We start from the raw sequence: 56,714 nt of genomic DNA on the forward strand, positions 1-56,714 counted from the left end.
CACGTGTGCCGCGGGGCCGGGCAGGCGGTCAGACGGTCAGGACGATCTTGCCGCGGGTACGGCCCGCGGCGCTCAGCTCCCAGGCCTTCGCGGCCTCGGCGAGCGGCAGCGCGTGCTCCACGTTGACCGTGAGCCTGCCCGTGTCGGCGAGTTCCGCCAGGAAGGTCAGATCGGCGGTGTCCGGGCGCACCCACAGCTGGTGGGCGCCCTTGGCGGCCGCCTCGTAGTCGGCGATCGAGACCACCCGGTGGCGCTCCTTGACCAGGGACTGGAGCGTCTCGATGACGCCGTCGCCGTAGAAGTCGAGGCCCGCGTCGATGCCTTCGGGCGCCAGCTCGCGGATCCGGTCCGCCAGCCCCTCCCCGTACAGCACCGGCTCCGCGCCGAGGGAGCGCAGGTAGTCGTGGTTGTGCGCGCCCGCCGTGCCGATGACCCGCAGGCCGAGCGCGACCGCGATCTGCACGCCGAAGGATCCGGTGCCGCCGGCCGCGGAGTGGATGACCACCGTCTCGCCGGCCTTCAGACCGGCGCGGGTGATCGACTGGTAGGCGGTGAGGCCGGCCAGCGGGAGGCCCGCGGCCTGCTCGAAGCTCAGCTCGCGGGGCTTGCGGGCGAGGGTGCGCACGGGGGCGGACACCAGCTCGGCGTACGTGCCGAGTTCGACCCATTCCTTGCGGACGTAGCCGTACACCTCGTCGCCGACGGCGTGGTCGAAGGTGTCCTCGCCGACCGCCTCGACGATTCCGGCCACGTCCCAGCCGGGTATGACCGGGTGGCGGACTTCGAGGATCGGGTCGAGGTGTCCGGCGGCGAGCTTCCAGTCCACCGGGTTGACCCCGGCGGCCTTGACGCGGACGAGCACCTCGCCCGGACCGACCTTCGGCTTCGGTGCATCAACGAGCTTGAGGGTGGCGGGAGTTCCGTATGCGCTGTATGTGATCGCCTTCATGATCGTTTCCAACGCGGGTCCGCGGCCGGGTATTCCGGCCCGTCAGGCCGGCAGGGTGTTGCGGTGCGAGCTCCGCCGGGCCGCGCTGAAGAGCGCCTGGATCTGGGTGCCCGCCTGCTCGACGTCGTCGAGGGGCGAGGGGAAGGCCAGCCGCACGTCGCGGTGACCGCGCCGCTCCTCCAGCCGCAGGGTGATCCCGTACCGGTCCATGGCCACCGGCAGCGCGCGGACCACGGAGGCGGTGGGCAGCGGCCGGACCAGGCGCAGCAGCAGGGTGACGAGGTCGTGGTGGTCGTCGAGGAGGTGCGTGAGCATGCCCGCCTCGTACGGGGCCAGCGGGTCGGGGCAGGCCGCGTCGAGCTCTTCGAGGCCGACGTGGGAGCGGCCCTCCGGGGTCTCCAGGACGGCCCGGTCGAATTCCATGCAGGTGGAGTTGACGCCGGAGTCGTCGGCCGGGTCGGTGTACGGAGTGAGCAGGCGGCCCAGCACGGTGACCCGGGCGCGCACCCGGTCCCGTACGGGGGTGGGTGCGATGTCGGTGAACTCCAGCCGGATCGTGGGCCGGTGCTCGGACTCGCCGCCCGGCTCGGCGGGGTGCAGGTGCAGCCGTCCCATCGGGTCGCTGCCGTCGAGGTGGCGGACCTCCGACCGCAGCCCGTCGGTGATCACGGTCATGGAGTGCGCGGCGGTCAGGATCGACCGGATGCGCTCGGCATCGGTGGGCCGGGCGGCCGGGGTGGCGGGGGCACCGAACAGGCGCATGCGGATCTCTCCATCGTCCGAGTGACTTAGGTATGCCTAACCTAACCTATCCGGCTCTCCGAGAGTACCCGTCATGCCTCGTGTCGTTGTTGGGCTGAACGGGTGAAACACGAGAGGATGGGGGGATGCACATGAAGCGCACGGCCGAGGCGGCCCGGTGAGCAGGTACGACGTCACCGACGAACAGTGGGAGGGGCTCGCGCAGGTGGTCCCCCTGCGCAGTCGCAATGAATGGCCCTCCCGGGTGGACCACCGCACGATCCCGAAGGCGCCCGGAGCGTCGGCGGCGGAACAGCGGCGCTTCGTGGTGATCAGAGTTCAGATCTTCGCGGACGCGCGGGAGGTGGCGGAGTACCTGATCGCGCAGATCCCGGTGCTGCTCGACCTCACCGGGGCGGACAGCGAAGTGGCCAAGCGGATCCTGGACTTCAGCAGCGGCGTGGTCTTCGGACTGGGCAGCGGGATGCACCGGGTGGACCGGAACGTCTTCCTGCTGGCGCCGGTGGGTACCGAGGTCGAGGGGATCGCGGCCGCGGCCGTCCCCCGATCGTAGGAAGGTCCCCGCGAGGGAACGGTTCGCCGGAGCCACGGGGGGTCCGGCGGGCCGTACCGTCCCGCGCATGGACGCCACCGCCACCGCCGTCGCGTTAGCCGGCACCCGCACCGATTCCCCCGAGGCCTCCGGCCCCCCGACCCCACCCGCGGCACCGACCGCTGCCGCCGCCGGGATCCCCACGGCCGGCCCGCGCCCCGATCCCCGTGTGACGCCGCCCACGGCCCCGGTTCCGCCCGCTGCTCCTGCGATGCCGACCGTGACCCCGGCTCCACCCGGTCTCCCCGTGCCACCGCCCGCTTCCGCCGGTTCGGCTCTCTCGGGCCCGGCGCGGGCCGATGCCGCCGCGGTGTCCGGGGTCCCGGCCCCGGCCGCGATGCCGGACACCGTCGGTGAGGCCACCCCGCCCGATGCGCGGGCCGATGACACGGCGGCCCCCACGGCCCCGGCTCCGCCCGGGCCCGCTGCGGCCGCCGCCGGGACCGGGGGCGGCCCGGCCGTACCGGCGCAGGCCGGTCCCGGGCGCTCCGGCGGTCCTGCCGAGCCCGCGCCGTGGCATCCGCGACCCGTGGTCACCGAGCTGCGGCTGTCCGCCTTCGGACCGCACCGCTCGGCGGCCTTCCCGCTCGGCCCCCTCACCCTCTTCGCGGGGCCGAGCGGCAGTGGCAAGTCCCAGGCCCTGGAGGCCTACGAGGCCCTGGCCGCACTCGGTTCCGGAGCCACGCTGGAAGAGGCCTTCCCGGACCCGTGCGCCCGCATCCCCGACCGCGCCGCCCCCGACGCGCAGCGCCGCCGCGGATTCCGTCTCGGCGCCACCGTCGACGGCCCCGTCGGCCCGGTCCGGCTCGACCTCGCCGTCCAGGCCGAGCCCTCGCTGCGGATCGTCGGCGAACGGCTCTCGCAGAACGGGCAGATCCTGCTCGCCACCGCCCTGCGCGACCCCGGCCGGCGTTCGGTCCAGGCCGCCTGGCTGACCGGAGGCGCCATCGGCGTCACCAGGGCCCCGCTGCCCGACGACCGGCTCGGCACGGCGCTGCTCCCGCTCCGCGTGGCCGGGTCCACGGTCGGCCAGCGCCAGGTCCTGGCCGCCGCCGAGCAGGTGGTCGTGGCCCTGCGGTCGGTGTTCCCGTGCGACCCCCGCCCGGACCGCATGCGGGTGGCCGTCCCGGCGGGCGCGGGACGGCTGCTGGGCGACTGCGCCAACCTGGCCGACGTGCTGCGCCGCACCCGCAGCGAATGCGGCACCCGCCACGCGATGCTGGCGGAGGCGGCCCGTACCGGCTGTGCGGGGGCCGTCGTGGGGCTGGACGTACGGGCTCCCGCGGGCGGCGGGCCCGTCACCGCGGTACTGGACCGCGGCCCCGGCCGGCCCGCCACGGAACTGGCCCGGCTGGGCGCGGGCGAACTCCGCTTCCTCGCGCTGGCGCTGGTCCTGCTCACCGGGCCGGGGGTGCTGGCCATGGACCCGGCCGCCGAACTGCTCTCCGCGCGGCAGGCGCTGACGGTGCTGGCCGACGGTTTCGACCGGGGCCTGGACCGGCGGCAGAGCGCCGAGCTGCTGCGCCTGGCCCGGCTGTCGTGCGCCCGCGGTCACATCAGGCTGGTGGCTGCGGTGGGGGAGGGGACCGCGGCCGCCGCCCGCGTCCTGGCGGGCGTCACGATGGTAGACCTGGGGGCATGAACGAGACGCAGGAACCGTCCGAGCGGCGGCCCGACGAGCGGCTGGACCGACTGCAGCGCCGGCTCGCGCAGTTCGCGGCGGCGCGTGGCTGGGAGCCGTACCACACGCCCAAGAACCTCGCGGTGGCGCTCAGCGTGGAGGCGGCCGAACTGGTCGAGATCTTCCAGTGGCTGACACCCGAACAGTCGGCGAAGGTCATGGAGAAGCCGGAATCCGCCCACCGCGTGGCCGATGAGGTGGCCGACGTGCTCGCGTACCTGCTGCAGTTCTGTGAGGTTCTCGGGGTGGATGTGCTGGATGCGCTCGCCGCGAAGATCGAGAGGAACGAACTCCGCTTCCCCGTGCCCGGGTCACCGACACCGAATCGTCACTCTTCGGAGTGATGGACTCATTCACAATCACGTTTGTGTCCACATTTTCCGAATACCCCTGGCTTTACTGGCGCATTGCCCTCACTCTGGGTAGTGGTGAGGATGGCGGGATGTCGTGCGGACGGGGGACGGCATATGGATGCGGTACGGCTCATCGCGGCCGGCCGGCACGCGCTGGCAACGAGCGGGGCTGCGTGGGACATCGTGGGCGAGGCATGGCAGGTTCAGGCGCTCGCGCAGGGCATAGGGAGCTATCTGGCGGTCACCGGGCCGCCGGAGCTGAGATCGGAGGCACGGGGACTGGGGGAAGCGGGAGGCAGAGGCTGCGGGGTGCTCGACCGGGCGGCCCTGCGCGGAGAGGGCAGCGCGCCCGAGTATCCGCCGCGGGCCGCGCAGTTGAGCGAGGTGTCGGATGTCCGGCAGGCACTGCTCGGACTCCAGGCGCTGCTGGGTGAAGTGGGGATAGCCCTGGTCGGGGTGGCCTGCGGGACGGACGACGAGGCCCTGTACTGGCAGTGCATAGAGTCGATCGACGCGGCCGACGAGTCGAGCGACCGGGTACGGGCGATCCTGCGCCGTATGACGGTCCGCGAGCGGGGGTCGGCCTCGGGCGTGGCCTGAGGGCGGCACGGGTGGGGTCCCGCCGTGCGCGGCGGGACCCGGACGGTCAGGACGGCCGGTGGGACGGGCACTCGCCCTCGGGGGTGCGGTCCGTGGAGGCCTGGAGGTCGGCGTCGAGCCGGGACAGATCGGCGTTCAGCGCCGCCATCAGTTCCTCCATCTGGTGCAGCAGGCCCTTCGGCGCGCCGCCGCCCTGGGCGGGTGCCGCCGGCTCCTGACCTGCTGCGGCGTGCGCTGCCTGCGCTGCCTGTCCGGTCGGTCCGGAGTGTCGGCGGGTCTCCGGCACGGCCTCGTGGGACATGGCGGCCTCCTCGGCCCTGGCCCTTCCGGGGCGGAAGGGGGCGGTGGACGCACCGGCGGAACGCCGCCGGCGCGCGGGCCGGGCGGTCCGGCTCCGTCCGAGCCAACGATCCCCATCCGGGCCGGTCACTGGCGTGCCAGGGGGTGGACCGTCCGGTTGACGAAGATTCACCCTGCAGGGGCGGGAAGTGCAGGATGGAGGGCATGGAACTTCGGATCTTCACTGAACCCCAGCAAGGTGCGACGTACGACACTCTGCTCCGCGTCGCCAAAGCCGCCGAAGAACTCCACTTCGGAGCGTTCTTTCGCTCCGACCATTACCTGCGGATGGGATCCGCCGACGGCCTGCCCGGACCCACCGACGCCTGGATCACCCTCGCGGGTCTGGCCCGGGAGACCAAGCGGATCCGCCTCGGCACGCTGATGACGGCCGGCACCTTCCGGCTGCCGGGAGTCCTCGCCATCCAGGTGGCCCAGGTCGACCAGATGTCCGGCGGCCGCGTCGAACTGGGCCTCGGCGCAGGCTGGTTCGAGCAGGAGCACAAGGCGTACGGGATCCCCTTCCCGGCGGACCGGATGTCCCGGCTGGAGGAGCAGCTGGCCGTCGTCACCGGCCTGTGGGCCACCGAGACCGGCGCCGCCTTCGACTACGCGGGCAAGCACTACCGGGTGGAGAACTCGCCCGCGCTGCCCAAGCCCGTCCAGGCCAAGGTTCCCGTCCTCATCGGCGGCCACGGAGCCAGGCGCACCCCGCGGCTCGCCGCCCGGTACGCGGACGAGTTCAACATGCCGTTCGCGTCGATCGCGGACAGCGAGCGGCAGTTCGGCCGGGTCCGGGAGGCCGCCGTGGAGGCCGGGCGGGGGCCCGACGACCTCCGGTACTCCAACGCCCTCGTCGTCTGCGTCGGCAAGGACGACGCCGAGGTGGCCCGTCGGGCCGCCGCCATCGGCCGGGACGTGGACGAGCTCAAGGCCAACGGCCTGGCCGGCTCCCCGGCCGAGGTCGTGGAGAAGATCGGCGCGTACGGTGCCGTCGGCTCCTCCCGCATCTACCTCCAACTGCTCGACCTCGATGATCTGGACCACCTGGAGCTGATCTCCGCCCAGGTGCTCTCCCGGCTCCGCTGATACCTGCAGGAAGGCGAAACCATGCCACGCGCGTCCGGCCCGCTCGCCGAAGTCCTCGCCCGCAGGGCCGTACTCCTGGACGGCGGGCTCAGCAACCAGCTCGCCGCCCAGGGCTGCGACCTGTCCGGCGGCCTCTGGTCCGGCCGGGTGCTCGCCGAGCGCCCGGACCAGGTGGAGGCCGCCCACACGGCCTACGCACGGGCCGGAGCCGAGGTGCTGATCACCGCCAGCTACCAGGTCGGCTACGAGGCCTTCGCCGCCCGCGGCCACGACCGCGCCGAAACCACCGGCCTGCTGCACCGCAGCGTGCAGCTGGCCGCCCGGGCGGCCGAGGCCGCCGACCACGAGGTGTGGGTGGCCGCCTCCGTCGGCCCGTACGGAGCGGTGCTCGCGGACGGTTCCGAGTACCACGGCCGGTACGGGCTGAGCGTGCGCGAGCTCGCGGCCTTCCACCGCCCCCGCATCGAGGCCCTGCTCGCCGCCGGCCCCGACGTCCTGGCCGTGGAGACCGTCCCCGACACCGACGAGGCCGAGGCGCTGCTCACCGTCCTCACCGAGACCGGCGCGCCCGCCTGGCTCTCGTACACGGTGGCCGGCGGCCGCACCCGCGCCGGGCAGCCCCTCCCCGGGGCCTTCGCCCTCGCCGCGGCGCCCCCGGAGGTCATCGCGGTCGGCGTCAACTGCTGCGACCCCGCCGATGTCCTGCCCGCCCTCGAGGCGGCGGCCGCCGTCACCGCCAAACCGCTCCTGGCCTACCCCAACGACGGCTCGGTCTGGAATCCCGCCACCCAGACCTGGCACACCCCCGAAACCCCCGTCTCCTGGCCCACGCAGGCCTGGCACGGCGCGGGCGCCCGCCTCGTCGGCGGCTGCTGCCGCATCGGCCCGGACCGGATCGCGGCGCTCGGAGCCCGGCTCCGGGGCCGGCCGGGGTGAGCCGGGGGGCCGAAAAACCAGAGGCACCCGGGGCGGGTGACCAGCAACAATCGGTCGTGTGTTCCTGACGATCTCCACCACCGGCTCCCTGGCACGACCCGCTACCGACCTGGGCCACCTGCTGCACAAGCATCCCGGGAAGACGCAGGCGTTCTCCACCTCACACGGCACCGCCCACGTGTTCTATCCCGAGGCCTCGGCCGAACGGTGCACGGCGGCCCTGCTGCTGGAGGTGGACCCCGTCGCGCTCGTGCGGCGGGGCCGGGGCAAGGGCCGGGGCGGGGCACCGGACGCCGCGCTCGCCCAGTACGTGAACGACCGGCCGTACGCCGCGTCCTCGCTGCTCGCCGTCGCGCTCAGCGCAGTGTTCCGTACCGCGCTCAAGGGACAGTGCACCGCCCGCCCGGAGCTTGCGGAGCAGGCCCGGCCGCTGCGCGTCGAGATCCCGGTGCTGCCCGCCCGCGGCGGCGCCGATCTCGTGCACCGGCTGTTCGGCCCGCTCGGCTGGGACCTCGTACAGGCCGAGCCCGTACCGCTCGACGAGCAGTTCCCCGAGTGGGGGGACTCCCGCTACGTACGGCTCGTCCTGGAGGGTGAGCTGCGCCTCGCCGACGCACTGCGCCAGCTCTACGTGCTGCTGCCGGTGCTCGACGACGCCAAGCACTACTGGATCTCCCCGGACGAGGTGGACAAGCTGCTGCGGGCCGGAGACGGCTGGCTCGCCGCCCACCCCGAGCACGGACTGATCACCTCCCGCTACCTGGCCCGCCACAAGCGGCTGACCCAGGACGCCATCGAGCGACTGGAACTGGTCCGCCTCGCCGAGGCAGACGGCAGCGAGGTCGAGGAGCTCGACGATGCCGCGGGAGAGACCGACGACATCGCCGAGGCCGCGGAGCGGCCCGTGCCGCTCGCCGTGCAGCGGCGCGAGGCGATCCTCGCCGCGCTGCGGGCTGCCGGTGCCCAGCGGGTACTGGACCTCGGCTGCGGACAGGGGCAGTTGGTGCAGGCCCTGCTGGGGGATCCGGTGTACTCCGAGATCGTCGGCATGGACGTGTCCGTCCGGGCCCTGCAGATCGCGGCCCGGCGGCTGCGGCTGGACCGGCTGGGCGAGCGGCAGAGCTCGCGCGTCACGCTCCTGCAGGGCTCGCTCGCCTACACCGACAAGCGGCTGAACGGCTACGACGCGGCCGTGCTCAGCGAGGTCATCGAGCACCTGGACCCGGAGCGGCTGCCCGCGCTGGAGTACGCGGTGTTCGGCTCGGCCCGTCCCCGGGCGGTCCTCGTCACCACCCCGAACGTCGAGTACAACGTGCGCTGGGAGACCCTGCCCGCCGGGCACGTCCGCCACGGCGACCACCGCTTCGAGTGGACCCGCGAGGAGTTCCGCGCCTGGGCCGACGAGGTCGCGCGGCGCCACGGCTACCGGGTCCGCCACGTGCCCGTCGGCGACGACGACCCCGAGGTCGGGCCGCCCACGCAGATGGCCGTCTTCACCCTGAACGACACCACAGACACAACCGACTCCACAGACACCACGGACACCACCGACACCCCGAAGGAGGGCGAGGCAGCATGACCGGCACCGAAACCCCCCGTACGCGCACACTTCCCGTCACCGACCTGTCCCTCGTCGTCCTGATCGGGGCCACCGGATCGGGCAAGTCCACCTTCGCCCGCAAGCACTTCAAGCCCACCGAGGTCATCTCCTCCGACTACTGCCGGGGCCTGGTCTCCGACGACGAGAACGACCAGAGCGCCAGCCGGGACGCCTTCGACGTCCTGCACTACATCGCGGGCAAGCGCCTCGCCGCCGGCCGCCTCACCGTCGTCGACGCCACCAGCGTCCAGGCCGAGGCCCGCCGCGGGCTGGTCCAGCTCGCCCGCGAGCACGACGTCCTGCCGATCGCCATCGTCCTGGACATGCCCGAGCAGGTCTGCGCCGAGCGCAACGCCGCCCGCCCCGACCGGGCCGGCCTGCCCCGCGCCGTCATCCAGCGGCACCGCCGCGACCTGCGGCGCTCGCTGCGCGGTCTGGAGCGCGAGGGCTTCCGCAAGGTCCACGTGCTGCGCTCCGTCGAGGAGGCCGAGACCGCCGAGGTCGTCCTGGAGAAGCGGTTCAACGACCTCACCCACCTCACCGGCCCCTTCGACATCGTCGGCGACATCCACGGCTGCTCCTCCGAGCTGGAGACCCTGCTCGCCAAGCTCGGCTACGAGGACGGGGTCCACCCCGGGGGCCGCACCGCCGTCTTCGTCGGCGACCTCGTCGACCGCGGCCCCGACAGCCCTGGCGTCCTGCGCCGCGTCATGGGCATGGTGAAGTCCGGCAACGCCCTGTGCGTGCCCGGGAACCACGAGAACAAGCTCGGCCGTTACCTGAAGGGCTCCAAGGTCCAGCGGACCCACGGCCTCGCCGAGACCATCGAGCAGCTGGAGGCCGAGCCGGAGGAGTTCGTCCAGGAGGTGAGGGAGTTCATCCGCGGCCTCGTCAGCCACTACGTCCTCGACGGCGGCAGGCTGGTGGTCTGCCACGCCGGGCTGCCCGAGAAGTACCACGGCCGCACCTCCGGCCGGGTCCGCTCCCACGCCCTGTACGGGGAAACCACCGGCGAGACCGACGAGTTCGGCCTGCCCGTGCGCTACCCGTGGGCCGAGGACTACCGCGGCAAGGCCGTCGTGGTCTACGGCCACACGCCGGTCCCCGACACCACCTGGATCAACAACACCATCTGCCTCGACACCGGCGCCGTCTTCGGCGGCCGGATGACCGCCCTGCGCTGGCCGGAGCGCGAACTGGTCGACGTACCGGCCGAGAAGGTCTGGTACGAGCCGGTCAAGCCGCTCGCCGCCGAGGCGCCCGGCGGGCACGACGGCCGCCCGCTCGACCTGGCCGACGTGCACGGCCGCCGGATCGTGGAGACCCGGCACCTCGGCAACGTCAACGTGCGCGAGGAGAACGCGGCGGCGGCCCTCGAGGTCATGAGCCGCTTCGCGGTGGACCCCCGCCTCGTCCCGTACCTGCCGCCGACCATGGCGCCCACGGCCACCTCCCGCGAGGAGGGCTACCTGGAGCACCCGGCCGAGGCCTTCGCCCAGTACCGGGGGGACGGCATCGCCCAGGTGGTGTGCGAGGAGAAGCACATGGGCTCCCGCGCCACCGTCCTCGTCTGCAAGGACGCCGACGCGGCCCGGACGCGCTTCGGCGTCGACGGCCCGACCGGCTCCGTCTACACCCGCACCGGACGGCCCTTCTTCAAGGACCCGGAGGTCACCGAGGAGGTCCTCGCCCGGCTGCGCGCGGCGGTCACCGACGCGGGCCTCTGGGAGGAGCTCGGCACCGACTGGCTGCTGCTCGACGGGGAACTCCTGCCCTGGTCCCTGAAGTCCACCGGCCTGCTGCGCAACCAGTACGCCGCCGTGGGCGCGGCCTCCGGCGCCGTCTTCCCGGGTGCCATCGCCGCCCTGGAGGCGGCCACGGCCCGGGGCGCCGGGACCGACGAGCTGCTGGAGCGCCAGCGCGGCCGGGCCGCCGACGCGGCCGCCTTCACCGACGCCTACCGGCGCTACTGCTGGACCACCGACGGGCTGGACGGCGTACGGTTCGCGCCGTTCCAGCTGCTGGCGGCGGCCGGGCGGTCGCTGGCCGCCGTGCCCCACGACGAGCAGCTGTTCTGGCTGGACCGGCTGGTCGCCGCCGACGAGGCGGCCGGCACCGGGCTGCTGCGGCGCACCGGCCGCATCCTGGTCGACACCGCGGACGAGGACTCCGTACGGGCCGGCACCGACTGGTGGCTGGAGCTGACGGCCGCCGGCGGCGAGGGCATGGTCGTCAAGCCGCTCCAGGCGTACGCCCGGGACGGCAGCGGCCGGCTGGTCCAGCCCGGGGTCAAGGTGCGCGGGCGCGAGTACCTGCGGATCATCTACGGCCCGGAGTACACCCGCCCGCACCAGCTGGAGCGGCTGCGCGACCGGTTCCTCGGGCACAAGCGCTCGCTCGCCCTGCGCGAGTACGCGCTCGGGCTGGAGGGGCTGGACCGGCTGGCGGCCGAGGAGCCGCTGTGGCGGGTCCACGAGGCGGTCTTCGCGGTGCTCGCGCTGGAGTCGGAGCCGGTGGACCCGCGGCTCTGAGCCGGCCGGGCCGGGCCGCGTCAGCACGATCCGTAAAGGGGTGGCCCCCGTACGGCCGCTAATTAGGTCGTATGGGGGAACTTTCGCGGAGAACTCCGGGAAAACCACCGGCGGGATCGTTCAACCAGGGCAGCGGAATGTCCGCGACCCTGGAAGGACGGAACGTCACCTATGAAGATGACCGCGCGCGGAAGCATTGCGGCGCTCATGACCTGTATGGCTGCGGCCGGAGCGGCCACCCCGGCCGTGGCCCAGTCGGTGCCGGTCGGTGTCCCGCTGGACGCCGTGAAGACCACGCTGGGCGTGGACACCCCGCGCGTGGGCACCGGCGTCCCGGTGCCGGTCGTGGGAGCGCCCGAGGCGCCCCGCTTCCACAAGGGGGACATGCTCCCGACCCCACTGCTCCCGGTGGTCCCGATCGGCACCGAGCTCGGCCGTACCCTCGTCACCTCCCCGGTGCCGAACCTGCTGGGCAAGCCGGAGACGGACGGCGAGGGTTCCGTGGAGGCTCCGGCCACCGACCTGCTCGCCCGGACCCCCGGCCTGGTCGCCGGCGGTCTGCTGAAGATGCCGGACGCCTCCAACTCCGGGATTCCCAACCTGGCCGCGCCCGAACTGGGCCTGACCACCCCGGAACTCACCGGCGCCCCTTCGGCGCTTCTCGGCCTCGCCACCCCCCGCTGAGCGGACGCCACGTCAAAAAGCCGTCCGGTCTGGGAATGTGTACGGCATGGGATTCCATGTCGACTCCGAGACCGGGCGGCTTCGCCGCGTCATCCTCCACCGGCCCGACCTGGAGCTGAAGCGGCTCACACCGAGCAACAAGGACGCACTCCTCTTCGACGACGTGCTGTGGGTGCGCCGGGCCCGCCAGGAGCACGACGGCTTCGCGGACGTGCTGCGGGACCGGGGCGTGGAGGTCCACCTCTTCGGGGACCTCCTGTGCGAGGCCCTCGACATCCCGGAGGCGAGACACCTCGTACTGGACCGGGTCTTCGACGAGAAGGAGTACGGGCCGCTCGCCACCGACCACCTGCGATCGGTCTTCGACGGGCTGTCCTCGGCGGACCTCACGGAGGCGCTGGTCGGCGGGATGACCAAGCGGGAGTTCCTGGAACGGCACGCCGAGCCGGTGTCCGTGCGCTTCCACGCGCTGGACCTGGACGACTTCCTGCTGGGTCCGCTGCCCAACCACCTCTTCACCCGGGACACCTCCGCCTGGATCTACGACGGGGTGTCCATCAACGCGATGCGCTGGCCGGCCCGGCAGCGCGAGACGGTCCACTTCGAGGCGATCTACCGGCACCACCCGCTCTTCACCACCTCCGGTGCCTTCCACTACTGGTCGCAGGGGCAGGCGGACTACCCCTCGACCATCGAGGGCGGGGACGTGCTGGTCATCGGGAACGGCGCGGTGCTGATCGGAATGAGCGAGCGGACCACCCCGCAGGCGGTGGAGATGCTGGCGCGGGGCCTGTTCGCCGCCGGTTCGGCGACGACCATCGTGGCGCTCGACATGCCCAAGTCGCGGGCCTTCATGCACCTGGACACGGTGATGACGATGGTCGACGGAGATACGTTTACTCAGTACGCGGGCCTCGGCATGCTCCCCTCCTACACGATCGAGCCGGGCGGCGGGCCGCACGAGCTGAAGGTGACCGACCACCCGGCGGACCACATGCACCGGGCCATCGCGGGGGCGCTCGGTCTCGACTCGATCCGGGTGCTGACCGCGACGCAGGACGTGCACTCGGCGGAACGCGAGCAGTGGGACGACGGCTGCAACGTGCTGGCCGTGGAGCCGGGGGTGGTGGTCGCGTACGAGCGGAACGTGACGACCAACACGCACCTGCGCAAGATGGGCATCGAGGTGATCGAGATCCCGGGCAGCGAGCTGGGGCGGGGCCGGGGCGGGCCGCGCTGCATGAGCTGTCCCGTCGAGCGGGACGCGGTCTGAGACCGGCCGGGCCGGGGGAAGGGGCCCCGGGCCCGGCAGAACGCTCCCCGGTCTGTATATCAATACAGAGGATCGTATAGACTTCCAGCATCCCCTGTCACCGTGACGCTGGAGCGACCCCCATGGCCACCGACCTCGCAGGCCGCAGTTTTCTCAAGGAGCTGGACTTCACGGCCGCCGAGTTCCGCGGCCTGATCGAGCTCGCCGCCGATCTGAAGGCGGCCAAGAAGGCCGGGGTCGAGCAGCGTCTGCTCCGGGGCAGGAACATCGCGCTGATCTTCGAGAAGACCTCGACGCGCACCCGCTGCGCCTTCGAGGTCGCCGCCGCCGACCAGGGCGCGCACACCACCTACCTCGACCCCGCCGGCTCCCAGATGGGCCACAAGGAGTCGGTCAAGGACACCGCCCGGGTGCTCGGCCGGATGTTCGACGGGATCGAGTACCGGGGCGACAGCCAGCAGGCGGTCGAGGAGCTCGCCGTCCACTCGGGCGTCCCCGTCTTCAACGGGCTCACCGACGACTGGCACCCGACGCAGATGCTGGCCGACCTGCTCACCATGACCGAGCACAGCACCAAGCCGCTGAACCGGATCGCCTTCGCCTACCTCGGTGACGCCCGCTTCAACATGGGCAACTCCTACCTCGTGACCGGCGCCCTGCTGGGCATGGACGTCCGGATCGTCGCGCCCCGCTCCTACTGGCCCGCCGAGTCGGTGGTGGCCGCCGCCCGGGAACTCGCGGCGGAGAGCGGCGCCCGGCTCACCCTGACCGAGGAGGTCGCCGAGGGGGTCGCCGGGGCGGACTTCGTCGTGACCGACATCTGGGTGTCGATGGGGGAGCCCAAGGAGGTCTGGGACGAGCGGATCGCCGCCCTGTCCCCGTACGCGGTCACGATGGACGTGCTGCGCGCCACCGGGAACCCGGACGTGAAGTTCATGCACTGCCTGCCGGCCTTCCACGACCTCGGCACCAAGGTGGCCCGGGAGATCCACGAGCGGCACGGGCTCGAATCCCTGGAGGTGACGGACGAGGTGTTCGAGTCGGAGCACTCCATCGTCTTCGACGAGGCCGAGAACCGGCTGCACACCATCAAGGCGGTGCTCGTCGCCACGCTCGGCCGGCCCGGCCGGGGTGACGCATAGTCATACGCCGGGCCGTGGGGCGAGGCGGGGCCGTCCGTTCCGGGGTCGGGGCCGGGGTCGCGGTTCAGGGGCGGGCCGGGTTCGGCCGGGGAGCGGAAACCGGAGAGCTCCCGCTTTCGACGCTACGAATCCGAATCCTCATTCCGCAGGGACTCCCGGTCCGACGCCGGCGGCCGTCGGAGCGAATCTGTCGCGCTTCTCTGACGGCAGTCACGATCTGGTGATACCTTCGGTGGTGTGAGCCCCTTCACCGGTTCCACACCAGCGACCGAACGGTGGCACCACCTCCGGGTCACCCGGCAGGACGGCGTCGCCACCGTCACCTTCGACCGCCCCGAAAAGCTGAACGCGCTCACCTTCGGCGCCTACGCCGACCTGCGCGATCTGCTCGGCGAACTGTCCCGCGAGCGCTCCGTGCGCGCCCTCGTGCTGGGCGGCGAGGGGCGCGGCTTCTGCTCCGGCGGGGACGTCGACGAGATCATCGGCGCCACCCTCGCCATGGACACCGCCCAGCTCCTCGACTTCAACCGGATGACCGGCCAGGTGGTGCGCGCCATCCGCGAGTGCCCCTTCCCGGTGATCGCCGCCGTGCACGGGGTGGCCGCCGGCGCCGGAGCCGTCCTCGCACTCGCCGCCGACTTCCGGATCGCCGACCCCACCGCCCGCTTCGCCTTCCTCTTCACCCGCGTCGGCCTCTCCGGCGGGGACATGGGCGCCGCCTACCTGCTGCCCCGGGTCGTCGGCCTCGGCCACGCCACCCGGCTGCTGATGCTCGGAGAGCCCGTACACGCGGCCGAGGCCGAGCGGATCGGCCTGCTCAGCGAGCTCACCGAGGAGGGCAAGGCCCACGTACGGGCCGCCGAACTCGCCGCGCACCTGGCCGCGGGCCCCGCCCTCGCCCACGCGCAGACCAAGGCGCTGCTCACCGCCGAGCTCGACATGCCGCTGGCCGCGTCCGTGGAGCTGGACGCCAACACGCAGGCCCTGCTGATGCACGGCCAGGACTACGCGGAGTTCCATGCGGCCTTCACCGGGAAGCGGCCGCCGGAGTGGAAGGGCAGGTAGCCGTATGACTCCGGGTGCCATGCGGGTCGCCGTCGTCGGCGGGGGACCGGGAGGGCTGTACGCCGCCGCGCTCCTGGCCCGCCAGGGCCACACGGTGGAGGTCTGGGAACGCAACGCCCCGGACGACACCTTCGGCTTCGGCGTGGTGCTCTCCGACGAGACCCTCGGCGGGATCGAGCGGGCCGACACCGTCGTCCACGCGGCCCTGAGCGCGGAGTTCGTGCGCTGGGACGACGTGGACATCGTGCACCGGGGGCGGCTGCTGACCTCCGGCGGCCACGGCTTCGCGGCCATCGGGCGGCGCCGGCTGCTGGAGATCCTGCACGAGCGCTGCGCCGGGCTCGGCGTCCGGCTCCGCTTCCGCTCCGAGGCCCCGGCCGCGGCGGACCTCGCCGCCTCGTACGACCTGGTGGTCGCGGCCGACGGGGTGCACAGCGCGATCCGGGGGGCCGGCGCCGAGCACTACCGGCCGACGCTGACCGGCGGACGGTGCCGCTACGTCTGGCTCGCCGCCGACTTCGCCTTCGACGCCTTCCGCTTCGAGATCGCCGAGACCGAGTACGGCGTCATGCAGCTGCACGCCTACCCCTACGCGGCGGACGCCTCCACGGTGATCGTGGAGATGCGCGACGAGGTCTGGCGGGCGGCCGGCCTCGACCTGTGCGACGAGAACGAGTCGGCGGCCCGCTGCGCCAAGATCTTCAGCGAGGCCCTGCGCGGACGCCCGCTGCACGGCAACCGCTCCGCGTGGACGCAGTTCCGTACCGTCGTCAACGAGCACTGGTCGCACGGCAACACGGTGCTGCTCGGCGACGCGGCGCACACCGCCCACTTCTCCATCGGGTCGGGCACCAAACTGGCGGTGGAGGACGCGCTCGCGCTCGCCGAAGCCGTGGGCGCCGCCCCGGGCGACGTACCGGCCGCCCTCGCCGCGTACGAGGCGGCCCGCCGCCCGGCGGTCGCCAGCACCCAGCGGGCCGCGGCCGCGAGCCGGCACTGGTTCGAGGAGATCGCCGGATACGTCGGCCAGCCCGCCCGGCAGTTCGCCTTCAACCTCCTCACCCGCAGCCGCCGGGTCACGCACGACAACCTCCGGCTGCGCGACGAACGGTTCACCCGGTCGGTGGAGCGGGACTTCGGCTGCCCCCCGGACGGAACGCCGCCGATGTTCACCCCCTTCACCCTGCGGGGCCTGACCCTGCGCAACCGGGTCGTCGTCTCACCGATGGACATGTACTCGGCCGAAGACGGGGTACCGGGCGACTTCCACCTCGTGCACCTGGGCGGGCGGGCCCTCGGCGGGGCCGGACTGGTGATGACGGAGATGGTCTGCGTCTCCGACAGGGGCCGCATCACCCCCGGCTGCACCGGCCTCTACACCCAGGAACAGGCGGCCGCCTGGAAGCGGATCGCCGACTTCGTCCACACCTCCGCGCCCGGCACCGCCCTCGGCGTCCAGCTCGGGCACGCGGGCCGCAAGGGCTCGACGCGGGTGATGTGGGAGGGCATGGACGACCCTCTGCCCCACGGCAACTGGCCCCTGGTGGCAGCCTCCGCACTGCCCTACCGGCCGGGCGTCTCGGCGTTCCCGCGCGCCCTGGCGCGCGAGGACCTGGCGGCGCTGCGCTCCGACTTCGCGGCCGCCGCCGTCCGCGCCGCCGACTGCGGATTCGACCTGCTCGAACTGCACTGCGCCCACGGCTACCTGCTCTCCGGGTTCCTGTCCCCGCTGACCAATCACCGTGACGACGAGTACGGCGGCTCCCTGGAGAACCGGCTTCGCTTCCCGCTGGAGGTCTTCGACGCGGTGCGTGCCGTCTGGCCCGGGGACCGCCCGATGACGGTCCGCCTCTCGGCCACCGACTGGGCGCCCGGCGGCACTTCGCCCGAGGAGGCGGTGCGGATCGCGGCCGCCTTCGCCGCCCACGGCGCGGACGCCATCGACGTCTCGACGGGCCAGGTGGTGGCGGACGAGGCCCCCGAGTACGGGCGCTCGTACCAGACCCCGTACGCCGACCGGATCCGGAGCGCGCTCGGCGTCCCCGTCATCGCGGTCGGCGCCATCTCCTCCTGGGACGACGTGAACTCCCTGCTGCTGGCCGGCCGGGCCGACCTCTGCGCCCTCGGCCGTCCCCACCTCTACGACCCCCACTGGACCCTGCACGCGGCCGCCGAGCAGTCCTACGAGGGGCCGGCCGCCCCCTGGCCGGCCCCGTACCGCGCGGGCAGCCGCCCCCCGCCCACGGGCCGCGGCTGAAGGCGGCTCACGCGGGGACGATCTCGGCGCGGTCCTCGACCGGGGTGTAGCCCAGGCGCAGGTAGACGCCGTTGCTGGTGGGGTTGGCCAGGTCCGTGAAGAGGAGGACCTCGGTGGCGCCGGCCGCGTACGCCGCTTCGCTCACCGCGTGCGTGACCCCGGCGGCGTAGCCGCGGCCACGGTGCTCGGGCGGGGTGTAGACGGGGCCGACGCGGGAGGCCGAGCCGATCGGGCGGGAGAATCCGGCGAGCGAGACGGGAGTGCCGGCGTGCTCCCACAGCCGGATCCCGCCGTAGGAGATCCGGTCGCGCAGCAGGGTTTCGGAGGCGTTGCCCGGAACACCCGCCTCCGCGTTGAAGGCCGTGATCCACTCCAGCAGCAGCGGGAGGTCCTCCCCGGTGGCGGACCGGGCCCGCCCGGCCGGGGCGGGATCCGGGGCGACCAGGCCGGCCAGCCGGTACAGGCGCACCTCCTCGGTGATCCGGGTGGGCCGCCCCCAGGCCCCGGCCAGTGCTTCCGCGTCCGGGCGGCGGGCGTTGAACCCGTGCGCCCCGGCGAGCAGCGGTTCGGCGGCGAGCGCGGCCCCCAGCGCCCGGACCGCGTCCCCGGGCAGTACGCCGAGCACGACCGGGTACGGCGGGGTGCACAGCAGGCCGCCGGCCACGGCGCCGTCGGCCCCGGTCCACCAGCCGAAGAAGGGGGTGCCGTCGCCGTAGGCGCAGCTCCCGCGCCGCCGCAGCCCGTCGGCGACGGTCAGCAGGAGGGTGTTGGAGACGGGCTGCGCGGCCGCGGCCGGGCCCGCTGCGGCCAGATAGGCCGTCAGGTCCGTGGTGAAGGTCCAGGTCATGGCACATCCTGGCGGGACGGGCGGCGGGTGCGCACCCGGATTTCCGCCGAGGGGTGTCTTGTCGATCGGGCCGGATCAGGGAGCGGTGCCGGACACCGTGAGCCCGGCCTGATCGGCAAGACACTCTTTAGGGCTCGGCGAAGCCGGCCCCGATGTCCCGCAGCCGGGTGTGGAGTTCACCGAAGACGGCCGCCGCCCGGTCGCCCGGCCAGTCCGCGGGCAGCAGCTCGCGCGGCAGGCCCGGGTCGGCGTACGGGAGGCGCCGCCAGGTGTCCAGGGCGAGGAGGTAGCCGCGGTAGGCATCCTCCGGGGTCGGCTCCGGCCCCGACTGGAGGGCGCGCAGGACGGGCTCGTGCAGGTCGAGGAATTCCTCGTGCTGCTTGGCGAGGGCCGCCAGGTCCCACCAGCGGGCCACCGCCTCGGCGGTCGGGGCGAAGCCGAGGTGGGCGCCGCGGAACAGTTCCACGTACGGGGTCAGGTGCAGCCGCTCCAGCGTGTGCGCGGTCTCCTCGGACAGCCGGGCCGGGGCGATCCACACGCCCGGCGCCACCGCGCCGAAGCCGAGCCGGGCCAGCCGCGAGCGCAGCAGGTGCCGCTTGTGCCGCTCCTGCTCCGGGACGGAGAACACCGCCACCAGCCACTCCTCCGACAGCCGCGGGCTGCCGTAGATGCGGCGGTCGCCGTCGTCCAGCAGCTGCCGGGCCTCCTCGGAGAGCCCGTACGCCGCCGAGCCGTCCGCCGTGCGCTCGGGCAGCAGGAAGCCGCGCCGCTTGAGCCGGGACACGGACGAGCGGACCGACGGGGCGTCCACGCCGGCCGCGCCCAGCAGGCGGATCAGCGCGGACACCGGGACCGGGCCCTCGAAGGCCCGCCCGTAGGCTCCGTAGAACGTGACGATCAGGGATCGCGGGGTGTGCTGCTCGACCACGGGTTCACTCTAGATCGCGCAGCCGGAAACGTTGCAGCTTGCCCGTCGCGGTCCGGGGGAGGGCGGGGAGGAAGACGAAGGAGCGGGGGCACTTGTGCGGGGCCAGCTCCGCCCGCATGAAGGTGCGCAGGACCTCCTCCGTCAGCACCGCGCCGTCGCGCACCACGGTGTACGCCACCACGGTCTGCCCGCGTCGCTCGTCCGGGCGGCCCACCACGGCCGCCTCGATCACGTCCGGGTGGCGCAGCAGGGCTTCCTCCACCTCCGGCCCCGCGATGTTGTAGCCCGCCGAGATGATCATGTCGTCGGCCCGGGCGACATAGCGGAAGTAGCCCTCCGGATCGCGGACGTAGGTGTCACCGGTCAGGTTCCACCCGCCCCGTACGTACTCCCCCTGCCGGGGATCGGCCAGGTAGCGGCAGCCCACCGGGCCGCGCACGGCCAGCAGCCCGGGTTCGTTGTCCGGGACCGGCCGTCCCGAGCGGTCCACCACCCGGGCCTCCCAGCCCGGGACCACCCGGCCCGTCGTACCGGGCCGGATGTCCTCGTCGGCGGCCGAGATGAAGATGTGCAGCAGCTCGGTCGCCCCGATGCCGTTGATGATGCGCAGGCCCGTGCGCTCGTACCAGGCATGCCAGGTGGCGGCGGGCAGGTTCTCCCCGGCCGAGACGCAGCGGCGCAGCGCGGACAGGTCGTACATGCCCACGTCGTACGGGCCCAGGGCGTCCAGCATCGTCCGGTAGGCGGTGGGCGCGGTGAACAGCACCGTCACCCGGTGTTCCGCGAGCGCGGGCAGCAGCCGGCGCGGCACGGCCTCCTCCAGCAGCAGCGCCGAGGCCCCGGCCCGCAGCGGGAAGACGACCAGCCCGCCGAGGCCGAAGGTGAACCCGAGCGGCGGGCTGCCCGCGAACACGTCGTCCGGGCGGGGCCGCAGCACGCTGCGGGAGAAGGTGTCGGCGACGGCGAGCAGGTCGCGGTGGAAGTGCATGCAGCCCTTGGGCCGTCCGGTGGTCCCGGAGGTGAAGGCGATCAGGGCCACGTCGTCCGCGGAGGTCGGGGCGGCCGGGTAGGGCTCGTGATGTCTCTCGGCCAGTCGGAGCAGGTCGCCCGCGGCCCCGCCCCCGTACACGGTGATCCGCAGCCCGGGCACCTCGGCCTTGACCAGGTCGTCCAGCACGTCCGCATGGCACAGGGCGTGTCCCACCCGGGCCATCGCGCACACCGTGGCCAGCTCCTGGGCGCGCTGCTGGGGCAGTACGGTGACCGCCACCGCGCCGGCCTTCATGACCGCGAGCCAGCAGGCGGCGAGCCAGGGGCCGGTGGGTCCGCGCAGCAGGACCCGGTTGCCCGGGACCACGCCGAGGTCGGCGGTGAGCACGTGGGCCAGCCGGTCCACGCGCTCGCGGAGCCCGCCGTACGTCCACACCTCGCCCGTGGCGCTGCGGAAGGCCGGGCGGTCGGCGCCCGCGGGCCCGAACCGGGCGATGGTGGCGTCGAGCAGCTCGGCCCCGCAGTTCAGCCGGTCCGGATAGGCCAGTTCGGGCAGATCGAAGACGAGCTCCGGCCAGGTGTCCGCGGGTGGCAGATGGTCACGGGCGAAGGTGTCGGTGTGAGCGGAAGGCTTGAGGTCCAAGGCGGGTCGCCCCCATTGCAGCGGTCCGGGGTGGGGTGGAGCCGGCCGTGCGGTAGTTCCCCCGGCCACGGCCGGTAGGTCCTCCCAGGAGCGTATCGTGATGGTGACGGCAGTCAACAGGACGCGATAGAAGCGGGGACATTCGGATGACCGGATTCGCGCTCGGGGCGGACCAGGAGGAGTGGTGCGGGCAGTTGCGCGCACTGGCGGCGGAGCGGCTGAGGCCGCTCGCCGAGAAGGGGGAACCGGGCCGGGTCAACCGGCCGCTGCTGGCGGCACTGGGCGAGCTGGGCCTGCTGGAGCGGGTGTTCGCCTCGGGCGCGATGGAACTGTGCCTGCTGCGGGAATCCCTCGCCTACGGTTGCACGGAGGCCGAGACGGCGCTCGCCCTGCAGGGGCTGGGCGCGTATCCGGTCCTGCGGTCGGGGAGCGAGGCGCAGCGGGAGCGCTGGCTGCCGCAGGTGCGCGCCGGGCGGGCGGTGGCGGCCTTCGCACTGAGCGAGCCGGGGGCGGGCTCGGACGCGGCGGCGCTGGCGCTGGAGGCGACGGCGGATCCGGCCGGCAGGGGAGGGGGCGGCGGCTGGCGGCTCAGTGGCGAGAAGTGCTGGATCTCCAACGCCCCCGAGGCGGATTTCTACACGGTGTTCGCCCGAACGGGCGAGGGGCCGGGGGCGAAGGGGGTGTCGGCCTTCCTGGTCCCGGCGGACCGCCCCGGACTCACGGGCGCGCCCCTGGACATGCTCTCCCCGCACCCCATCGGCTCCCTGGCCTTCGACGGGGTACCGGTCGGCCCGCGGGACCTGCTCGGCGAACCCGGGCGGGGCTTCCGCGTGGCGATGGACACCCTGAACCTCTTCCGGCCGAGCGTCGGCGCCTTCGCCGTGGGCATGGCCCGGGCCGCGCTGGACGCGACGCTCGCCCACACGGCGGAGCGGACCGCGTTCGGCGGGAAGCTGAGCGATCTGCAGGCGGTGGCGCACCGGGTGGCCGAGATGGCCACCCGCACGGAGGCGGCCCGACTGCTGGTGTACGCGGCGGCCGGCGCCTACGACCGCGGATCGGGGGACGTCCCGCGCCGGGCGGCGATGGCGAAACTGCTGGCCACGGAGACCGCCCAATACGTGGTGGACCACGCGGTCCAACTGCACGGGGCGGTCGCCCTGCAGCGCGGTCACCTGCTCGAACACCTCTACCGGGAGGTGCGGGCACCGCGGATCTACGAGGGGGCGAGCGAGGTGCAGCGCACCATCATCGCGAAGGAGCTGTACGGGGCGCTGCCGCAGGCTCGGCCCGGGGAGGTGGCCGCGCGATGAGCCTGGACCGGATCAACCCGGCGGAGCTGTCGCCCGCGACGGGTTTCTCGCACGCGGTCGCGGCGACCGGCACGCGGCTGGTGTTCCTGGCGGGCCAGACCGCGCTGGACGGCGCGGGCAAGGTGGTGGGCGAGAGCCTGCCGGAGCAGTTCGAGGTGGCCCTCGCCAACCTGCTGTCGGCCCTGGCCGCGGCGGGCGGGGCCCCGGCGGACCTGGCCCGGGTGACGGTGTACGCGGTGGACGTGGCGGAGTACCGGGCCCACGCGGCCGAACTGGGCCGCATCTGGCGGCGGTCGGCGGGCCGCGACTATCCGGCGATGGCCGTCATCGGCGTGGTCCGCCTCTGGGACGAGCAGGCCCTGGTGGAACTCGACGGCGTGGCGGTCCTCCCGTAACGGTGGGGCGGTGCGGTGCCGTTGCCTGGCGGCGGCGCGGTCGGTTCGGCCGGGCCCGGCGGGCCCGCCGGGGGACGTGGTGCGCGGGTGGGGCGGTGCCCCGGTGGAGTGTCTCCTCGGCTCGCGCCTGCGGGGACGGCTCCGCCTGCCGGGCGGTGGTTGCACGCTCCTCCTGCGGGGACACCCCACCGTGTCCCCGCCCCGGCGGCCCTGCCGGCCCTGTGTCGTCCCTTTCGGACGTTGTCGGTCGGGCCCGCGTCGTCCGGTGTTTCGCATCTCCCCCGGCTGCCGCTGGGAGGTGCCCGGCAAGATCCGGAAGAGACGGCCTAGTCCCGTGCGCGGATGCGGCGGTACTCGTCCGTTCGGACGCCGGCCACGCCCCAGTCCTCCAGCTCCACCTCGTCGATGAGGACGAAGGTGGTGGCCGGGTCCTTGTCGAGGACCCGGACCAGCAGCTCGGTCACGCCGGCGATGATCTCGGCCTTCTGGGCGGCGGTGGCGCCTTCACGGGTGATCCTGACGTTGACGTACGGCATGGTGATGGATGTCCTTCCGATCAGGCGCGGCCGGTGACGTGGCCGCCGTCCACGCGCAGGGCGTGGCCGGTGACGAAGGTGGCGCCCGCGAGGTAGAGCACCGCCTCGGAGATCTCAGGGACCTCGCCGACCCGGTTCAGCAGGGCGAGCCCGCCGAAGGAGTCCACGTCGGATCCCGCGTGCAGCGGGGTGCGGATGATGCCGGGTGACACGAGGTTCACGCGGATGCCGTCGGCGGCGAGTTCGGCGGCCAGGCTGGTCGTCAGCGCGTGCACCCCCGCCTTGCTGACCACCGGTGCGGAGGACGGGAAGCCCGCCAGTGCGTGGTCCACCAGGACGGTGCCGATGTTGACGATGCTGCCGCCCCGGCCCTGCGCGCGCAGCGCCCGGACCACGGCCTGGGTGGTGAGGTAGGTGCCCTTGAGGTTGCCGGTCAGGAAGCCGTCGAGTTCTTCCTCGGTGACCTCGGTGAAGGGCTTGGGGGCGAAGGTGCCCGCGTTGTTGACCAGGACGTCGATGCGGCCGAACCGGTCGAGGGCGGTACGGACGAGGGCCTCGCCCGTCGCCGGCTCGGCGATGGCGCCCGCGACCACCGCGGTCCGTCCGGGGTGGCCGAGGGCGGCCGCGGCCTCGGCGAGGCGGTCGGCGTCCCGGCCGTTCAGGACGACATTGGCGCCATCGGCGAGGAAGGCGCGGGCGATGTCCAGGCCGATGCCGCTGGAGGAGCCGGTGATCAGGGCGGTGGTCGCGGTGGCGTCGGTGTTCGCGTGCGTGCCGGTCATGGCGCTGTGCCTTTCGTCGGTGTCGCCCGTCGGGGTCCCGACCGGCTGACACCACGAACCTAGGAGCGCCCAACACATAACACCACGACGAAGATTGGAGCGTGTGATAATCCCTGATTATGGATGTGGATCTGCGTGACCTGGAGCTCCTGGCCGCCACCGCCGAGGCCGGCTCGCTGACCGCCGCCGCCGAGCGGCTCTACGTGAGCCAGCCCGCCCTCAGCCAGCGGCTCACCCGGCTGGAGGCCCGCCTGGGCATGGCCCTCTTCGACCGCAAGGGCCGCCGCCTGGTCCCCAACGCCGCGGGCCGCCGACTGCTGGTCGCGGCCCGCCACGTCCTCGGCGAACTGGACTCGGCGGCCCGGGACCTGCGCGAGATCCGGGACGGGCGCGACCGGCGGGTCCGCTTCACCGCGCAGTGCAGTACGACCTTCCCGTGGCTGCCGCCCGTGCTGCGCGCCTTCCGCGAGCGCGCGCCGGACATCGACGTGCGCATCGAGACCGTCGCCGACGACGCGCCGATCCCGGCACTGCTCGCCGACCTCGTCGACGTCGCGCTGGTCACCAAGCCGGACCTGCAGATGGACCGGGTGTCGCTGACCAGGCTGTTCGAAGACGAGATGGTGGCGGTGGTGCCCGCCGGCCACCCGTGGGCCTCGCGCGCGCACCTGACCGCCCGTGACTTCGACGGCGCCGACCTCGTCCTCTACGACTTCTACGACCAGAAGCGGATCCCGTCGATGCCGCTGCCGATCCCCGCGGGGGCCCGGCCGGCCCGGATCACCACCATGCCGGTGGTGACCGATCTGGTGATCGAGATGGTGGCCGGCGGCCAGGGAGTGACCGTGCTGCCCAACTGGGTGGCCGCCCCCTACGCGGCCTCGCACGGCCTCGCCCTCGTCGGCATCGGTGCGCGCCCGCTGACCCGCACCTGGTTCTGTGCCACCCGCACCGGACCGCGCCCGCCCCACCTGGAGGCCTTCGTCGAGGAGCTGACCGCCCGGCTCACCACCCCGCACAGCGTTTAGGGGTGCTCCAGCAGCCGGCCCATCCACTCCTCGATGCCGGCCACCGTGCGCGGCAGCGCGCCCGACATCAGCCGTGCGCCGTTCGCCGTGATGACCAGGTCGTCCTCGATGCGGACGCCGATGCCCCGCAGCTCCGCCGGGAGGGTCTCGTCGTCGGGCTGGAGGTACAGGCCCGGTTCCACCGTCAGGACCTGCCCCTCCTCCAGGACCCCGTCCAGGTAGGTCTCCGCCCGCGCCTTCGCGCAGTCGTGGACGTCCAGCCCCAGCATGTGGCCGCTGCTGCACAGCGTGTACCGCCGGTGCAGGTCGCCCTCCGCGTCCTTCAGGACGCCCCACTGCGCCAGGCCCTCCGCGATCACCCGCATCCCGGCCCGGTGGAAGTCACCGAAGCTCGCCCCGGGGCGGAGCGCCGCGATGCCCGCCTCCTGGGCGGCCAGGACCAGCTCGTACACCTGGCGCTGGACGGGGGAGAAGCGGCCCGACAGCGGGAGGGTGCGGGTGATGTCAGCGGTGTAGAGGGTGTCCGTCTCCACGCCCGCGTCCAGGAGGAGCAGTTCGTCCCCGTTCAGCCGGCCGTCGTTGCGGATCCAGTGCAGGGTGCAGGCGTGGGCGCCCGACGCCGCGATCGTCTCGTACCCGGTGCCGTTGCCCTCCGCCCGTGCGCGCAGGCCGAAGACCCCCTCGATCCACCGCTCCCCACGCGGATGCGCCAGCGCGCGCGGCAGGGCCCGTACGACATCCTCGAAACCCGCCGTCGTGTGGTCGACGGCCAGCTGGAGCTGCTCGACCTCCCAGGCGTCCTTCACCAGGCGCAACTCCGACAGTGCCGAGGCGAGTTCGGCGTCGGAGGCCGCGTTGCGGCCCGCCGGTGACCCGAGTCCGTCCAGATGCGCGCAGCGGATGCCCGTGAGGCGTTCCGCCTCCGCCAGGTCCGGTCGGCGGCCCACCCAGAACTCCCCGTAACGGCGGTCCCGGTAGAACTCCCCGTTCCCGTCCGCCCGCGGCGAGCGCGGCCGCAGGTACAGCACGGCCTCGTGGGCGTGCGGACCCGACGGCTCCATGACCAGGACGTGACCCGCCTGGTCCTCGCCCGTGAGGCCGGTCAGCCAGGCGTAGGCGCTGTGCGGGCGGAAGCGGTGGTCGCAGTCGTTGGAGCGGACCTTCAGCTCACCGGCCGGGACGATCAGCCGCTCGCCCGGGAAGCGGGCCGAGAGCCGCGCCCGGCGGGCCGGGGTGACGGCGTGGCCGGGGGCGCGGGTGGAGTCGGGCAGCGGGGTCGCGGCCCAGTTGCCCGCCATGAACCGGGACAACTCCGGGGACACCGGGCGGTCGTGACTGCCCGTGTTGAGGCGGGCGGACGCGTCGGTCACGAGGACTCCCTCAAGAAAGATGCGAACTGATGGGCGCACAGGTCTTGTCAGTGCAATTTCACATTACTATGTTACAGCTCACATCGCGGCACGTTAACCCCCGTCAAACGCCGTGTGACGCAGGGCAGTTCACGCACCACCCCCCACCTCACCTCTCCAATCAGGAGTTCTCGGTGCTCAAGCACAGAGCTGTGCGCTCTTCCCTTCTCGCTTCCGCCGTGGCCGTGACCCTCCTCGCCACCGCGGGACAGGCCACCACGCAGGCCGCCGCCGGGTCCGCGGCCCCGGCGGCCTTCACCGGCGCACAGGCCGTCCCGGCCCCCGGCCCCACGGGGAACCCGTTCGACGAGGTCGACCGCGTCGCCGACGCGAAGGACACCACCCCTGCGCCCGCCCCGGCCCCCGGCGGGCAGAACATCGCCGGGCAGGTCCCCGGCGCGGCGACGGCCGCCGCCGCGCCCGCCGAGGACCTGGAGAAGCGCGGCAGGGCCGCCAAGGCGGCCCCCACCGCGAAGAGCGTCGCCGCGGGCGTCCCCTGCACCCTCGACGGGATCACGAACCTCACCCCCGAGCAGTTCGCCGACTTCCTCGGCGACCAGGCCGTCCTCGCCGACGGCTGTCTGCGCGGCCTCATCTGGACCTGGGACGCCCGCCTCGCCCCGGTCATGTCGGACGCGCACGTCCAGGCCGTCTCCCGCCGGATATCCAGCCTGGCCGCCGCCCACGACGGCCGTAACTCCTCCCACCTGGAGGAGATGTTCACGTACCTGCACGCGGTCGCCTACCACGACTACTCGCGCTCCGAGATCGACGTCACCGACGCCCCGACCGTCGACGCCATGCGCCGGGCCATCGCCGACTTCGCGGCCGCCGCCCGCACCTTCGACGCGACGCCCACCAATGCCCGCACCCTGCGCGAGGCCCTCTACGCCGGCAGCGCGCCCGGCCTGCGCCAGCACCAGCTCGGCCTCATCAAGAAGGTCCTGGCCACCATGGACCCGGCCCACCCGGCCACCCACCTCGACGCCGGCTGGGCGGGCGCCGCCCTGGCCGCCCTCTCGGTCACCTACCTGGGCGTCTACCCGGGCAACCAGGACGCCGCCTTCCACTCCGCCGTCGCCGCCGACGCCTCCTACCGCCAGGCATTCAAGGCCTTCTCGACCTATACGCACCTCAAGGACACGGGCAACGCCTGGGTGGTGCGCGACGCCCTCAGCGAGTACGCCCGCTTCGGCCAGGTCGAGGGCCTGCGCGACCAGGTCGTCGCCGACCTCGGCGCGATGCTCGGGCCGGTCAGGGCCGCCTTCGGCGACGGCAGCGAGCCGTGGGCCAAGGTCGTCTCCTGGCTCAACTTCTACGAGGCCTGCAAGCCGTACGGGGTGTGCAAGGAGGACATCGAGAAGCAGCTCTTCCCCTACACCTACTCCTACGACAACGGCGCCATCAAGGTCCGCACCGCCCTGGACCGGGCCACGGTGGACCAGCTGTACTACGCGAGCAAGCAGGTGAAGGCCCAGTACCACCGCGTGCTCGGCACCGACCAGCCGCTCGCGGGCGACCCCAACTCCACTCTGAACATCGTGCTCTACGGCTCCCGCGCCGACTACGTGAACTACCACCCGATCCTGACCGGCTACGGCACCAACAACGGCGGCATCTACATCGAGAACGGCGCCACCTTCTACACCTACCAGCGCCGCGTCCCGCAGGACTCCTCCCTCACCCTCGAGGAGCTCTTCCGCCACGAGTACACGCACTACCTCAACGGCCGCTTCGCCGTCCCCGGCTTCTTCGGCCAGGGCCCCTGGTACGAGGGCGACCGGACGACCGCCATGGACGAGGGCACGGCCGAGTTCTTCGACGGCGCCACCCGCGACAACGGCATCGCCGTCCGCAAGTCCCTCGTCAAGAGCATCATCAGCGACACGGCCGGCGGCGGTCCGCGCATGAGCGTCGAGCAGCTGCTGAACGCCACCTACGACGGCGACGGCTTCCGCTTCTACAGCTACGCGGGCACCTTCTTCGAGTTCCTGTGGACCGAGAAGCCCGCGCTGCTGCGCGAGATGTACACGCACCTGCGGGCCGACGACGTCAACGCGTACGACGCCTGGCGCCACCGGATGGGCGCGGACACCTACCTCCAGCGCGACTACGACCGCTTCCTGGACGCGCAGATCGCCAAGGTCGACCAGCTCTTCGTGCCCAACACCTCCTTCACCCCGAACGACCGGCTGCGCGACTCGGCGCTCGCCTCGGTGAAGTCGTCCTTCGCCACGGCCACGTACAACACGCCGGACTGCGTGGAGAACGGTGACCCCGGCAAGCGCCGCTTCACCTGTACCGGCCGGATCACCGCGAACCTGAAGAACTGGCGCAACGACGACCAGAACTTCAAGGACATGTCGGAGACGGTCGACTACTTCATCCTCGACCGGGCGGGCGCGGCCTCGAACAACCTGGCCGACATGAACTGTTCCTTCGGCCCGGTGGAGATCTGGACCAACAAGGTCGCGGGCACCTCCAGTTACAGCTGTGAGGGTCCCCTCCGCAGCTGACCGGCACCTGCCCGGCAGCGGACCGGTCCCGCATCCGAGGGGGGTGCGGGACCGGTCCGGGCATCTGGGCAGGCCTTAAAGAATGTGACATATTACTGCCGTGCTCAAGAGACACTCCCTGGACGCCGTGATCATCGGCGCCGGCGTCGTCGGGGCGGCCTGCGCCTACTACGCGGCCCGCGCCGGACTCTCCGTGGCCGTGGTCGACCGGGGCCCCGTCGCGGGCGGCACCACCGGTGCGGGCGAAGGCAATCTGCTCGTCTCCGACAAGGAGGCGGGACCGGAACTCGACCTCGCCCTGCTGTCCACCCGCCTGTGGACCGAACTCGCCGCCGTCCTCCCGCACGCGATCGAGTACGAGCCCAAGGGCGGCCTCGTCGTCGCCCCCGACGAGACCACCGTGAAGGCCCTGCGGACCTTCGCGGAGGGCCAGCGCGCGGCCGGGGTCGACGCGGTCGAGGTGGCGGCCGGCGCCCTGCACGACCTGGAGCCGCACCTGGCCCCGGGCCTGGCGGGCGGATTCCACTACCCGCAGGACGCCCAGGTCCAGCCCGCACAGGCGGCGGCCCGGCTGCTGGCCGCCGCGGCCGCCTCGGGCGCCGAGGTGTACCTCGGCGAGGAGGTGACGGAGATCCTGCTGGACCGGGGCGCGGTACGCGGGGTGCGCACGCGGCGCCGCGAACTCCCGGCCCCGGCCGTGGTGAACGCGGCCGGCACCTGGGGCGGCCACATCTCCTCGCTGGCCGGGGTCACCCTGCCCGTCCTCCCGCGCCGCGGCTTCGTCCTGGTGACCGAACCCCTGCCGAGGGTGGTCCGGCACAAGGTCTACGCCGCCGACTACATCGCGGACGTCGCCAGCGGCTCCGCCGCCCTGCAGTCCTCGGCGGTGGTCGAGGGCACCCCGTCCGGCCCGGTCCTCATCGGCGCCACCCGGGAGCGGGTCGGCTTCGACCGCACCCTCTCGACGGAGGCGCTGCGCCGCCTGGCCGCCCAGGCGGCGGCGCTCTTCCCCGTGCTGGCCGACATCCGGGTGATGCGCGCCTACCACGGCTTCCGCCCCTACCTGCCCGACCACCTCCCGGCGATCGGCCCGGACCCCCGGCGCCCCGGGCTGCTGCACGCCTGCGGCCACGAGGGCGCGGGCATCGGCCTGGCGCCCGCCACCGGGGCGCTGATCGCCGCCGCCCTGACGGGAGCCGAACCGCCGCTCCCCGTCCACCCGTTCCGCCCGGACCGCTTCGGTGCGGACCCGGCCGCCACCGAGACCCCTGAGGAGCAGCACTGATGCGCAGCCCCCGCGCGCTGGTCGGCGGCAGCCCGGCCGTCGCGCACGAGATCACCTTCGACGGTCGGGCACTGCCCGCCCTGCCCGGCCAGAGCATCGCCGCCGTGCTGTGGGGCGCGGGCATCCTCGCCTGGCGGACCACCCGCGACGACGGCGCCCCGCGCGGCGCGTTCTGCGGGATCGGCAGCTGCTACGACTGCCTCGTCACCGTCAACGGCCGCTCGAACCAGCGCGCCTGTCTGGTCCCGGCCCGTCCGGGCGACACCGTCACCACCCAGGAAGGAACCGGCCATGCCGACCTCACCGTCTGAGCCCGCCGGTCGCGCGGGCCGTGCGGACCCCGTGGGTCCGTCGGGCCCGTCGGGTCCTGCTGCCGGGTCGACCCCGGCGCCCGCAGGGACGGCGCCCGCGTCCGCGCCGGCCCGTGCCGATCTCGCGATCGTCGGGGCCGGTCCGGCAGGCCTCGCCGCCGCCGTCACGGCCGCCCGGCTCGGGCTGCGGGTCACGCTCCTCGACGCGGGCGATCGCCCCGGCGGGCAGTTCTACCGCCACCCCGCCCCGGGCCTGGGCGCAGCCCGCCCCGAGGCGCTGCACCACGGGTGGGCGGAGTTCGCGACCCGGGAAGCCGCCCTGCGCGCCCACGAGTCGGCCGGCCGGATCACGTACCTCCCGCTCCACCACGTGTGGACCGTCCTCGCGGGCGACGTGGCGGGCGCGCGCGACGGACATGCCGCGCCCGCCGCGGGGTGGACCCTGCACGCCGTTGCCGGACATGGACCCGAGGAGCGCGCCGCCGTCGTCACGGCCGGGGCCGTGCTCATCGCCACCGGCGCCTACGAGCGGCAACTGCCCTTCCCCGGCTGGACCCTGCCGGGAGTGGTCGGGGCCGGCGGGGCGCAGGCCATGCTCAAGGGTGGGCTGGTCCTGCCGGGCGAGCGGGTGGTCGTCGCCGGGAGCGGGCCGCTGCTGTTGGCCGTGGCCGGGTCGCTCGCCGCCGCCGGGGCCACCGTGCCCGCCGTGGTGGAGGCCGCCGCCTACACCGCGTACGCGGGCCAGGTGCCCGCCCTGTTGCGCAACCCCGGCAAGCTCCTCGAGGCCGCCACCCACGGCGGGGCGCTGGCCCGCCACCGCGTCCGGCTCCTCACCCGGCACGCCGTCACCGAGGCGCACGGCACCGACCGGGTCGAGGCCGTCACCGTGGCCAGGCTCGACCGCGACTGGCGTCCGCTCCCCGGCACCGCGCGCCGCATCCCCTGTGATGCCCTCGCGGTCGGCCACGGGCTGCTGCCCCAGCTGGAGCTGGCCACCGGCCTCGGCTGTGCGACCCGGACCGGCCCCGACGGCGCCGTCGCCCTCGTCCTCGACGAGGAGCAGCGCACCTCCGTCCCCGGCATCTGGTCGGCGGGCGAGACCGGTGGCATCGGCGGGGCCCAACTGGCCATGGCCGAGGGGGAGCTGGCCGCGCACTCCATCGCTGCCGCACTGCGCCGCAGCGCGAACCCCGCGATCGCGGGCGCCCCGCGGGCGAACCGGGTCGGCCGGCTCACCCGCCGCCGGGCACGCCTGCGCGCCTTCGCCGACGCGATGGCCACCGCCCACCGGCCCGGCGAGGGTTGGACCGGCTGGCTCCGGGACGACTGCGTCGTCTGCCGCTGCGAGGAGGTCCCGGTCGGGCTGGTCCGCGAGGCCGTCGAGGACCTCGGCGCGGGGGACGCCCGCAGCGTCAAGCTCCTCACCCGGGCCGGCATGGGCTGGTGCCAGGGCCGGATGTGCGGCCCGGCCGTCGCGGTGCTGGCCGGGGAGGAGCCCGCGCCCGACCGGCGGCCGCTGTCCTGCCCGGTTCCGCTGCGCCACCTCGCCGAACTTCCGCCCGCCGGGCACTGATCGGGGCACCGCGGCCCTTGTGGCCGCACTGCACCCACTAGTAAAATGTCACACACCACTCTAGGGAGCTCTCACATGACCCACGCGCACACCCCCGCGCCCCGCACCCGCCCCTGGCACGGAATCATGGTCGCCACCGCACTCCCGATGCGCGAGGACCTCACCGTCGACTACGACGCCTACGCCGAACACGTGGCCTGGCTGATCGAGGGCGGCTGCGACGGCGTGGTCCCCAACGGCTCCCTCGGGGAGTACCAGACCCTCACCGAGGAGGAGCGGGCGCGCGTCGTGCGCACCGCCGTCGAGGCGGCCGGAGACGGCGACCGCGTCATGCCCGGCGTCGCCGCCTACGGCAGCGCCGAGGCCCGCCGCTGGGCCGAACAGGCCGCCGAGGCCGGCGCCGGCTCCGTACTCCTGCTGCCCCCCAACGCCTTCCGGGCCGACGAGGACGCCGTACGCGCCCACTACGCCGAGGTGGCCCGCGCCGGGCTGCCCGTCGTCGCGTACAACAACCCCATCGACACCAAGGTGGACCTGACCCCGGCCCTGCTCGCCCGGCTGCACGCCGACGGCTCCATCGTGGCCGTCAAGGAGTTCAGCGGGGACGTGCGCCGCGCGTACGAGATCGCCGAGCTCGCCCCCGGCCTCGACCTGCTCATCGGCGCCGACGACGTCCTCCTCGAACTGGCCCTCGCCGGCGCCGTCGGCTGGATCGCCGGCTACCCCAACGCCCTGCCGCGCTCCTGCGCCGAGCTCTACCGGGCCGCCGTCGCCGGGGACCTCGACACCGCCCTGCCGCTCTACAAGTCCCTGCACTCCCTGCTGCGCTGGGACTCCAAGACCGAGTTCGTCCAGGCCATCAAGCTCTCCATGGACCTGGCCGGGCGCCCCGGCGGCGCCACCCGCCCGCCGCGCTTCCCGCTCACCGGCGAGACCGAGGCGGCCGTCCGGGCCGCCACCGAGAAGGCCCTCGCCGAGGGCCTCAACTAGCACCCGGGGGAAACAGCAATGCGTACGCGCCACGTCTACCACGCGGTGGACTCGCACACCGAGGGCATGCCGACCCGGGTCATCACCGGAGGGGTCGGGGTGATCCCCGGCGCCACCATGGCCGAGAAGCGGCTGCACTTCATCGAGCACATGGACCACGTCCGGACCCTGCTCATGTACGAGCCGCGCGGGCACTCCGCGATGAGCGGCGCGATCCTGCAGCCCCCGACCCGCCCCGACGCCGACTACGGCGTCCTCTACATCGAGGTGTCGGGCCTGCTCCCCATGTGCGGGCACGGCACCATCGGGGTCGCCACCGTCCTCGTCGAGACCGGCATGGTGCCGGTCGTCGAGCCGGTCACCACCGTCCGGCTCGACACCCCGGCCGGGCTGGTGAGCGTCGACGTCCGGGTCGAGGACGGGGCGGCGACCGCCGTCACCCTCACCAACGTGCCCTCCTTCAGCGTCGGCCTCGACCTCAAGGCCGAGGTCCCCGGCTTCGGCGCGGTCACCTACGACCTGGCCTACGGCGGCAACTTCTACGCCTTCGTCGAACTCGACGCCCTGGGCCTGCCCTTCGACCGCGCCCGCAAGGACGACCTGATCGCCGCCGGGCTCGCCGTCATGGACGCGGTCAACGCCGGACCGGACCGGCCGGTCCACCCGGAGAACCCCTCCATCTCCGGGCTCAAGCACGTCTACCTCGCCGCCCCCGGCTCCGACGCCCACCGCTCCCGGCACGCCATGGCCATCCACCCCGGCTGGTTCGACCGCTCGCCCTGCGGTACGGGGACCAGCGCGCGGATGGCCCAGCTGCACGCCCGCGGCCTGCTGGAAATCGGCGCGGACTTCGTCAACGAGTCCTTCATCGGCACCGAGTTCACCGGCCGGCTGGTCGGCGGGACCACCGTCGGCGGGCTCCCGGCCGTGGTCCCCACCGTCACCGGCCGGGCCTGGATCACCGGCACCGCGCAGTACTTCCTCGACCCGTCCGACCCCTTCCCCGGAGGGTTCCTGCTGTGATCACCGTCCGCACGGTGGACTACCACACCGCCGGCGAGCCCTTCCGGATCGCCGACTGCGCCCTGCCCGGCATGCCGCCGGTCCCCGGGGACACCGTCGCCGAGCGCTGCGCCACCGTCATCGGCCCGGGCGGCTCGGGGACCGCCCCGCGCCGGGGCGCGCTGGACGACGTACGGCGCCTGCTCGTGCAGGAGCCGCGCGGGCACGCCGGTATGTACGGGGGGTTCGTGGTCCCGGCCGACGACGACGGGGCCCACTTCGGCGTGCTGTTCTGGCACAAGGACGGCTACTCCACCGCCTGCGGCCACGGCACCATGGCCCTCGGGGCCTGGGCCGTGGACACCGGCCGGGTCGCCGCCCCGGACGACGGGGACGTGCCGGTGCGCATCGACGTACCGTCCGGGCGGGTCACCGCCACCGTCCACCGCGGCGGGGGCCGCACCACCGGGGTCACCTTCCGCAACGTCCCGGCCCGGGTGGGTGCCCGCAAGGTCCCCGTCGCCACCTCGCTCGGGCTCGCCGAGGTGGACATCGCGCACGCCGGGGCCTGTTACGCCTCGGTGCGCGCACGCGACCTCGGCCTGGACGTGACCCGGGCGGCACTGCCCGCCCTGGTGCGGGCCGGACAGGAGATCCGGGCGGCGCTGGCCACCCATCCCGCGACCTGGCACCCGGGAGGCCCGCTGCTGTCCGGGATCTACGGGGTGATCCTGCACGAGGAGCTGCCCGACACCCCCTTCGGACCGCACCAGCGCAATGTCACCGTCTTCGCCGACGGCCAGATCGACCGCTCGCCCTGCGGCTCCGGCACCTCGGCGCGGCTCGCGCTGCTCGCCGAGGACGGGCGGCTCGGCCGGGGGGAGGACCTGCTGCACGAGTCGGTCACGGGCACGGTGTTCACCGGGCGGATGCTGGAGCACGGTGTCACGGAGGTCACCGGCACCGCCCACCGCACCGGCGAGCACACCTTCGTGGTGGACCCGCACGACGTGCTGGGCACCGGGTTCCTCCTGTGACGGGCATCCCGCAGATCGGGGCCGGGGCGATGGCCGCACTGCTCACCCCGGCCGCGGCCGCCGACGCCCTGGCCGCCGCCCTGCTCGGCGGCCTCGACCCGGAGAGCTGCCCGCCGCGCTCGGCGATCGGGGTGCCCGGCGGCGGCGAACTGCTGCTGATGCCGGCCGCGTCCGGCTCGTACGCCGGGGTGAAGATCGCCGGGGTCGCCCCCGGGAACCCGGCCCGCGGGCTGCCCCGGATCACCGGCTCCTACCTCCTGCTCGACGGGCCCACCCTGCGCCCGCTGGCCCTGCTCGACGGGGCGGCGCTGACCACGCTGCGGACCCCGGCGGTCTCGGCCCTCGCGCTGCGCCACCTGGCGCCGGCCGGGCGGGCGCTGCGGCTGGTGCTCTTCGGTTCGGGCCCGCAGGCGTACGGACACCTGGAAGCGGCCTCGGCCGTACGGGAGCTGGCCGGGGTGGTGGTGGTCGCCCGTGACCCCGGGGGAGCGGAGCGGCTCGCCGCGCACGCCCGCACCCTGGGCCTGCCCGCCCGGACCGGCACCCCGCAGGAGGTGGCCGACGCCGATCTGGTGATCTGCTGCACCACGGCCCGTCAGCCGCTCTTCGACGGGCGCCTGGTCGGGCCCGGCGCCACCGTCGTGGCCGTCGGATCGCACGAGCCGACGGCCCGGGAGACGGACACCGCCCTTGTGCGACGGGCGGCGGTGTACGTGGAGTCCCGGGCGGCGGCCCTGCGCGAGGCGGGGGACCTCCTCGTCCCGGAGGCCGAGGGGGCGATCGGGCCGGGTCACATCACCGGCACCCTCGCCGACCTGGTCGGCGGTCGGCTGCCGGGGGGCGGGCCGCAGAGTTGTCCACAGCTCTTCAAGAGTGTGGGCATGGCCTGGGAAGATCTCGCTGTGGCGGTCGCGCTGGTCGAGGCCGCCGGAGTGTGAGCAGCGCAACGTGACATTGTACGCTGTTCCTCTGCTCGTCGGTGGTGTCGGGGGTCTCGGAGGAAATGCAATGGGTGACCTGAAGCAGCACAGTCTCATCAAGGCCCAGGAACGCCTCCGCGACCAGGTCGGCCACGCACTGCGAGCCGCGCTGATAGCGGGTGAGCTGCGCCCCGGGAGCGTCTACTCCGCGCCGGGCCTCGCGGCCGAACTCGGCGTCTCGGCCACGCCGGTGCGCGAGGCCATGCTCGACCTGGCCCGGGAGGGACTGGTCGAGCCGGTCCGCAACAAGGGCTTCCGGATCACCGAGGTCAGCGAGCGCGACCTGGACCAGTTCACCGAACTGCGCACGATGATCGAGGTGCCGACCATCGGCCGGATCACGAAGATCGCCACGGCCGAGGCGCTGGAGGCGCTGCGCCCCATCGCCGAGGAGATCGTCAGCAACGCGCGCGAGCACAACCTCATCGGCTACCTGGAGGCCGACCGCCGCTTCCACCTGTCCCTGCTGGCCCTCGCGGGCAACGACCGGCTCGTCGAAACGGTCGGCGACCTGCGCAAGCGGTCCCGGCTGTACGGCCTGACCGGCCTGGACGAGGCCGGCAAGCTGGTCTCCTCGGCGGAGGAGCACATCGAGCTGCTCGACCTGATGCTGAGCGGCGACGCCGAGGCGGCGCAGGAGTGCATGCTCCGCCACCTCGGCCACGTCCGCTCCCTCTGGGCCCAGGGCCGCGACGAACCGGTCGGCCGCGTCCCCGGAGGCCTCGGCTCCGGCCTCCAGTAGGGTCCGGGGCCGTTGGCGGCCGGCGGGCGGGCGGCCGGCAGGGCACGCGCAGGGTACCGGCGGGCGATCAGCAGGGCGGACCGGCGCTGCCGTCGGCGGTGAGCGGGCGGTCCGACGAGATGATCGCCGCCTCCGCGCGCGGCACGGGGGTGCCGTCGGGCAGGAGCAGGACCGGCGGGTCCACCACGGCGCCCACGTCGGCCGCGGCGGCGCTCGCGTTCGCCGCCGTGACCCGCCCCCTGGGCTGCGGGGCCAGCACCGCCGTCTCCCGCACGTACGCCACGAAGCTCTCGAAGTCGCGCTGGTGCCGGTAGGGCTCCTGGAACTCGGAGAGGGCCGGGTAGCCGTCGCTCGCGAGGAGCGTGTACGACGGGGCCGCCAGCCGGTAACTGCGTTCGAGGTCGAGCGGGTTGCCGTCGATGAAGACCTCGTCGGGGTGCACCCGGTCCCCGACCGGACCCCGCGCGTCGAAGCTGTAGCGCACGTTCCGGGAGACCGCGAGGGGCGCGAAGCGCAGCTCGCCGCTGTCCGCCGTCGTCCACTGCTCCTCCAGGGCGTCGTGGATCCGCTGCCCGGTCACCCATGCGCTGACGATCGGATCGCCGAACCCGATGGCCCGCCAGGCGCTGCCGAAGGTGACGGTGCCGCCCGACGCCGCGTCGAGGACGAGGTCCCCGGCGATGACCGCCTGGCCGACCCGGGGCGCCGCGGCGACCACGGCGAGCTGGGCCGGGACGTTGGGGTGGATGTTGGCGTCGTTCTCGGGGTCGGAGGGCCTGCTGCCCGCCCACAGCGCCCAGTCGGCGGCCAGGTTGCCCATGGTGCTCTCGCCCGCGGTGTTCCGGGTGCGCAGGAACGAGCCGGTCTGCCGCCCGACCGGGGTCCGGTCGCGTGCGACGGCCTGTCCCGCCCAGTAGGTGACGACCTCCTGCAGCTCCGGATGAGGGGCGATGTCGCGGGTGTTGGGGTGGCTGGTGGAGACGGTCAGTTCCCGGACCACCCGGCCGGTGAGCGGGTCCAGCCGCAGGTTGATCTCGTTGATGACCTGGCCGTAGCAGCCGGCCTCGACGAACGGGCGGGGGACACCGTTCGGGTCGGGGACCATCATGTTGAACCGGGTGTGCCAGTGTCCCGTGACGATCGCGTCGATGTCGGGGGAGACCCGCAGCGCGAGGTCGAGGGCCGGTCCCGAGGGGTCGACTCCGCTGTTGAAGTCGGCGCCCGCCACCGCCCCGTCGTGCATGCTGAGCACGATCGCGTTCACGCCCTGGCTCTTGAGGAGCGCCGCGTAGTGGTCGGCGGTGGCGACCTCGTCCAGGGTGGCGAGCCCCGGCTGGAAGGAGCCGGGGAACCGTTCGCTGCCCACGGCGGTGAGGTGGATGAAGCCGATCGGCAGCTCCCGGCCGTCGGCGGTGCGCACCTGCTCGATGTGGTAGGCGGGCAGGACCGTCCGGCCGTCCTGGCCCCAGGTGAGGTTGGCGCTGTAGTAGCGGAAGTCGGCGCCGTGGAAGCGCAGGCCGGAGGAGTCGGTGAAGGAGGTGTCGCGGCCCTCGACCGGGAAGGGGATGCCCTGCTCCATGTGGCGTTGGAGCATCGCGGGGGACTTGTCGAACTCGTGGTTGCCGGCCGTCGCGAAGTCGAGCCCCATCCGGTTGAGGGCCTCGACGGTCGGCTCGTCGGCGAAGGCCGCGGCGTCGAACTCCCAGCCGGAGAAGGCGTCTCCGGGTGTGAAGAAGAGAGTGTTCGGGTGGCCGTCGCGGAGGCGCTCGAGGTGTGCGGCCATGTACGCGACGCCGCCGACGGTGTAGCTGCGGCCGCCGTTGCCGACGATCACGGAATTGCTGCCGGGTGCGCCCTGCAGGAAGCCGTGCAGGTCGGTGATGTTGAGCAGCTGGACGTCGACGTACTCGACGGCGGTGGCGGCGTCCCGGGCTGCGGCGGTGGCCCGTGCGGGACAGCCGAGCGCGAAGGTCGCCGCGGCCGCTCCCATCGCGGTGAGGAAGTCCCGCCGCCCGGGTTCCGGGCGGTCCCGGTCCCGCTCCCGTCGTCCCCGTTCCGGCCGTCCCGGGTCCCGGTGCCGTGAACTCCTGCTCTGCTGCGTGGCCTTGGCCTGCGTGATCACACCCGGCATGTTCCCGCCCGCCGGGCCGGGTGTCGTGGCGACGCGCCGCCCGGCCGTTCGGGACACGGCTGGATAACGGAGGCGCCAACCCCTTGTCAGTGCAATTTCACATTACTATGTTACCGGTCACATCCTAGAGCGCGGCCCTTCACTGGAGTGACCATGACCAAGCGCACCCAACTCGCCCTCGCCACCGCCCTGGTGGCAGCACTCGCACTCGGCGCCTCGGGCTGCTCCGGCACCAAGAAGGGCACGGCCGGCGCGGGAGCCTCCAACCCGGCGGCCGCCAACGACGGCAAGATCCTCGGCGGCACCCCGGTGAAGGGCGGCACGCTCACCGTCCTGTCCAACCAGGACTTCGCGCACCTCGACCCCGCCCGCAACTGGACCATGCCGACCATGGACTTCGGCACCCGGCTGCTCTACCGCACGCTCGTCACCTTCAAGGCCGAGCCCGGCAAGGCCGGCAGCGAACTGGTCCCCGACCTCGCCACCGACCTCGGCACCTCCTCCAACGGCGGCCGCACCTGGACCTTCACCCTGAAGGAGGGCGTGAAGTACGAGGACGGCTCGCCCGTCAGGGCCCAGGACATCAAGTACAACGTCGAGCGCTCCTTCACGCCCGACCTCACCGGCGGGCCCGACTACGCCGCCCAGTACCTGGCCGGGACCGAGGGCTACAAGGGCCCGCTCCAGGGCCGGCACCTGGACTCCGTCAAGACCCCGGACGACCGCACGATCGTCTTCGAACTGAAGCGCCCGGTCGCCGAGTTCTCCGCGACCGCCACCCTGCCGACCTTCGCCCCGGTGCCCCAGTCCCAGGAGAAGGGCACCCAGTACGACGCCCGCCCGTTCTCCTCCGGCCCGTACAAGATCGAGTCCTACGACCGCGACAAGAAGCTGGTCCTGGTCCGCAACGAGCACTGGGACCCGGGCACCGACACCGTCCGCAAGGCCTACCCGGACAAATTCGTGGTCGTCATGGGCCTCAAGGGCGGGCAGATCGACGACCGGATCATCGCGGGCGAGGGCGCCGACGCCTCCACCGTCCAGTACGCCGACATGCGTCCCGAGAGCGCCCCCAAGGTGCTGCCCAAGCCGGAGGTCAAGGCCCGGCTGCTCGCCGAGTCCCAGGGCTGCACGGAGATGCTCCACCTCAACAACTCCCGCGCCCCCTTCAACGACCCCAAGGTCCGCGAGGCCATGCAGTACGCCGTCGACAAGGAGGCCATCGTCACCGCGGGCGGCGGACCCGCCCTCAACGAGGTCGCCACCGCCTACCTGCCCCCGGCGCTCTCCGGCGGCAAGCAGGCCGACACCCTGAAGATCCCCCCGGCGGGCGACCCGGCCAAGGCCAAGGAACTCCTCAAGGCCGCCGGCAAGGAGACCCTGAAGGTCTCCCTCGCCGTCTCCACCGGCGACAAGGGCAAGGCGGAGGCCATCCAGCAGGGCCTGTCCCGCGCGGGCATCGAGGTCGTCATCGACACCGTCGACCCGGGCGCCTACTACGACGTCATCGGCGACCTCTCCACCACCCCCGACATGACCCTCACCGGCTGGTGCCCCGACTACCCCTCCGGCTCCACCTGGATCCCCTTCGTCTTCGACGGACGCACCATCAAGGACAAGGGCAACCAGGGCAACTACAGCCAGTTCCGCGACGAGGCGACCATGAAGCGGATCGACGAGATCAACGCCATGGCCGACGCCAAGGAGGCCAACCAGGCCTGGATCGACCTCGACGCGGCCCTGATGGCCAAGGCCCCGAACGTCCCGATCCTCCTGGAGCGCAAGCCGCTCCTCGTCGGCACCAACATCGCGGGCGCCTTCGGCCACCCGGTGTGGACCGGCACCATCGACTACGGGACCGTCGGCCTCAAGGACCCCTCGAAGAGCCAGGGCTGAGGAATCCGGAGCCCCCGACACCATGACCACCACCGCACCGGTCCCGGACGACCGGGCACCCCTGGGCCCCGACGGGCCCCCGGCCCCGGATGCCGCCGGCGCCCCCGGCGGCGCACCGGCCCCCGGCACAACCCCGGCCCCCGATGCCGCCGCGGTCGGACCCGTGGCGGCGCCCGGCAGCAGCCCCTGGCAGCTCGCCCGGCGGGAACTCCGCCGCCGCCCCGCCGTCCGCGTCAGCCTCGGCGTCGTCCTCCTCTTCGTCCTCATGGCCGTGACCGCCCCCTGGCTGGGCGCCCTCGGCGGCTGGTCCCCGAACGAGTTCGACAAGACCGCCATCGACCCCTACCTCGGGGGCCAGCCGCTCGGCGCCCTCGGCGGTATCAGCCCGGAGCACTGGCTCGGCGTCGAACCCGTCACCGGCCGGGACCTGTTCGCCCGCGTGATCCACGGCGCGCAGGTCTCCCTCCTGATCGCCTTCGCCGCCACGGCCATCGTGGTCGTCGCAGGCACCGCCGCCGGAATCGCGGCCGGCTACTTCGGCGGCCGCACCGACACGGTCCTGTCCCGGCTCATGGACCTCACCATGTCCTTCCCCTCGCTGATCTTCATGATCGCGATGCTGTCCGTGGCCAAGGACGTCAACCGGATCGTCCTCATGACCACCGTCATCGGGGTCTTCGGCTGGCCCGGCGTCGCCCGCGTGGTCCGCGGCCAGACCCTCTCCCTCAAACACCGCGAATACGTCGACGCCGCCCGCGTGGGCGGCTCCGGCCCCTGGCGGATCCTGACCCGCGACATCCTCCCCGGAGTGTCGGGCCCCGTCATCGCCTACACCACCCTGCTGATCCCCGGAATGATCAGCACCGAGGCCGCCCTCAGCTACCTCGGCGTCGGCGTCCGCCCGCCCACCCCCTCCTGGGGCCAGATGATCGCCGAGTCCGTGGCCTACTACGAGACCGACCCCATGTACTTCGTCATCCCCAGCGTCTTCCTCTTCCTCGCCGTGCTCGCCTTCACCCTGCTCGGCGACGCCCTGCGCGACATCCTCGACCCGAGGGGCGGCCGCAGTTGATCGTCTACCTCGCCCGCCGCCTGCTCGCCCTCGCCGGCGTGCTCCTCGCGATCGCCGCCGTCACCTTCCTCATCTTCTACGTCCTGCCCGCCGACCCGGCCGCGGCCGCCTGCGGCAAGACCTGCAGCGCCGAACGCCTGGCCGACGTACGCACGTACCTGGGCCTCGACCAGCCCCTGTGGCGGCAGTTCACCGACTTCCTGACCGGCATCTTCACCGGCCGCACCCTCGGCACCGGCCAGTACGCCGTCACCTGCGACTTCCCGTGCCTCGGCTACAGCTACGAGAACTCGCTGCCCGTGTGGGACCTGCTGATGGACCGGCTCCCGGTCTCCGCCTCCCTCGCCCTCGGCGCCGCCGTGCTGTGGCTGGTCCTCGGCCTCGGCGCCGGGGTCACCGCCGCCCTGCGCAAGGACACCGCCACCGACAAGGCCCTCATGGTCGGCGCCGTCGCCGCCGCCTCGCTCCCCGTCTACTTCACCTCCGTGATGCTCATCTACGGCGTCATCCGCATCGCCGGCCTCCTGCCCTACCCCACCTACCGGGCCTTCACCGACAACCCGCTCGCCTGGGCCTCGAACCTGCTGCTGCCCTGGACCGCGCTCGCCCTGCTCTACGCCGCCATGTACGCGCGCCAGAGCCGCGGCTCGATGATCGAGGCGATGGCCGAGCCCTACATCCGCACCGCCCGCGCCAAGGGCATGCCCGAGCGCACGGTCGTCGTCAAACACGGACTGCGCTCCGGCATGACCCCGATCCTCACCATCTTCGGCATGGACCTCGGCGGGCTGCTCGCCGGAGCCGTCATCACCGAGTCCATCTTCGGACTGCCCGGCATCGGGCGGCTGTTCTACGGCGCCCTGGTCAACTCCGACCAGCCCGTGGTCCTCGGCGTCACCCTGCTCGCCGCCTTCTTCATCGTCGTCGCCAATCTCCTCGTCGACCTCCTGTACGCCGTCATCGACCCGAGAGTGAGGTACTGATGGCCGCCACCCCTCCGCTCCTCGACGTACGCGATCTGTGCGTCACCTTCACCACCGAGCGCGGGACCGTACGGGCCGTCGACTCGATCGGCTTCACCGTCGAGGCCGGACGCACCCTCGGCATCGTCGGCGAGTCCGGCTCCGGCAAGTCCGTCACCTCGCTCGCCGTCATGGGACTGCACCGCGGCCGGGTCGAGGTCGGCGGCTCCGTGGCGCTCGCCGGACGGGAACTCACCGGCCTGACCGAGCGCGAGCTCGGCAAGGTCCGCGGCCGCCGGATGGCCATGATCTTCCAGGACCCGCTCTCCAGCCTGCACCCCTACTACACCGTCGGCGAGCAGATCGCCGAGCACTTCCGGGTGCACTTCAAGGCCGGCCGGGCCGCCGCCCGCAGACGTGCCGTCGACATGCTCGGCGAGGTCGGCATACCGGAACCGGCCCGCCGTGCGGGGGAGTACCCGCACCAGTTCTCCGGCGGCATGCGCCAGCGCGCGATGATCGCCATGGCCCTGGCCTGCGAGCCCGATCTGCTGATCGCCGACGAGCCGACCACCGCCCTGGACGTCACCGTGCAGGCGCAGATCCTGGAGCTCATCGCCCGGATCCAGCAGGAGCGCGGCCTCGGCGTCGTGATGATCACCCACGACCTGGGCGTCGTCGCCCGCGTCGCCCACGAGGTCCTGGTCATGTACGGCGGCCGGGCCGCCGAACAGGCCCCGGTCGACGAACTGTTCGCCGACCCCGCCCACCCCTACACGCGGGGCCTGCTCGACTCGCTGCCCCGGCTCGACACCGCCGACGACGTCCCCCTGCCCTCCATCCCCGGCGTCCCGCCCTCCCTGCTCGCACCGGCCCCCGGCTGCGCCTTCGCCCCGCGCTGCCCGAAGGCGGCCGCGCGCTGCACCGGCGTCCGGCCGGAGCAGGAGGTGTACGGGGACGGACCCGCGCGGACCGTGGCCTGCCACTTCGCCGGGGCCCGTACCGCCCAGGAGGCGGCCCGATGACCGAGACCGCCGCACCGCTGCTGTCCGTACAGGACCTCACCATGACCTTCCCCGGCCGGCGATCCGTGACCGGGCGCCGGGGGGCGCCCGTGCGCGCCGTCGACGGGGTTTCCTTCGACCTGACCGCCGGGCAGACCCTCGGCCTCGTCGGGGAATCGGGCTGCGGGAAGTCCACCACCGGCCGGATGCTGGTGCGCCTGCTGGAGCCCACCTCGGGCCGGGTCGCCTTCGAGGGCAAGGACATCAGCCGGCTGTCCCAGAGCGCGCTGCGTCCGCTGCGCAAGAACATCCAGATGGTCTTCCAGGACCCGCACTCCTCCCTCAACCCGCGCCAGACCGTGGCCCGGATCATCTCCGATCCGCTGCTGGTGCAGGGCTGGAGCGCCGGTGACGCCCGCCGCCGCGCCGCCGAGCTGATGGAGCTCGTGGGCCTGATCCCCGAGCACATCGACCGCTACCCGCACGAGTTCTCCGGCGGCCAGGCCCAGCGCATCGGCATCGCCCGCTCGCTGTCCACCAGCCCCCGGCTGATCGTCGCCGACGAGCCGGTCTCCGCACTGGACGTCTCCGTGCAGGCCCAGATCGTCAACCTGATGGAGCGGCTGCGCGGAGAACTCGGCCTCGCCTACGTGTTCATCGCGCACGACCTGTCGGTGGTCAAACGCGTCAGCGACCGGGTCGCCGTCATGTACCTCGGCCGGATCGTCGAGATCGGGGACAAGAAGTCCCTCTACGAGAACCCGCAGCACCCGTACACCCGGGCGCTGCTGTCCGCCGTACCGCTGCCCGACCCGGCGGCGGAGCGGCGGCGGGAGCGGATCGTGCTGCTCGGCGACCCGCCGAGCCCGGCCGCTCCACCCCCGGGCTGCACCTTCCACCCGCGCTGCCCCAAGGCGCAGGAGGTCTGCCGCACCGAGAAGCCGCTGCTGCGGCTCGCCGCCTCCCGCGAGGTGGCCTGTCACTTCCCCGGAGACTGACGGGGGTCGAGGGGGAGGAAAAGGGAGGGCCCGGAGCCGATCGCATCGGCCCCGGGCCCTCCCGCTGCCGTGCCGGGGCCCGGGGTTGGCGTCCGGACGGTGCCCTCGCCTACGGTCGTGGCTCCGGCCAGATCATCGACGACGCGAGGCGGGCACTGAATGACCGAGCAGCGAATACCGGAGCGCACCCGCCGTCATCCGGTGGCGACGGCCGTGGCGACCGCCGCGGCGGCGACCGCCCTGCTCGGCCTGCACGCGGTGGCTGGCTTCTTCGTCCTGAACGCGCTGCTCACCAAGTCCGAAGGGCCCTGGGACCGCACGGTGACGGACACCGTGCAGCTGATGGCCGTGCTCGCCCTGGTGGTGGAGCTCATGGCCGCCGCGGCGACGGCGGCCTGTGTGACGACGGGCAGGCTGCGCCGCTGGTGGTACGCGCCGGTGGCAGCCCTGACCCTCACCGCCCTGATCCGCATGGTGCTCGCCCCGCGGCCCTGACCCCGGCCGCGGGGGCGGAGCGGGCGGCTCAGGCCAGTTCGCGGCGGAAGAACTCCAGTTCCATTGCCATCAGCTTCTCCCGGGTGCCGCCCGGGGTCATGTGGGTGACGCCCGGCAGGGCCAGGAGCTGGTGCGGGCGGCCCGCGTCCGTCAGGGCCCGGGAGAGGCGCAGGGTGTGGGACGGGTGGACGTTGTCGTCGGCCAGGCCCGTGATGAGCAGCAGCGGGCGGGTCAGGCCGGGGGCGTCCGGGACGAGGGAGTCCCGCTCGTACACCTCGGGCTCGTCCTGCGGGAGACCCAGGTACCGCTCGGTGTACGCCGTGTCGTAGTGCCGGAAGTCCGTCGGCGCGGCCCCGGCGGCCGCCGCGTGGAAGACGTCCGGACGGCGCAGTACGGCCATGGCCGCGAGGTAGCCGCCGTAGGACCAGCCGCGCACCCCGACCCGGCCGAGGTCGAGGTCGGTGTGGCGGGCGGCGAGCGCGTGCAGCGCCGCGACCTGGTCGTCGAGGGTGACCCCGGAGAAGCCGCGGTACATGGCGTGGGTGTGGGCGGGGGAGACGTACGCGGTACCGCGGTTGTCGACGGTCACCACGGCGAAGCCCTGGTCGGCCCACCACTGGCGGTGCTGCCAGCGGCGCGGGTCGGCGGTGACGTCCTGCGCGCAGGGGCCGCCGTAGCTGTCCATCAGGACGGGCAGCTTCCGGCCGGGGACGTGGTCGCGGGGCAGTACGAGCGCGGTGGGGACGCCGTGCTCGGTGACCCGCTCCAGGACCGGCGCCACCCGGAAGGGCAGCGGCTGGGACAGGTCGGCGGGGCTGAACTCCCGCCCGTCGGCGGTGCGTACGGTGCGGCGCACCCCGTCGGTGTCGGCGCAGGTCAGCAGGAGGTTCCCGGCGGACGCGGACACGCTGTGCACCCCGGGCCCGTCGGCGACCGGGGCCAGCTCCCCGGTGACCGGGTCCAGCAGCAGCACCTGCTGCTCGGACGGGTCGCGCAGGCCCGCCTCGATCAGCAGCCGGCCCTCGTGGACCCCGGCGACCGCGCGGACCTGGATCCCGTCCCCGGTCAGCAGCACGCCGTCCACGGCGAGGGCGCGGGCGGCGCCGCCCGGGGTGTCGGCGGCGGTCAGCATCCGCCCGTCGGCGAGGCGGGCCGGGGTGCCCGGGACCAGCGCGTCCACCCACTGCGGGTGCGTGGTGCGGCACAGCTCGCGGGTGCGGCCGGTGGCCGGGTCGGCGGTCAGCAGCAGCACGTTGCGCTGGAGCCGGTCGTGGACGGTGAGCAGGATCTCGGTGGCCGACTCCCAGCCCGCGTCGGAGACGTACGGATACGCCGCGGCGTCCCAGTCGAGCCGTATCCGGGACCCGCCGTCGCCGAGCACCCACAGCTGGACGTCGGCATTGGGCCCGCCCGCCTCGGGATAGGCGAAGTCCTCGCCGGGCAGCTCGGGGTGCTCGGGGTCGGTGAAGTGGCGCCGCTGGAGGGCGGACTCGTCGACGCGGGCGGCCAGCAGGGTGACTCCGTCCGGGGACCACCAGTGGCCCCGGGCGCGGCCCAGTTCCTCGGCGGCGGCGAACTCGGCGAGACCCCAGCGGGCCCCGTCGTCGGGGCTGACCCGGCCGCCCGGGGCGACGTACAGGACGTCGTCGGCGACGTAGGCGGTGCGCGAGCCGTCGGCGTTCGGCCTCGGGTCCAGTGCGGGTCCGGCGGCCGGGATCTCCTTGGGCGTCCCGGCTCCGCCCGCGGTGACCTCGAAGAGCCGGCCGTAGAGGGCGAAAACGGCGTGCAGGCCGTCGCCGGAGAGGGCGTAGGAGCCGATTCCGGAGGCGACGAGCCGGGTCCGTTCGCGCAGCCGGCGCTCGGCGACGGGGAGGGGGCCGGGCTCGGGGCACAGTTCGCGGGGATCGGCGAGCCGGGTCTCGGCGCCGGTGGTGGTGTCGAGCACCCAGAGGCTGTCGAAGGCGTCGGTGGGGCCTGTCGACCGGAGGAACCAGAGCAGCCGTCCGTCGTCACCGAAGGAGAAGGCGCGCGGGGCGCCGTGGGTGAAGCGGGCCGTGCTCGCGGAGAGCCTGAGGAAGTCATCCATGATCGTAGTGTGACATGTGAAATGTCACCACTACTAGGCTGTTCGAGTGGTGACCCCAGAGGCGCGGGCTTAGCGTCGAAAAGGTGGACCCGAAAGCATCGCCGAGCAACAAAGGGACCGAAGGCAAGGTCCCAGGAGGTGGCAACGGACTCGCCCTGTTCGTCATCGCCTCCTGCCAACTCATGGTGGTTCTCGACATCACGATCGTGAACATCGCGCTGCCGCACATCCAGACGGCGCTCGACTTCTCGACCGAGAGCCTTTCCTGGGTCGTCAACGCCTACACCCTCGCCTTCGGCGGCCTCCTCCTCCTCGGTGGCCGCACCGGCGACATCCTCGGCCGCAAACGCGTCTTCATCTTCGGTGTCCTGCTCTTCGGACTCGCCTCGCTCCTCGGCGGACTCGCCCAGAACGAGGGCCAGCTGATGGCCGCACGCGCCCTCCAGGGCGTCGGCGGCGCCATCGCCTCGCCGACCTCCCTCGCGCTGATCACCACCACCTTCCGCGAAGGACCCGCCCGCAACCGGGCCTTCGGCGTGTTCGCGGGCGTCTCGGCCGCCGGCGGCGCGATCGGACTCCTCGCGGGCGGCATCCTCGTCGAATGGCTCGACTGGCGCTGGGTGCTCTTCGTCAACGTCCCCATCGCCATCGTGATCGCCGTGCTGGCCACGAAGGTCCTGCACGAATCCGAACGCCACCCGGGACACTTCGACTTCGCGGGCGCGCTGCTGTCCACCCTGGGCATGGTCTCGCTCGTCTACGGCTTCATCAGGGCGTCCCAGGAGGGCTGGCGCGACCCGATCACCCTCGGCTCCTTCGGCGCCGCCGTGGTCCTGCTGACCCTCTTCATCCTCAACGAACGGCGCTCGCCGCAGCCGATCACCCCGCTGCACATGTTCGCCGACCGCAACCGGGCCGGGACCTACGGCATCATGCTCATGCTCGCCTGCGCGATCTTCGGCATGTTCTTCTTCCTGACCCTCTTCGTGCAGATCGTGCTGGGCTTCAGCCCGATCCAGGCCGGCCTCGCCTTCCTGCCGGTCAGCGCGGTGATCGCGGTGGGCGCGGCGATCACCGCGAAACTGCTGCCGAAGTTCGGCCCCAAGCCCTTCATGGTCACCGGTGCGCTGTCCTCGGCGGCCGGACTCGCCTGGCTGACGCAGACCGATGTCGATTCGACGTACCTCGGCAGCATCCTGGGCCCGATGCTGCTCTTCGCCCTCGGCATGGGCCTGCAGTTCGTCTCGCTGACGCTGATGGCCCTGTCCAACGTCACCGACCGGGAGTCGGGAGCGGCGTCCGGACTGCTGAACACGATGCAGCAGGTGGGTGGCTCGCTGGGCCTGTCGATCCTGGTGACCGTCTACGGCACGGCGAGCCGCAACGAGGCCAAGCAGCAGATACCGGAGTTCCTCAGCACCGCCGGCCCGGTGCAGAAGGCATTCTTCCAGCGCACCGGGCAGCTCCCGAAACCGTGGGGCGACCAGGTCCTCACCTCCGGCATCAGCGCGGCCTTCGTCGTGGCGGCCCTGTTCACCCTGGTCGGGGCACTGATCGCACTGTTCGTCATCCAGGTCCGGCCCTCGGACCTCGAACGCCTCAAGGGCAACCACAAGCCGGCGGCCGACCGGGCCTGAAGGAGCCGCTGGGTCTAGACAGCGGTGACGCGGGCCGCGAAGGCGTCCAGGTTCTCCGACATGCGGGTGAGCCGCTCGTCCAGCGTCAGGGACTCCTCGTACCGCCCGGCGCGCAGCCTCGGCTGCCGCTTGCCGCGTACGTACAGGGGACAGGCGAGGTCCGCGCAGATGTACGTGCCGACCGTGTTGCCCTCACGGCCGCGGGCGCCCGCCAGCGGGGCGGCGAGCAGGGTGACCCCCGAGGAGGCGTGACCGGTCAGACAGATCTGGCACAGGCTGGACTTCACCACGCTGGTGCGGCCGACTGACGGCACGCGCAGCGAGATGCCCAGCGGACCGTCCTCCCGGGGCAGCACGAGATGGGCCCGCAGGGGCGCTCCCGGGTCCACCCATCCGAGGAAGTCCAGATCCGGCCAGGGCAGTTCGGTGAAGTCGAGCGGCAGTCGCAGCCGCGCCGCCTCGCCCTTGGTGCAGTTCACGAAGGAGGAGCGGATCTGTTTCTCGGTGAGTGGTTCCACGGGCGTCGACCTTATGTCCCGTGCTGACCGGCCCGCACCTCAATATCCGCTGCCGAGCGCGGCGCGCAGCCGGGCCGCGTCGGCGCGCGTGTTCATCCGCAGGGCCAGCCAGGAGCCGTCCGGGAAGAGCAGGTCCACCCGCGTCGGCCGGCGGCGCAGCCGCGGGATCCGGCGCAGGGCACAGGCGGCGGTGTGGGCCTCGCGGTCCGGGTCGCCGCGGCCCCAGGGCGGCCGCGCCGTGACCGAGCCCGGGAGCCCCGGGCTGCCGGGGTGCGCGGTGAACAGGGCGTACGGCCCGTCGGTCCGGGCCTGCCAGTGCGTCCAGTGGAAACCGTGCAGGGCCAGGGCGAGGCGGCCGGCCTCGCCCGTCCAGCCACCGCGCAGGGCGGGGCCGTGGACGAGCCGCCCGGCCAGCCGGGCGGCCCGTTCGAAGGGGTCGAGAAGCGCGGCCGCCGCGTCGGCGAGGTCGTCGGGCAGCGCGCTCAGGAACCGGACGAGGAAGAACCCGCTGATCCGGCGGAGCAGCGGGTCAGGGGCGGGCGGGCCGGGCAGCATCGCGCGCGCCGGCCGGCGCGCGTACGGGGACAGCCTGCCGGGAATCTCCTCATCCATCCGACCATGATCGCCGGACGGACACTACCCGTCCAAGCGGCGGATCCGGCAGCGCGCCGGACCGTTCGTGCTCAGGGTGATCCCGGCACCGACCGGGATCTCGGTGTCCACGGCCTCGAACTCGTAGGCCCGCAGGATCATCGCCAGCGCGATCACCGACTCCAGCATCGAGAAGTGCTGCCCGATGCAGGCGCGCGGACCCCCGCCGAACGGGAACCACGCGTACCGCGGCCGCTCCGCCTCCGCCTCGGGCGTGAAGCGCTCGGGGTCGAAGCGGTCCGGATCCGGCCAGTGGGCGGGGTGGCGGTGGGTCACCCAGGGCGCCAGGATCACGTCCGCGCCCGCCGGGACGGTGTGCTCCCCGATCCGGGTCTCGGCGACGGCCTTGCGGCCGATGACCGGAGCCGCCGGATAGAGCCGCATGGCCTCCTTGAGGACCTGGGTGAGAAACGGGAGCCGGTCCAGGTCGGCGGCCCCGGGCGTACGGTCGCCCAGCACGCGGGAGATCTCCTCGCGGGCCCGGTCCTGCTCCCCGGGATGGCGGGCCAGCAGGTGCAGGGCGAAGCAGAGGGAGGTGGCGGTCGTCTCGTGCCCGGCGAGCAGGAAGATCAGCACCTGGTCGCGCAGCTCGGTGGCGTCGAACTCCCCGTCGTCCGAACTCCGGGCGGCGGCCAGCAGCGTCAGCAGGTCCTCGCCGGGAGTCCCGGCCCCGGCGCTCCGGCGCTCCGCGATGATCCTGTCGCACACCCCGTAGAGCTCGTCCATCGCGGCGGCCGCCCGCCGGTTGCCGGGCGTGGGCCAATGGCGCGGGATGTTCGCGGGGGAGTAGCCGCGGCGCAGTACGTAGTCGGTGATGACCGGGAAACATCCGGCCACGACATCGGCGGTGGCCTCGACGTCGGTGCCGAACAGGATGCGGGCGACGGCGCGCAGGGCGAGGTGCATCATCTCGTCGGAGACGTCGACGACGCCGTCGCGGGCCTCGCCCCAGGAGGCGATGACCGCTGCGGTCTCGGCGGCGATCGCTTCGGCGTAGCCGTCCACCCGGCGCCGGGTGAACAGCGGCTGCACGAGCCGGCGCTGACGCAGGTAGTCCTCGTCCTGACTGGTCAGCAGCCCGTTGCCGAAGGACTCGCGGACCTCCTGGTAGAAGTGGTTGTCCTTGCGGAAGCGGGCCGCGTCGGACGCGAGCACCTGCTGGGCGCCCGCGGGGGAGAAGACGCAGTACAACTCGGCACGCATCCCGGGCGGACCGGCCGTGATCCGCACCAGGTCACCGTGCTGGTGCTGGGCCCGCAGATAGGTGCCGAGGGAGTCGGACTTCAGGTCGAACAGCGACCCGAGCAACGGCACCCCGGCGAGCCCGGGCACCTCCTTCCCCTCCTTCCCCGTGTCCGCTCCGGAGTTCGTTCCCAGTGCCATGGCCGCCCCTTCGTCCTACGGAAGCCCGATTCTGCCGCGCCGCGCCGCACCTGGCGAGGACGGCGTTCCAACAGGCCGAAGAGTGGCCTGATGACCACCCCCGCCACCGGCGGCCCCCCGGTTCCTTCCGCGTGGCGATCAGCAGGGGGCCCAGCCACAATGGAAGGGTTATCTGCGTTGCACCCCGAGGTGATGCTCATGTGTCGGTGGCTCGCGTATTCGGGAACACCCCTGCTGCTCGAAACCATCCTGTACAAACCGGCCCACTCGCTGATCGACCAGAGCCTGCACTCCAAACTGGGTGTGGAGACGACGAACGGCGACGGATTCGGCGTCGGGTGGTACACGCAGGAGGACACGGCCACCCCGGCGACCTTCAGGGACATCGGCCCCGCCTGGAACAACCGCAACCTGCGGGAGATCGCGGACCACGTCCGCTCCCCGCTGTTCTTCGCCCACATACGGGCGTCGACCGGTACGGCGGTGCAGCAGACGAACTGTCACCCGTTCCGCCACGGCCGCTGGCTGTTCATGCACAACGGGGCCATCGCCGAATTCCACCGGATGCGGCGGGAGCTCACCCTGCTCGTCGACCCGGCCCTGTACCCCGAGGTCGAGGGGTCGACGGACTCCGAGGTGATGTTCCACCTGGCGCTCACCTTCGGCCTGGAGGCGGACCCGCCGGGCGCGGTGGCCCGGATGGCGGGCGTGGTGGAGCGCGTCGGCCGTGAGCACGGTGTGGAGTTCCCGCTCCAGATGACCCTCGCCATCAGCGACGGCGAACGCCTCTGGGCCTTCCGCTACTCCAGCCGCGGTGAGTCCCGGTCGCTGTTCTACAGCAGCCGGGTGGACGCACTGCGCAGGCTGCACCCCGACATGGAATTCCTCCAGGAAGTCTCCGACGACACCCGCCTGGTCGTCTCCGAACCCCTCGGCGACCTGCCCGGCGCCTGGAACGAAGTCCCGGAGAACTCTTACGGAATAGTCCGACCCGGCGCGGACTCCCTCCACCCCTTCACCCCCCAGGCCGCGTAAGGGCAGTTGCACGGGACGATCGGGTCCCGGACGGGAACTCGTGGACGCCTTCAGGCCCGTTCGGTCCTGACATCGCATCACCTAGGCTTTTCCTCGGTGCGGAACATCCGAGGGGGGACCTTGAGCGTTGAATCGAGTACGGCGAGGCCGGCCACGCGGCGGTCGGCGGCAGCCAGGGCCACATCCGGGCAGGACCTGCTGCCCGGCACGGAGACCGGCACCGAGGGTCTGCGTCAGCGGCTGAGGCTCCTGCAGGACAGACTGGAGCGCTGCGCCTCGCTGTTGCACGCCCACCGGGAGACCGCCGGCCGCAGTCCTCGGACCGATGCCCTCGCCCTCGGCCTGGTCCAGGCCGACCTCGGCCTCCTGCGGGCCGTGGAGCAGTGCACCGTGGAAGTGAACGACGTCGATGACGCGCTCAATGAGTTCTGCCGTGAGCTCATGGCCGCCGACCTGAAGTCGGTCCGGCGCAAGGAGGAGGCCGAGCGGCTTCTCGCTCTGACAGGGGCCCCGCCCTCGCTCTCCGACGGCTGGAGGGCGTCGGTGGAGATCGCGGAGACGTTCGCTCATGCCTCATCTCCCCTGCTGAGGGTGGAGGGAGGAAGCCTCTTCGGGCCGACCGCCCTGTTCATCAGGCGTTACGCCGAACACGCCACGTTCACGCGCGCCATGTACAGGGACATCGGCGCGTGGCGGGCGCTGCTGTGGAAGACGGTGGGGGAGGCCCTCGAAGGTCCTCTGCTGCGGGAGCCCACGCTGATGCTCGTGGAGGAGATCGACGCGCTGCATCACAGCCGGTTCGAGCGGCTGATCGCCGACCTCCTCGACCGCGACGGCTACCAGATCATCCGATCGGGCGGGGGTTCGGGCGACATGGGCGCCGACGTCCTCGCAGCCGACCCCCTCGGGCGGTACGTGATGGTGCAGGCGAAGCACTTCACCGGCGGGAACGGCTCGGTGGGCCAACCCGTGGTGCAGCACCTGTACGGCGGGGCGATGGCCACGCACGCCTCGACGCTGCCCGTCGTCGTCACGAACGGAAAACTCACCGGCGGGGCGAAGGTGTGGGCTGCGGAGGACTTCCGGGCACGGCTCATCGGCCGTGACGAGCTGCGGCGGTGGGCGGAGGACGGGGAAACCCTGGAGTCCGTCCTCAAGGGCACCGGGCCCGCATAGCGCTCGGCCGTCATACGCCCTTCCGAAGCTTCCGCACCTTCGCCTCGGCCTCCCCCCTCTGTCCAGTCATGCCTGGAAGACTTCGTAGTCCAGGTGGTAATTCGCGGTGTCGTCGTTCTGGAAGAACGCTCGGTGCCACCCCTGGCCCAGCTCATCCATTCTGATTACGTGGGACCCGAGATGGTCGTCCGGGTCCGGTGAATCCTCTTCGGTCAGCGAGACGATGCCTTCGCCTGCGGCGGGGAGGAGTACGAAGGTGTCGGTGTCCCGGTCCCTTCCGCCCTTCATCTCGCCCGCCCAGAACGTGTTGCCGTTCCACTTGAGGATGCATTCGTCCGTGGTGCTGTCCTCGGTCTCGTAGCAGTGCAGTATTGCGAAATGAACCTGCAGTGGCGGGGTTGAAGGGTTGAAGGGCTCTTGCGGCGTGGTTCCCTTGCAGTCCGGTCCCACCACGGGGTCAAGGTTCTGCTGGGAACGCAGAGCGATGTCCGCGTAGATCTCTTCGGTGCCGATCTCCGTATCTGCGACATCCTTCCTGACTCTCACGGTCCGGCGCCGCTGCATGACTCGGCTGGTCGCTGTGAATGTTTCCTCCTGGGTCGACGTGAGGTCGTCGTCTGCGTCGATAGGATCACTTTCTCGCACCTTGATGAACTCGTGGAATTGAGTCCCGAGTTCCCCCGGATCGAACCTGGCCGTATATGTGATCGTGAATTCAAACTCTGATGCACTTACGGGGCCGCCGGTTATATGCTGATCCGTCACCAGGCACACGTCGGTCACTTCCTCGACGTTCTCGATGGTTTAATTCTGGGCACAAATGACTGCGCCGTCGCAATCCGTAAGAATGTCCTGCGCCCGCAGGTCGTGCCCAGTCCTGGAATTCGAAGGCTCGGGTCGAGGATGTCCATCGCGACATCCCTGCGCGCTTGAGCCGGTCTGCACAGAAGAACTCGTCCTACGAGCCTGCTGACCTGCGTTCCACGTTACGCCTGAGGCAGGTGGCGGGCGAGCCGGACCGACGGCCGTGGCGTTGTATCGCTCAACCATTCGGGCGGCTTGGTGTGTCGGCGGGCGCACACGAGTCGGAGGTGCGGTACTTGACCTGAGGCGCCACCGGCAACCGCCTCAAATACTGCAGTACTGAGCCCTGTTCCGGCTCGCTCGCAGACGTCCGGGCGTGAACGCGAAGGGCCGTCGGCGGGGTCTTCCGCGGGGGCGGAGACACCGGCGACGGCCCACAGACGGCCCAGGAGGACGGGAAAGCGTCCTGACCTGCGGCGTACTCAGATGTCGCGGAAGATCTCGATCTGGGCGCCCACCGAGTTGAGGCGCTCGGCCAGTTCCTCGTAGCCGCGGTTGATCACGTAGACGTTGCGCAGGACCGAGGTGCCCTCGGCCGCCATCATCGCCAGGAGGACGACCACCGCCGGGCGCAGGGCCGGCGGGCACATCATTTCCGCCGCGCGCCAGCGGGTGGGGCCCTCGACCAGGACGCGGTGGGGGTCGAGGAGCTGGAGGCGGCCGCCGAGGCGGTTCAGGTCCGTCAGGTAGATGGCCCGGTTGTCGTACACCCAGTCGTGGATCAGGGTCTGCCCCTGGGCCACGGCGGCGATGGCCGCGAAGAAGGGGACGTTGTCGATGTTCAGCCCGGGGAACGGCATCGGGTGGATCTTGTCGATCGGGGCTTCGAGCTTCGAGGGGCGGACCGTGAGGTCGACCAGGCGGGTGCGGCCGTTGTCCGCCGTGTACTCCGCCGAGCGGTCGTGGTCAAGGCCCATCTCCTCCAGGACCGCGAGCTCGATCTCCATGAACTCGATCGGCACCCGGCGGATGGTGAGCTCCGACTCCGTGACGACCGCGGCGGCGAGCAGGCTCATCGCCTCGACCGGGTCCTCGGAGGGGGAGTAGTCCACGTCCACGTCGATGCTCGGGACGCCGTGCACGGTGAGCGTGGTGGTGCCGACGCCGTCGACCCGGACGCCCAGTGCCTCCAGGAAGAAGCACAGGTCCTGGACCATGTAGTTGGAGGAGGCGTTGCGGATGACGGTCACGCCGTCGTGCCGGGCGGCGGCCAGCAGCGCGTTCTCGGTGACGGTGTCCCCGCGCTCGGTCAGCACGATCGGGCGGTCGGGAGAGATCCCGGCCGCCACCTTCGCGTGGTAGATGCCCTCGGTCGCGGTGATGTCCAGGCCGAAGCGGCGCAGGGCGATCATGTGCGGCTCGATGGTGCGGGTGCCGAGGTCGCAGCCGCCCGCGTAGGGCAGCCGGAAGGTCTCCATCCGGTGCAGCAGCGGGCCCAGGAACATGATGATGCTCCGGGTCCGGCGGGCCGCGTCCGCGTCCATGGCCTCCATGTCGAGGCGGGCCGGCGGGATCAGCTCCAGGTCCACGCCGTCGTTGATCCAGCGGGTGCGCACGCCGATGGAGTTCAGGACCTCCAGGAGGCGGTAGACCTCCTCGATGCGGGCCACCCGCCTCAGCACCGTACGGCCCTTGTTGAGCAGCGA

Annotated in this window: 50 protein-coding genes (1 of these 50 running past the window's edge); 34 read left to right on the plus strand and 16 right to left on the minus strand. The window is 72.8% G+C overall.

Going from position 1 to position 56,714, the window contains the following annotated elements:
* Positions 1-28: 28 nt before the first annotated feature.
* Together ACWGE1_RS01365 and ACWGE1_RS01370 are read right to left on the minus strand one after the other, a co-directional pair.
* Complete coding sequence (locus ACWGE1_RS01365) at positions 29-949, minus strand: NADP-dependent oxidoreductase (RefSeq protein WP_453418495.1); 921 nt, start codon at positions 947-949, stop codon at positions 29-31.
* 42 nt (positions 950-991) lie between these two features.
* On the minus strand, positions 992-1,711 hold the full coding sequence (locus ACWGE1_RS01370; protein ID WP_453418496.1) for a DUF2470 domain-containing protein: 720 nt from the start codon (positions 1,709-1,711) through the stop codon (positions 992-994).
* A gap of 157 nt (positions 1,712-1,868) precedes the next feature.
* Here ACWGE1_RS01370 and ACWGE1_RS01375 point away from each other — a divergent pair, with 157 nt between their 5' ends.
* The 4 genes from ACWGE1_RS01375 to ACWGE1_RS01390 all read left to right on the plus strand — a co-directional run bounded on the left by ACWGE1_RS01375 (position 1,869) and on the right by ACWGE1_RS01390 (position 4,937).
* Positions 1,869-2,264, plus strand: coding sequence for a cell division protein SepF (locus ACWGE1_RS01375; protein ID WP_189739116.1), 396 nt, complete (start codon positions 1,869-1,871; stop codon positions 2,262-2,264).
* Between the two features lie 376 nt (positions 2,265-2,640).
* Positions 2,641-3,945: an ATP-binding protein gene (locus ACWGE1_RS01380; protein WP_453418584.1), complete on the plus strand. Its 1,305-nt coding sequence runs from the start codon at positions 2,641-2,643 to the stop codon at positions 3,943-3,945.
* Entirely contained in the window at positions 3,942-4,328 is a 387-nt protein-coding gene (locus tag ACWGE1_RS01385; RefSeq protein WP_453418497.1) for a nucleotide pyrophosphohydrolase, read from the plus strand. Before ACWGE1_RS01380 ends, ACWGE1_RS01385 begins: the two co-directional genes overlap by 4 nt.
* A gap of 123 nt (positions 4,329-4,451) precedes the next feature.
* Entirely contained in the window at positions 4,452-4,937 is a 486-nt protein-coding gene (locus ACWGE1_RS01390) for a DUF6099 family protein (RefSeq protein ID WP_453418498.1), read from the plus strand.
* Positions 4,938-4,983: 46 nt separating this feature from the next.
* Here the strand turns inward: ACWGE1_RS01390 and ACWGE1_RS01395 are convergent, their stop codons facing one another.
* Positions 4,984-5,238 carry a hypothetical protein gene (locus ACWGE1_RS01395; protein ID WP_453418592.1) on the minus strand — a complete coding sequence of 85 codons (255 nt, stop codon included), beginning with the start codon at positions 5,236-5,238 and terminating at the stop codon, positions 4,984-4,986.
* 203 nt (positions 5,239-5,441) lie between these two features.
* Between ACWGE1_RS01395 and ACWGE1_RS01400 the strand changes: the two genes are divergently transcribed.
* From ACWGE1_RS01400 to ACWGE1_RS01440, 9 genes are all read left to right on the plus strand, one after another.
* Entirely contained in the window at positions 5,442-6,365 is a 924-nt protein-coding gene (locus ACWGE1_RS01400) for an LLM class F420-dependent oxidoreductase (protein ID WP_453418499.1), read from the plus strand.
* 21 nt (positions 6,366-6,386) lie between these two features.
* Positions 6,387-7,301 carry a homocysteine S-methyltransferase gene (gene mmuM, locus ACWGE1_RS01405; RefSeq protein ID WP_453418500.1) on the plus strand — a complete coding sequence of 305 codons (915 nt, stop codon included), beginning with the start codon at positions 6,387-6,389 and terminating at the stop codon, positions 7,299-7,301.
* A 58-nt stretch (positions 7,302-7,359) separates the two neighbouring features.
* The gene (locus ACWGE1_RS01410) at positions 7,360-8,880 is read left to right on the plus strand and encodes a 3' terminal RNA ribose 2'-O-methyltransferase Hen1 (RefSeq protein WP_453418501.1); all 1,521 of its coding nucleotides are present in this window, start codon (positions 7,360-7,362) and stop codon (positions 8,878-8,880) included.
* Complete coding sequence (locus tag ACWGE1_RS01415; RefSeq protein ID WP_453418502.1) at positions 8,877-11,432, plus strand: polynucleotide kinase-phosphatase; 2,556 nt, start codon at positions 8,877-8,879, stop codon at positions 11,430-11,432. The genes ACWGE1_RS01410 and ACWGE1_RS01415 overlap by 4 nt, the downstream gene beginning before the upstream one ends.
* Before the next feature lie 207 nt (positions 11,433-11,639).
* Positions 11,640-12,116, plus strand: coding sequence for a hypothetical protein (locus ACWGE1_RS01420; RefSeq protein ID WP_453418503.1), 477 nt, complete (start codon positions 11,640-11,642; stop codon positions 12,114-12,116).
* Positions 12,117-12,162: 46 nt separating this feature from the next.
* Positions 12,163-13,389: an arginine deiminase gene (locus ACWGE1_RS01425; protein ID WP_453418504.1), complete on the plus strand. Its 1,227-nt coding sequence runs from the start codon at positions 12,163-12,165 to the stop codon at positions 13,387-13,389.
* A gap of 122 nt (positions 13,390-13,511) precedes the next feature.
* Positions 13,512-14,531, plus strand: coding sequence for an ornithine carbamoyltransferase (argF, locus tag ACWGE1_RS01430; RefSeq protein ID WP_453418505.1), 1,020 nt, complete (start codon positions 13,512-13,514; stop codon positions 14,529-14,531).
* Positions 14,532-14,768: 237 nt separating this feature from the next.
* The gene (locus tag ACWGE1_RS01435; protein ID WP_453418506.1) at positions 14,769-15,596 is read left to right on the plus strand and encodes an enoyl-CoA hydratase family protein; all 828 of its coding nucleotides are present in this window, start codon (positions 14,769-14,771) and stop codon (positions 15,594-15,596) included.
* 4 nt (positions 15,597-15,600) lie between these two features.
* On the plus strand, positions 15,601-17,853 hold the full coding sequence (locus tag ACWGE1_RS01440) for a bifunctional salicylyl-CoA 5-hydroxylase/oxidoreductase (RefSeq protein ID WP_453418507.1): 2,253 nt from the start codon (positions 15,601-15,603) through the stop codon (positions 17,851-17,853).
* Positions 17,854-17,860: 7 nt separating this feature from the next.
* On the opposite strand, the gene ACWGE1_RS01445 is transcribed toward ACWGE1_RS01440, so the two are convergent.
* From ACWGE1_RS01445 to ACWGE1_RS01455, 3 genes are all read right to left on the minus strand, one after another.
* Complete coding sequence (locus ACWGE1_RS01445) at positions 17,861-18,700, minus strand: GNAT family N-acetyltransferase (protein ID WP_453418508.1); 840 nt, start codon at positions 18,698-18,700, stop codon at positions 17,861-17,863.
* Between the two features lie 127 nt (positions 18,701-18,827).
* A complete protein-coding gene (locus ACWGE1_RS01450) occupies positions 18,828-19,628 on the minus strand; it encodes a PaaX family transcriptional regulator (protein WP_453418509.1) in 801 nt (266 codons plus the stop codon).
* A gap of 4 nt (positions 19,629-19,632) precedes the next feature.
* Positions 19,633-21,261: an AMP-binding protein gene (locus ACWGE1_RS01455; protein ID WP_453418510.1), complete on the minus strand. Its 1,629-nt coding sequence runs from the start codon at positions 21,259-21,261 to the stop codon at positions 19,633-19,635.
* A gap of 146 nt (positions 21,262-21,407) precedes the next feature.
* On the opposite strand from ACWGE1_RS01455, the gene ACWGE1_RS01460 reads away from it, so the two are divergent.
* Together ACWGE1_RS01460 and ACWGE1_RS01465 are read left to right on the plus strand one after the other, a co-directional pair.
* The gene (locus ACWGE1_RS01460; protein ID WP_453418511.1) at positions 21,408-22,574 is read left to right on the plus strand and encodes an acyl-CoA dehydrogenase family protein; all 1,167 of its coding nucleotides are present in this window, start codon (positions 21,408-21,410) and stop codon (positions 22,572-22,574) included.
* Positions 22,571-22,969 carry a RidA family protein gene (locus tag ACWGE1_RS01465; RefSeq protein ID WP_453418512.1) on the plus strand — a complete coding sequence of 133 codons (399 nt, stop codon included), beginning with the start codon at positions 22,571-22,573 and terminating at the stop codon, positions 22,967-22,969. Before ACWGE1_RS01460 ends, ACWGE1_RS01465 begins: the two co-directional genes overlap by 4 nt.
* A gap of 326 nt (positions 22,970-23,295) precedes the next feature.
* Here ACWGE1_RS01465 and ACWGE1_RS01470 read toward each other — a convergent pair whose 3' ends face one another.
* Positions 23,296-23,505 (minus strand): tautomerase family protein, encoded by a 210-nt coding sequence (locus ACWGE1_RS01470; RefSeq protein ID WP_453418513.1) that lies wholly within the window; start codon positions 23,503-23,505, stop codon positions 23,296-23,298.
* A gap of 20 nt (positions 23,506-23,525) precedes the next feature.
* On the minus strand, positions 23,526-24,287 hold the full coding sequence (locus tag ACWGE1_RS01475) for an SDR family NAD(P)-dependent oxidoreductase (protein WP_453418514.1): 762 nt from the start codon (positions 24,285-24,287) through the stop codon (positions 23,526-23,528).
* A 119-nt stretch (positions 24,288-24,406) separates the two neighbouring features.
* Between ACWGE1_RS01475 and ACWGE1_RS01480 the strand changes: the two genes are divergently transcribed.
* Complete coding sequence (locus ACWGE1_RS01480; RefSeq protein WP_453418515.1) at positions 24,407-25,315, plus strand: LysR family transcriptional regulator; 909 nt, start codon at positions 24,407-24,409, stop codon at positions 25,313-25,315.
* On the opposite strand, the gene ACWGE1_RS01485 is transcribed toward ACWGE1_RS01480, so the two are convergent.
* Positions 25,312-26,685 (minus strand): aminopeptidase P family protein, encoded by a 1,374-nt coding sequence (locus ACWGE1_RS01485; RefSeq protein WP_453418516.1) that lies wholly within the window; start codon positions 26,683-26,685, stop codon positions 25,312-25,314. The two genes, ACWGE1_RS01480 and ACWGE1_RS01485, sit on opposite strands and share 4 nt — an antisense overlap.
* A 173-nt stretch (positions 26,686-26,858) precedes the next feature.
* On the opposite strand from ACWGE1_RS01485, the gene ACWGE1_RS01490 reads away from it, so the two are divergent.
* The 9 genes from ACWGE1_RS01490 (at position 26,859) to ACWGE1_RS01530 (ending at position 37,160) form a co-directional block, all read left to right on the plus strand.
* Complete coding sequence (locus tag ACWGE1_RS01490) at positions 26,859-29,240, plus strand: collagenase (RefSeq protein ID WP_453418517.1); 2,382 nt, start codon at positions 26,859-26,861, stop codon at positions 29,238-29,240.
* 100 nt (positions 29,241-29,340) lie between these two features.
* Positions 29,341-30,525: an NAD(P)/FAD-dependent oxidoreductase gene (locus ACWGE1_RS01495; protein WP_453418518.1), complete on the plus strand. Its 1,185-nt coding sequence runs from the start codon at positions 29,341-29,343 to the stop codon at positions 30,523-30,525.
* Positions 30,525-30,836, plus strand: a complete 312-nt coding sequence (locus ACWGE1_RS01500) for a (2Fe-2S)-binding protein (RefSeq protein WP_453418519.1) — start codon at positions 30,525-30,527, stop codon at positions 30,834-30,836. Before ACWGE1_RS01495 ends, ACWGE1_RS01500 begins: the two co-directional genes overlap by 1 nt.
* Positions 30,817-32,409 (plus strand): FAD-dependent oxidoreductase, encoded by a 1,593-nt coding sequence (locus ACWGE1_RS01505; protein ID WP_453418520.1) that lies wholly within the window; start codon positions 30,817-30,819, stop codon positions 32,407-32,409. Before ACWGE1_RS01500 ends, ACWGE1_RS01505 begins: the two co-directional genes overlap by 20 nt.
* 75 nt (positions 32,410-32,484) lie before the next feature.
* Positions 32,485-33,399 carry a dihydrodipicolinate synthase family protein gene (locus ACWGE1_RS01510; protein WP_453418521.1) on the plus strand — a complete coding sequence of 305 codons (915 nt, stop codon included), beginning with the start codon at positions 32,485-32,487 and terminating at the stop codon, positions 33,397-33,399.
* Positions 33,400-33,417: 18 nt separating this feature from the next.
* Positions 33,418-34,422 carry a proline racemase family protein gene (locus ACWGE1_RS01515; protein ID WP_453418522.1) on the plus strand — a complete coding sequence of 335 codons (1,005 nt, stop codon included), beginning with the start codon at positions 33,418-33,420 and terminating at the stop codon, positions 34,420-34,422.
* Complete coding sequence (locus tag ACWGE1_RS01520; RefSeq protein WP_453418523.1) at positions 34,419-35,438, plus strand: proline racemase family protein; 1,020 nt, start codon at positions 34,419-34,421, stop codon at positions 35,436-35,438. The genes ACWGE1_RS01515 and ACWGE1_RS01520 overlap by 4 nt, the downstream gene beginning before the upstream one ends.
* 29 nt (positions 35,439-35,467) lie before the next feature.
* On the plus strand, positions 35,468-36,376 hold the full coding sequence (locus tag ACWGE1_RS01525; protein WP_453418585.1) for an ornithine cyclodeaminase family protein: 909 nt from the start codon (positions 35,468-35,470) through the stop codon (positions 36,374-36,376).
* 70 nt (positions 36,377-36,446) lie between these two features.
* Positions 36,447-37,160, plus strand: a complete 714-nt coding sequence (locus ACWGE1_RS01530; protein WP_453418524.1) for a GntR family transcriptional regulator — start codon at positions 36,447-36,449, stop codon at positions 37,158-37,160.
* Positions 37,161-37,227: 67 nt separating this feature from the next.
* Here ACWGE1_RS01530 and ACWGE1_RS01535 read toward each other — a convergent pair whose 3' ends face one another.
* A complete protein-coding gene (locus ACWGE1_RS01535; protein WP_453418586.1) occupies positions 37,228-39,150 on the minus strand; it encodes a bifunctional metallophosphatase/5'-nucleotidase in 1,923 nt (640 codons plus the stop codon).
* 294 nt (positions 39,151-39,444) lie between these two features.
* Between ACWGE1_RS01535 and ACWGE1_RS01540 the strand changes: the two genes are divergently transcribed.
* The 6 genes from ACWGE1_RS01540 to ACWGE1_RS01565 all read left to right on the plus strand — a co-directional run bounded on the left by ACWGE1_RS01540 (position 39,445) and on the right by ACWGE1_RS01565 (position 45,718).
* Positions 39,445-41,187, plus strand: a complete 1,743-nt coding sequence (locus tag ACWGE1_RS01540; protein WP_453418525.1) for an ABC transporter substrate-binding protein — start codon at positions 39,445-39,447, stop codon at positions 41,185-41,187.
* Between the two features lie 22 nt (positions 41,188-41,209).
* On the plus strand, positions 41,210-42,259 hold the full coding sequence (locus ACWGE1_RS01545) for an ABC transporter permease (protein WP_453418526.1): 1,050 nt from the start codon (positions 41,210-41,212) through the stop codon (positions 42,257-42,259).
* The gene (locus tag ACWGE1_RS01550) at positions 42,256-43,242 is read left to right on the plus strand and encodes an ABC transporter permease (protein ID WP_453418527.1); all 987 of its coding nucleotides are present in this window, start codon (positions 42,256-42,258) and stop codon (positions 43,240-43,242) included. The genes ACWGE1_RS01545 and ACWGE1_RS01550 overlap by 4 nt, the downstream gene beginning before the upstream one ends.
* Positions 43,242-44,246 carry an ABC transporter ATP-binding protein gene (locus tag ACWGE1_RS01555; RefSeq protein ID WP_453418528.1) on the plus strand — a complete coding sequence of 335 codons (1,005 nt, stop codon included), beginning with the start codon at positions 43,242-43,244 and terminating at the stop codon, positions 44,244-44,246. The genes ACWGE1_RS01550 and ACWGE1_RS01555 overlap by 1 nt, the downstream gene beginning before the upstream one ends.
* Complete coding sequence (locus tag ACWGE1_RS01560) at positions 44,243-45,223, plus strand: ABC transporter ATP-binding protein (protein ID WP_453418529.1); 981 nt, start codon at positions 44,243-44,245, stop codon at positions 45,221-45,223. The genes ACWGE1_RS01555 and ACWGE1_RS01560 overlap by 4 nt, the downstream gene beginning before the upstream one ends.
* A gap of 159 nt (positions 45,224-45,382) precedes the next feature.
* Complete coding sequence (locus ACWGE1_RS01565) at positions 45,383-45,718, plus strand: hypothetical protein (RefSeq protein WP_453418530.1); 336 nt, start codon at positions 45,383-45,385, stop codon at positions 45,716-45,718.
* Between the two features lie 28 nt (positions 45,719-45,746).
* Here ACWGE1_RS01565 and ACWGE1_RS01570 read toward each other — a convergent pair whose 3' ends face one another.
* A complete protein-coding gene (locus ACWGE1_RS01570; protein ID WP_453418531.1) occupies positions 45,747-47,804 on the minus strand; it encodes an alpha/beta fold hydrolase in 2,058 nt (685 codons plus the stop codon).
* An 83-nt stretch (positions 47,805-47,887) separates the two neighbouring features.
* Between ACWGE1_RS01570 and ACWGE1_RS01575 the strand changes: the two genes are divergently transcribed.
* Positions 47,888-49,441 carry an MFS transporter gene (locus ACWGE1_RS01575; protein ID WP_453418532.1) on the plus strand — a complete coding sequence of 518 codons (1,554 nt, stop codon included), beginning with the start codon at positions 47,888-47,890 and terminating at the stop codon, positions 49,439-49,441.
* 14 nt (positions 49,442-49,455) lie between these two features.
* Here ACWGE1_RS01575 and ACWGE1_RS01580 read toward each other — a convergent pair whose 3' ends face one another.
* Genes ACWGE1_RS01580 through ACWGE1_RS01590 form a run of 3 tightly spaced genes read right to left on the minus strand, consistent with a single transcriptional unit; the run spans position 49,456 to position 51,993 of the window.
* Positions 49,456-49,959 (minus strand): FBP domain-containing protein, encoded by a 504-nt coding sequence (locus ACWGE1_RS01580; protein ID WP_453418533.1) that lies wholly within the window; start codon positions 49,957-49,959, stop codon positions 49,456-49,458.
* Between the two features lie 39 nt (positions 49,960-49,998).
* Entirely contained in the window at positions 49,999-50,571 is a 573-nt protein-coding gene (locus tag ACWGE1_RS01585) for a hypothetical protein (protein WP_453418534.1), read from the minus strand.
* Between the two features lie 24 nt (positions 50,572-50,595).
* Positions 50,596-51,993: a cytochrome P450 gene (locus tag ACWGE1_RS01590; RefSeq protein ID WP_453418535.1), complete on the minus strand. Its 1,398-nt coding sequence runs from the start codon at positions 51,991-51,993 to the stop codon at positions 50,596-50,598.
* Between the two features lie 198 nt (positions 51,994-52,191).
* Between ACWGE1_RS01590 and ACWGE1_RS01595 the strand changes: the two genes are divergently transcribed.
* A complete protein-coding gene (locus tag ACWGE1_RS01595; protein ID WP_453418536.1) occupies positions 52,192-53,028 on the plus strand; it encodes a class II glutamine amidotransferase in 837 nt (278 codons plus the stop codon).
* A gap of 120 nt (positions 53,029-53,148) precedes the next feature.
* Entirely contained in the window at positions 53,149-54,204 is a 1,056-nt protein-coding gene (locus tag ACWGE1_RS01600) for a restriction endonuclease (RefSeq protein WP_453418537.1), read from the plus strand.
* Positions 54,205-54,270: 66 nt separating this feature from the next.
* On the opposite strand, the gene ACWGE1_RS01605 is transcribed toward ACWGE1_RS01600, so the two are convergent.
* Together ACWGE1_RS01605 and ACWGE1_RS01610 are read right to left on the minus strand one after the other, a co-directional pair.
* Complete coding sequence (locus ACWGE1_RS01605; RefSeq protein ID WP_453418538.1) at positions 54,271-54,987, minus strand: hypothetical protein; 717 nt, start codon at positions 54,985-54,987, stop codon at positions 54,271-54,273.
* Between the two features lie 503 nt (positions 54,988-55,490).
* A protein-coding gene (locus tag ACWGE1_RS01610; RefSeq protein ID WP_453418539.1) for a helix-turn-helix domain-containing protein crosses the window boundary here: on the minus strand, positions 55,491-56,714 show its 3' portion. Its footprint extends 306 nt past the window's final position; the window shows 1,224 of its 1,530 coding nt (coding positions 307-1,530); the start codon falls outside the window, past its right edge — the gene reads right to left on this strand; it ends in the stop codon at positions 55,491-55,493.

The sequence above is a fragment of the Streptomyces sp. NPDC054932 genome, assembly GCF_053610205.1.

What these genes read in the sequence shown, in the direction of transcription:
- ACWGE1_RS01560 (WP_453418529.1), top strand. Translation starts at nt 44,243, where the DNA reads ATGACCGAGACCGCCGCACCGCTGCTGTCCGTACAGGACCTCACCATG.
- ACWGE1_RS01510 (WP_453418521.1), top strand. Translation starts at nt 32,485, where the DNA reads ATGACCCACGCGCACACCCCCGCGCCCCGCACCCGCCCCTGGCACGGA.
- ACWGE1_RS01515 (WP_453418522.1), top strand. Translation starts at nt 33,418, where the DNA reads ATGCGTACGCGCCACGTCTACCACGCGGTGGACTCGCACACCGAGGGC.
- ACWGE1_RS01440 (WP_453418507.1), top strand. Translation starts at nt 15,601, where the DNA reads ATGACTCCGGGTGCCATGCGGGTCGCCGTCGTCGGCGGGGGACCGGGA.
- ACWGE1_RS01465 (WP_453418512.1), top strand. Translation starts at nt 22,571, where the DNA reads ATGAGCCTGGACCGGATCAACCCGGCGGAGCTGTCGCCCGCGACGGGT.
- ACWGE1_RS01425 (WP_453418504.1), top strand. Translation starts at nt 12,163, where the DNA reads ATGGGATTCCATGTCGACTCCGAGACCGGGCGGCTTCGCCGCGTCATC.
- ACWGE1_RS01390 (WP_453418498.1), top strand. Translation starts at nt 4,452, where the DNA reads ATGGATGCGGTACGGCTCATCGCGGCCGGCCGGCACGCGCTGGCAACG.
- ACWGE1_RS01525 (WP_453418585.1), top strand. Translation starts at nt 35,468, where the DNA reads ATGGCCGCACTGCTCACCCCGGCCGCGGCCGCCGACGCCCTGGCCGCC.
- ACWGE1_RS01565 (WP_453418530.1), top strand. Translation starts at nt 45,383, where the DNA reads ATGACCGAGCAGCGAATACCGGAGCGCACCCGCCGTCATCCGGTGGCG.
- ACWGE1_RS01400 (WP_453418499.1), top strand. Translation starts at nt 5,442, where the DNA reads ATGGAACTTCGGATCTTCACTGAACCCCAGCAAGGTGCGACGTACGAC.
- ACWGE1_RS01505 (WP_453418520.1), top strand. Translation starts at nt 30,817, where the DNA reads ATGCCGACCTCACCGTCTGAGCCCGCCGGTCGCGCGGGCCGTGCGGAC.
- ACWGE1_RS01590 (WP_453418535.1), bottom strand. Translation starts at nt 51,993, where the DNA reads ATGGCACTGGGAACGAACTCCGGAGCGGACACGGGGAAGGAGGGGAAG.
- ACWGE1_RS01420 (WP_453418503.1), top strand. Translation starts at nt 11,640, where the DNA reads ATGACCTGTATGGCTGCGGCCGGAGCGGCCACCCCGGCCGTGGCCCAG.
- ACWGE1_RS01475 (WP_453418514.1), bottom strand. Translation starts at nt 24,287, where the DNA reads ATGACCGGCACGCACGCGAACACCGACGCCACCGCGACCACCGCCCTG.
- ACWGE1_RS01545 (WP_453418526.1), top strand. Translation starts at nt 41,210, where the DNA reads ATGACCACCACCGCACCGGTCCCGGACGACCGGGCACCCCTGGGCCCC.
- ACWGE1_RS01540 (WP_453418525.1), top strand. Translation starts at nt 39,445, where the DNA reads ATGACCAAGCGCACCCAACTCGCCCTCGCCACCGCCCTGGTGGCAGCA.
- ACWGE1_RS01570 (WP_453418531.1), bottom strand. Translation starts at nt 47,804, where the DNA reads ATGGATGACTTCCTCAGGCTCTCCGCGAGCACGGCCCGCTTCACCCAC.
- ACWGE1_RS01530 (WP_453418524.1), top strand. Translation starts at nt 36,447, where the DNA reads ATGGGTGACCTGAAGCAGCACAGTCTCATCAAGGCCCAGGAACGCCTC.
- ACWGE1_RS01480 (WP_453418515.1), top strand. Translation starts at nt 24,407, where the DNA reads ATGGATGTGGATCTGCGTGACCTGGAGCTCCTGGCCGCCACCGCCGAG.
- ACWGE1_RS01535 (WP_453418586.1), bottom strand. Translation starts at nt 39,150, where the DNA reads ATGGGAGCGGCCGCGGCGACCTTCGCGCTCGGCTGTCCCGCACGGGCC.
- ACWGE1_RS01365 (WP_453418495.1), bottom strand. Translation starts at nt 949, where the DNA reads ATGAAGGCGATCACATACAGCGCATACGGAACTCCCGCCACCCTCAAG.
- ACWGE1_RS01555 (WP_453418528.1), top strand. Translation starts at nt 43,242, where the DNA reads ATGGCCGCCACCCCTCCGCTCCTCGACGTACGCGATCTGTGCGTCACC.
- ACWGE1_RS01460 (WP_453418511.1), top strand. Translation starts at nt 21,408, where the DNA reads ATGACCGGATTCGCGCTCGGGGCGGACCAGGAGGAGTGGTGCGGGCAG.
- ACWGE1_RS01445 (WP_453418508.1), bottom strand. Translation starts at nt 18,700, where the DNA reads ATGACCTGGACCTTCACCACGGACCTGACGGCCTATCTGGCCGCAGCG.
- ACWGE1_RS01385 (WP_453418497.1), top strand. Translation starts at nt 3,942, where the DNA reads ATGAACGAGACGCAGGAACCGTCCGAGCGGCGGCCCGACGAGCGGCTG.
- ACWGE1_RS01370 (WP_453418496.1), bottom strand. Translation starts at nt 1,711, where the DNA reads ATGCGCCTGTTCGGTGCCCCCGCCACCCCGGCCGCCCGGCCCACCGAT.
- ACWGE1_RS01395 (WP_453418592.1), bottom strand. Translation starts at nt 5,238, where the DNA reads ATGTCCCACGAGGCCGTGCCGGAGACCCGCCGACACTCCGGACCGACC.
- ACWGE1_RS01470 (WP_453418513.1), bottom strand. Translation starts at nt 23,505, where the DNA reads ATGCCGTACGTCAACGTCAGGATCACCCGTGAAGGCGCCACCGCCGCC.
- ACWGE1_RS01595 (WP_453418536.1), top strand. Translation starts at nt 52,192, where the DNA reads ATGTGTCGGTGGCTCGCGTATTCGGGAACACCCCTGCTGCTCGAAACC.
- ACWGE1_RS01415 (WP_453418502.1), top strand. Translation starts at nt 8,877, where the DNA reads ATGACCGGCACCGAAACCCCCCGTACGCGCACACTTCCCGTCACCGAC.
- ACWGE1_RS01585 (WP_453418534.1), bottom strand. Translation starts at nt 50,571, where the DNA reads ATGGATGAGGAGATTCCCGGCAGGCTGTCCCCGTACGCGCGCCGGCCG.
- ACWGE1_RS01500 (WP_453418519.1), top strand. Translation starts at nt 30,525, where the DNA reads ATGCGCAGCCCCCGCGCGCTGGTCGGCGGCAGCCCGGCCGTCGCGCAC.
- argF (WP_453418505.1), top strand. Translation starts at nt 13,512, where the DNA reads ATGGCCACCGACCTCGCAGGCCGCAGTTTTCTCAAGGAGCTGGACTTC.
- ACWGE1_RS01380 (WP_453418584.1), top strand. Translation starts at nt 2,641, where the DNA reads ATGCCGGACACCGTCGGTGAGGCCACCCCGCCCGATGCGCGGGCCGAT.
- mmuM (WP_453418500.1), top strand. Translation starts at nt 6,387, where the DNA reads ATGCCACGCGCGTCCGGCCCGCTCGCCGAAGTCCTCGCCCGCAGGGCC.